We start from the raw sequence: 51660 nt of genomic DNA on the forward strand, positions 1-51660 counted from the left end.
AATTTAAACCCATAATACGCAGTAGTTGTGTTAGAGCAATTTAGTAATGTCCGGTTTGAGCCATTTTTAAATGTCCTCCTAAGCTTACCTATATTGGTCTGCTTAGGAGTTATCCGGATGCTTATTACTATGAGTGAAAAAGATATTCATCGATTCAAGGTGCTTACTGACGTACGTGAAAAACGACTACGCCAAGTTGACGCTGCTATCATTTTGAATCTGTCTGCCCGTCATATCCGACGTTTGGTAAACAAACTTGTCTCTCTTGGCGCTCAAAGTCTTACACACGCAGCGCGTGGACGCCCAAGTAATCGACGCTAATCAGAACATTTCAGAATTGAAATACTGAAACTTATCCGTGAGCATTACTCTGACTTCTCACCAACGTTCGCTCTGGAAAAACTGACTGAACGACACAATCTATCCGTCTCTAAAGAAACACTCCGTCAATGGATGATCGCCGACGGACTGTGGCTTCCACATTCACAACGCAAACCTCGAGTCTATCAGCCTCGTTACCGTCGTGATTGCTTGGGTGAACTTATCCAAATTGACGGCTCCCATCATGACTGGTTTGAAGGCCGCAGCGACAAATGCTGCCTATTAATGTTAATTGATGATGCGACTGGCCGTTTGATGAACCTAAGATTCAGCACGTGAAATCTTTGCGTATTCAACACCTTAGATCTTACGGATTTTGCGTACCACGCCGGATTAAATCCTTAATTAAGCTGCTTATTCGTCGCTACGCCACCGGTCAAAAGATTCAGTAACGCGCTAATCATGAGTACACCAAACGATTCAATTCAACGTGCGGACCATCTCTAAGGCTTTTCCAGTCACCGCCCCAAATGGTCGACACTTCAAGCTCCCTAGCCGCTTGTTTAAAGGCTTTGCTGATCGCTTCGTAATACTTAAAGTCCCACGTCACCTTGCTGTTTTCATCGTAAGCCACGAAATCAATCGCATGGCCGGATTGATGGCGACTTGGACGTTTGTGGCCGTCAAGTTGGCTCAAACCCTCCTGATAGAATTGGTATTGGTTTTTGGCGGTACGTAGCCCTTCCGTAACAGAGAACGACTTCGGCTTGCCTGAAAGGAAACATTTTTGAAATGGGCATTACATAGTCCATCAATCACAAAGAAAACTTGAGAAAGTCACATACAGAGTGACATCAAAACCACGGCCTCTCGACTTAATAAACCAATCAATATCACCAATTGGGCAGTTAAAATAACCATTTTAAATCAATGATATAAAAGTAGTTGCAAGTTTCATCTATACTCCGCCGCTGTATTAAATCGGAGCCCATACTTTGCAAACAAACAATGACCAAAAGCAAGCAATTATCTTATGCGCACTACTAACCATTGGATCTACTTTCTTTAATGTTGACGTAATGGTGACGAGCGTTGGTGAGCAAGTCATCTCATTCGTTTCTACGTTTATCACATGTGTTGTCAGTATTTGTTTGTTGTTAAGATTCACTAATGTGGACGTTATCAGTTCTCATTATCGAATCTTGATTGGTGTTAGTTTTATTGGCATGACGATCTTAGAGAATGTTTATCCGGTCATCCTGTACAGTGACCAAATATTTATTACTGAGTACTACGTTATCTTTTGCATCGAACTCGTTCTAAGTATCTACGTTACGAACGTCATAATTAATGTATCCAATATACTTAGTCATTTGGGAAGGCTCTCTCTACTCGATTCATTGCAGGCGAAGATAAAAGGAAGACGAGATTCAAAAGCTGAAGCAACTCGGGTATATAAAAAGCTCTATCCAGTATTGGAGCTCCTTCTTGATCAAGGCTATAGTTTTGATTCACTGGAAGTTAAAGGTATTGTTAAAGTGTTAGGCGACTTGCCAGCATTAGGAAAGAAGCGAGAGAACTTCGCTAAGTCTTATCTCAGAGATGAGTTCACACTACGTAAGTTGCCACGCGACCCTTCATGCTTTGAAGGACAAACGCTTTGGCACTGATATATCCAGATAAACATAGATATCTATACCATTTATCCGCCAGCGCGTTCAAATATCGCCTCAATAAGAGTGTTAACCCAAGCTGCTTATCTTATATAAGTGTTATACCGCTTTGAGTTCGGTTGTGACCCAAGGCTTTATCTCTTCAAGCTGAATTGTTCAACAATAAAAAGTTACGTTGTCTCTTACTCTTAGTAACATTTCCCCTACCAAATTAGGTTCACACAAAACAAACCTCTTAAACAGACTGCTATTTCGTGTTTAAATTTTGATCTATCAAACAATTATCTTAATAAATAAGGTGACTAAGCAATCAAATGCAATGCACTCATGCTGTATTTGTATAGTTAAATGTTAGTATCTGGCAATGTTGTAAAATAGGTGTTTGATATGTTGCCTAAACTTTATAAGTTCAGAACGCTGCATGATAGAAACATACAGTCTATCTCTGAGTGTTCGTTGTGGTTTGATTACGCTAAAACCTTTAACAACCCTTTTGAATCGAACCACATATTTGACCCAGCCCTTCAGAACGAGTTCAAGGTGATGTGCTTCTCCCAATCGAGTGACCACCCTATACTCTGGTCTCAGTACGGCGATAGCTTCAAAGGCATGTGTATTGAATACGACCTCAATCATTATGATGGAGAAGCAAATCTCAACTGTTTTAAAGTGCAATATGAAGATGACCCGACTCTATTTAGTTTGCCGTCTACCCTGGATTTACAAGGATCGGATTTGGGCGCTGAGCTATTCAGAATTAAGCATTCGAATTGGCGCTATGAAGAAGAATATCGGTGGGTTCTACATGATGAGGAGCTCATTGGGAATAAGCTTTACCTTAATAAAGAGTGCTTAAGCGCTGTCATCCTTTCAGAGCACGCTCCGCCAGATCGAAAGTTAAAAGTCCTTATGATATGTCAGAGCCTTGGAGTACCGGTCAAGCACGCAATAGCGAGGCAGAATTCCTGCACTTTTGAAGTAGTCAACTAAATCAGATAGATAGCGGCAATACATTCAACAAACTGAATCTTCACCGCGAGTTACATTGTAACTAAAAAGATGAGCCACATTAGATTGTGGCTCATCTTTTTACATGTTTGGGGTCAGTTTCCCAGGTATTCTAGCCTGCATTTGCTCCATGGTCGCTACGGACATCTGCACCGTTGAAAACCAATAAGGTCGATGTTTAATATTAAACAATTCACTATTCTCTAGGGCTTCAAAAATAGAGAACTTTCTGCCCTGCGAAAGCGCTGCACCGTACACGCTTCGTTCAAGGACTGGGATATCGTGAACTTCTTCGAGGAGCGCACGTTTAATAAACTGGTTATTTTGGCTCCAATCTATGTAATCGACTAGGTTTTTCAGTAACTTAGTATCTAAGATCTCTATCATAGATTCGAGAAACTGTGTGTTCGGGATAACCTCTGTACACGCATAGTATTCGTCGTGCTTGTCACTTGCATCCCGATAACCAAGCATGGTTTTAACGAGTGCATCTTCAAACGTCGCTGAAAAATGATTACAAATGACGAATAACGGCAGCGTTCTTAATACTCCAAGCAGAATACCAACGTCTGGCTCTTTTACTGACGTCTCTTGTAACCGCATTCGGGTAGAGTTTGCTGTAACAACTAGGTGTTGCCAAACCTTCGGAACAATTGGCTTGATGTTATCATCAGACCATTTAATGAGTTGCTGACTCATGAGTAGTGGAAAAAGTAATTTGCAATTCTCTATGCCAATTTGTCTCGCTGCTACTTTTGGATCCAGCACCACTTTCGATTTTTTACCGTATTTTTCTGTAAATTCCGGATTCGACACAAACTCAATAAGACTTGAACTTAGCGGCCTACTTTCAGCTGAAATTTGATGCAATTTGGAGAAGTTCAAAGATGATGAATAAGCGACACTAGCGAAATGGTTAAAATCCGGAAGTTCGGAAAAAAGAGAGCTCATCAGTGTTTGTTCAAGCTTCCCAATCATCAGCTCAGAAGCTGTATTACAAACATCATCTATGACGTAGCGTAATGTCTTTTGCTTTGCTACGACTTTCTCACGACGAGCACTGACTCTGTCTTGTTCACATCGCAACAGAATTCGCTGATTGTGAGATATTCGATCATTCTCATCGAAAATAACGCTATCACAATAGCGATTTTCCAAACTTAGCAGTGTGTCTACTGTCGTTTGTTTGAGTTTAAACTTTGGAGAGACTAACCACTTATTGAAGTGTTTTTCTACGTTAATTGAAACTTTTCTCGATATTTCAATAACTTCAGGAGTGTAATTTTTGTTTGCTAACAACAACCGTGACTTTCCTTGACCTAATCCTAGCTATTCATCGTATTATATCCCAGCTATATATAATCAAGTCAATATTAATAGATATTTAAGATACACGAAGAACCTAGCGTGACAAAACATCCATAAAAATTTAGTTATAGTGCATTGGGCGTGCACCTAGAAAGATCAAGATCGTTGACTAGCTTTCTATGTGTAAACGAATGTACTTTTCAGGGAAGCTGTATTTAAACTTTCGATTATCAGGCAAGTGCTTTCGCGCTTGTTTACACACTCGACTATCACCGGAAGTCCTAACCTTTTTAATTCGAGCATAGCCTTTTGAATGGCGCATTTCGATCATTAGGTCGCAGTACCCTTCAAGTTCGATCGAGCTTTTCTTCATTCCTTTGAGGATTGAAGATTTGATTTTCTTTGCAACAGGATTAATTAATGCATCATCAGCGAGTACGCTCGGAGACGTAAAGCACAACAAAAATACGAGATATTTCATACTGTTCTCAACTATGTGGTGTTGAAAACAGTATGCAAATTATTATGGGAAGTATGAGGTTAAATTAGTACTAGAGATTAGTAAGCAAACCATGATTTCAAAAGTTATGCCTTCTTAGAGCCTTTAGATTTGAAGCCATTGTGAGGAAACACATTTCGAATACGTTGTTGAACATTCTTAGGGATGTCTTTGGTGAACTTCAAGTTGTAACCAGAACGCTTTGCGTAAACCTTAAGCTCTCCTTGAAATGCATTGTTGTGACCGATTTCTTGAAGATTGTGCTTGAAACTAGGCGGTAAATGCCCTTTTACTTGTTCAATCGCACCTTCATTGAACTTGATCCTCAATACGGGTCTATCAATTGCGACGAGCCAAAAAACCAATACGGCTCCGATTAAAATTACATACATCATAATGCCACCACTAATGCCGCTTATTTGTCGTCAGAAAGGAGTTTACTCAAATCTTCTTTGAGACTGGTTACTGTTTTACTGGCCTGCTCGCTTCGAGATGCTTCACTAACCAAATACTCTATCGCGTCAGATAACGTACAGCCGAGTTCGTTTGCGCGTTGAGATAGCTTCTCCCAAACGCGATAATCTAGATCGATCGACTTCTTTTTAGTATGAACTTGTTCGGCGTTGAAGTGACGTTTACGTTTGGCTCTGATCGCTTGTTTAAGCTTGTTATCAAGCTCCGGAGACATGTTATTTGAGATCCACTCAAGAACCCCTGTAGGTTGGTGTTCTAGCTTTAACAAAGCTTGCACGGCAACATCAGCTTCACTTGAATCAATATGGCAGGTGATCGAATCACCTTCTTTCCATTTTTTTACCAAGTAATTCCATTTCCAACCACATTCTAAATTTTCAAGCTGCTGATATTTCATGTCTAATCTCGAGAGTTAACCTAGTGACAGCGTAACCCACATTGGGTCACTTAACAATTATTGTCTTGAAAGAATAGACCAAGATCATACTTATATTAGCTTAGTGTTTAGTAACTACAACATAGACCTATATGACTCCCCGCTTTTTCTATATACTCCCTACCTTATTATCATAATCAGACATTTAAATGACTCAAGTAGATTGGCGACATGTAACGCCTCAGTACGATGAATATAGCGCTCAACTAGAGCAATTCCCTGACATCTCTCCTTTCACATTCTCAGATATTCAACATAGATTTAGAGATGCGCTAACCCGTTTTGTACGCCTATCCAATCTTTCACGAGTTCTACTTGTTAATGCGCCTGACAATTCGATCTATCGTCAACTTATCGTTGAATCTTTAACGACGGAGTTAAACAACGACTCTCAGCCTGTTATAAAAACCGAATCTTTAAATGCAGCCGCTTTGTTTGACCAAGTTCAGTCTAAAGATGGTGAAATTGTAGCAACAAAGCCGGGACTACTTTCAAGAGCAAACAATGGTTACTTGGTTGTTTCAGCAAACCTGATCCTTGCAAATCCAGGAAGCTGGCTGCTATTGAAATCAGCGCTTCTCGGTGAAGCTGTTGAGCCAATTAGCAGTTTTCCTGAGCATCTAAATCAGGCACCTATAGAAGCACTGACATACAACATTAAGTTGATTGTTGTCGGAGACCGCGCTCAACTTGGTGACCTGGATTATCTAGATGGCGATATTCAAACAGGGTTTTGTCTATTCAGCGAAATAGAACAAGATATTAAGCTCTACAATGAGAGCCTAACGCAATACCTTGGCTATCTTAAGTGGTTACAACGACGCTATAACCTTCCAACGATAACTCAAGAAGCTTTGGTTGGAATCCTAACGGCAGGCGCAAGAGAAACAGAAGACCAGAGCTACATACCGTTATGTCCGATTTGGCACAACGCGCTGTTGAATGAAGCGCTCATCGAAGCAAATGGTGGTGACATTGATATTCACCATATTCAGCAAGCTCAACAACACAAATACAACCGCGAGTCTTACCTTCCTGAGCGTGCTCTCGATGATATTCGAGATGGCCAAGTCATTATCGAAACTGAGGGTGAGCAAGTCGGCCAGGTTAATGGTCTGACGGTTATCGACGTTCCTGGACACCCTATTTCTTATGGTGAACCGGCTCGTATTTCCTGTGTTATTCATTTTGGCGATGGCGACATTACCGATGTAGAAAGAAAAGCAGAGCTTGGTGGCAACCTTCACGCTAAAGGCATGATGATCATGCAAGCGTTTGTAAGCAGTGCGCTAAACCTTGAAGATCCGTTGCCATATGCTGCTTCTGTTGTGTTTGAGCAATCATACTGCGAAGTTGATGGCGATAGTGCTTCTCTTGCTGAGCTTTGCTCTCTGGTAAGTGCTTTGTCGGAATACCCTATCAAACAACAAATAGCGGTAACCGGTGCTGTCGACCAATTCGGTCGTGTACAAGCCGTTGGTGGGCTAAACGAGAAAATCGAAGGCTTCTACCATGTGTGTAAACACAACGGGCTAACTGGCGAACAAGGTGTGATCCTTCCAAGATCTAACTTAAGACACCTTGCTCTGAAGCCAGACCTAATTGAAAGCATCAAAAACAATGAATTCCATATTTGGTCCGTCTCTAATGTAGATGAAGCGATTCCTCTTATTATGAACGCACCATTTAGGGACGAAGAACAAGAAAGCGTTCTGAGTAAAATCGCAGAACGTATTGAAAACTTTGAAAGACATGAACACCCAATTGGAATTGTTGGACGCATTAAAAACTGGTTTGTCTAGTACTGATCGGACTTGTTTAGCGTACACCTGTTCACTAATATGCACCTATCAAAAATCGGAGTAATTGATAATGCAAAACAAACGTGATTCTTACACTCGCGAAGAGCTTCTAGCATCAAGCCAAGGCGAACTATGGCCAGAAGGCCCTCAACTACCAGCACCAAACATGTTAATGATGGATCGCATCACTAAGATGTCTGAAACTGAAGGTGATTTCGGTAAAGGTTTGATTCTTGCTGAGCTGGATATTACTCCTGACCTATGGTTCTTCGATTGTCACTTCCCTGGTGACCCAGTAATGCCTGGTTGTCTTGGCCTAGACGCAATGTGGCAGCTAGTTGGCTTCTATCTTGGTTGGGTTGGCGGCAAAGGTAAAGGCCGTGCTCTAGGTGTTGGTGAAGTTAAATTCACTGGCCAAATCCTACCTACGGCTAAAAAAGTAACTTACGAAATTCACATGAAGCGTGTTGTTAACCGTCGCCTAGTAATGGGCCTTGCAGACGGTCGTGTTCTTGTTGATGGTAAAGAAATTTATGTTGCTAAAGATTTGAAAGTTGGTCTTTTCCAAGATACATCAGCATTCTAGTTTAATAGTTAGATTTTTAATAAAGCAGCCAATGGTTGCTTTATTTTTATTTCAATGCATTTAGTTATAGTGCGTTAAGATATAGCTTAAGTAACTCTGATCAGTTATATGTCCACCAGCGAAACAATCTTAAATCACTTTATAAACGGCCCATTCTCGGTTTGTAAGGCATTGTATGACTCTCAGAAATTAACAAGGCTCCAGTTGCTTAATAGCAACATGGAGCCTTGACCTTTGAATATGTTCGCCCTATCTACTTATAGAGACCTGAATGCTTATCATCTTTGGCATCACGCCAACCACCTAACCAATACGATTTAGAATCCATTTGGCTATATGGGCAAGCTTCTTGTGACCTGCCATTTAAACCAGCTTTGTAACCTTGAGATTGTGCTCGTTCTAGGCGATCACGCTTTTGTCTCTTCATAGTGCAGTCCTCATACGGGTGTTCGTTTACTAACATACAATGATTACAACTGAGTGGAGTTTTGTTTACTCCAACTTTAAGAATCGACCACTTTTGAACTTTTCTCAAGGCGAAAAAAAGCCCGAGTTCAGAATTGTGAACTCGGGCTCAAGAGATAAAATTATTTAAATTTTCTACGGAACCCTAACAGGCCAAGTACAGTCAAAGCGAACCAACCTAGGCTGCCGCCTTGACGATCAACTTTCTCTGAGTCAGCACTACGCGTTTGGATATCGGCTTTACCTTTACCAGCGATAGGAATCAACTTAACAGCAACAACCTCTTCAACTGCATTAGATGCAGCACCGCCACAATACGAGTTATGTGACGTTGTATCGTATGGTTGTGTTGTTCCACCAACGGTACACTTGATAGCTGTAGCTGAGATCACACCTGCATCGTTGATGCCTGAAGCGTCAATGATTCGGAACTTGTTGTTTTCTCCAGAAGCGTTGCCATCATTCGTTAGATCATCTAACCACCAAGCCTGACCATTAAAGATGTCTACACGACGCTCATCTTTCGATGAAGCAACATTATAAGGATAAATAAAGCCTCGGTGTCTACGCTCGCTACCATCAACTTCACGAGTCGTTTCTGCATCGACTTGACCAACAAACTCGTTAAAGTTGTTCACCGCCTTCGCTTCACCACTAGCACCACCAAAGAAGATACCACCAGATAAGTATGTCGCAGTCGGGGTTGATGCCGAAGCATCAGTCACAACAAACATCTTGTTACCAGCACTACCATTCTCTGGCACATAACCATTACGTTTAGAATACCCAACAGCAAACAAGTTCTCGTTAATGTCGGTAGCCACAGAGTTACTGTATCTAGCATCATCGTTTGATGAACCAGATTTGACCTCAGCGCCGCTGATTATTTTCGTTGTCCAATTAGCTCCGGAAATATCCAGTGAATCACTAACAAAAACACTTGCATTCATGTCTTGCAGGTCACCATTACCATTCACCGTATCGAAACCGACGCCATATAATTTGCCGGAGTTTTCCGTAAGGCCACGCATACTTCCTTGAGCAAAGTAATCACCTTCTTGAGCATTACCACCACGGCTCCAGTCAAACTGATGAACTTCTCCGTCCTTCCAGATAGCAGCTTTCGAACTGAACGTTGTGTTTGAAGTATCGGTTACTGGTCCTTTAACTGAAATACTGCCAAAGTTATAAATGATGTCAGTACCAGCATTATCAACAGTTAAAGCACCAAAAGCACGTGATTCAGATGAAGCAGTTAGAGGCACCGTTGTAACTGCGTTATAACGAATATCACTGCCGTTTGACTCAATACCTACTGGCACACCTGAATCATCTAGTGCCGTGATAGCTACGTTATAAGAACTAATTGAGCTACCGTTTTCAACAAATGCTTTCGCGTTTACATAGCTAAGGTTGCTCTCTTTACTCCAAGTACTCCAACGGTTGTCCGCCCAGCTTTCACATGTAGAGTATCTAAGCTCACGATAACAATAGTTTTCAAAATCATCGCGTTCTTGAATATATTGGAACGGTGCATCCATAGCGAAAGGAACTTCTTCGCGGTAGCCGATGCCGTCTACTGCATTGCGAGTTTCACCAGCGAGCTTAAAAGTACTAGCAGCACAATTTGTTGCACTTGAATCAAAACACCCTTTTGCAAGCTCACTCGTTCCATCTGTAGCAACACCAGGTTGAATCGCGACACCAAATATTTCAGACGCACCTGTAATTGAAGGCGTAACTTCAACTACGTCATACAGCGCAGCGTTGGCATTAGTTGCAGCAAATACTAATGCTGCAACTGTTGTTAATTTAAATTTAGTACAAGTCATTATTACTTCTTAACTTTCCTGTTGTAGTGCCTCGAGCTCTTCCCAGCGCTCAAAAGCAACTTCAAGCTCCTGCTCTACTGCAGATAGCTTATCTAAAACTGGTTGTGTCTGCTCTACAGATTTTGAGAAGAAGTCTGGATCATTAACTTCTTGCTGCAGAGTTTCAATCTCGGTTTCCAATTCTTCCAAACGCAAAGGTAACGTTTCTAATTCTCGTTGTAGCTTATACGATAACTTCTTAGGTTTAGCTTTAACTGGCGCAGTTTTGGGAGTTTCCTCAACAACTTTCTCCGCCTTTGCTGGCTTTTCAGCCTGACGATACTCCAATGCTTGTGCTCTTTGTTTCTGAGCATCGTGGTAACCACCAACAAACTCTTCCACTACACCGTTACCTTCAAATATCCAACTCGTCATTACCGTGTTATCTACGAACTGACGATCGTGGCTCACGAGAAGCAACGTACCCTCATAGTTGGCAAGCAAATCTTCCAAAAGTTCCAATGTTTCGATATCTAAATCATTGGTAGGCTCATCGAGAATCAACAAGTTATTCGATTTAAGGAAAATACGAGCCAATAACAAGCGGTTTTTCTCACCACCAGATAGCGCTTTAACCGGTGTACGAGCACGCTTAGGAGAGAACAAGAAATCTTGTAAGTAGCTTAGTGCATGACGCTCACGTCCGCCTACGGTCACTTCTTGCTTACCATCAGCTAGGTTATCAATCACCGACTTCTCAGGGTCTAGAATTTCGCGGTATTGGTCGAAGTAAGCCACTTCAAGTTTAGTACCACAATGCAAACGACCTGAATCAGGCTTGAGTTGATCAAGAAGCAGTTTAAGAACCGTACTCTTACCACAACCATTTGGGCCGATAAGTGCGATACGGTCGCCGCGCATAATGTTGAAGCTAAAGTCTGTAACGATCTCTTTGCCTTCAAATGCAAAGTTAAGGTTCTCAGCTTCAAATACGATTTTACCTGAACGTGCAGACGTATCGATTTGGATATTTGCTTTACCTTGTACTTCACGACGATCTTGACGCTCTTCGCGAAGCTTTTTAAGGGCACGAACACGGCCTTCGTTACGCGTACGACGCGCTTTGATACCTTGACGGATCCAAACTTCTTCTTGCGCTAGCTTTTTGTCAAATTCAGCGTTTTGCATCTCTTCAACACGTAGCGCTTCTTCTTTCTCTAACAAGTAATTGTCGTAATCACCAGGGAAAGAACTTAGCTTGCCACGGTCAAGATCAACAATGCGTGTCGCCATTGATTTGATGAAAGCACGGTCATGCGAGATAAAGATGATTGAACCACGGAAATCTTTTAAGAAAGCTTCTAACCATTCGATCGTAGCTACGTCCAAGTGGTTGGTAGGCTCATCAAGCAGTAATACGTCAGGGTCACATACAAGCGCACGTGCGAGTGCAGCTTTACGTTGCCAACCACCAGACAGTTCCGTCAGTTTGGTATTTGCTGTTAGTTTAAGAGCAGCAAGAACATTACTTACGCGATCTTCAAAACGCCAAGCATTCGCATGATCCAATTTTTCTTGAACGCGAGTAAGACGGTTTAAATTCTTTTCGCTAGGATCTTCTGCAATAACATCAAGTAAGTTGTGGTACTCCTTAAGCAACTCACCTATCTCAGCTAAACCACCAGATACATATTCGTAAACTGAGCCTTGCTCATTACGCGGTGGATCTTGCTCTAGACGAGATACAACCACATCTTGCGTGATCTGCATCTTGCCGTCATCCATGATGATGTTGCCAGACAAAATCTTCATCAACGTTGATTTGCCTGCACCATTACGGCCAACCAAACACACACGTTCGTTTTCTTGCAGTGCGAAATCCGCACCATCTAATAATGGGTGATCGCCAAACGCTAATTGCCCATTATGAATTGTAAGTAATGCCATTCTTCTTTAACCAATCGTTAAGTTCTAACAAGCCAAATGGCCAGTTAAGCTCTGAGTGTTGAGACAAGTCAGAGCTTTCAAATTTGAGCACCGGAATAGTGACCCCGTAACGGGAAAAGAGCTCATCATCCAATGCGATATCCACCACATTGATCTGATGACTTATATTCAACTGTTCCGTGAGTTTGAATGCCATCTCACATAGATGGCATCCTTCTGTACTGTAGAGAGTCAGCACTATATGTCCTTATACAATCTCTTAGTTACTTATGAGTAATCAACCAGCAGTTATGAATGTGCTTGTTGCGAGAGAAATCCAGAGGCAACGTCTTAGACGAGATATTCTGAGCTTTAAGACCCAGCTCTTCCAGTCCTTCCATATCCATCTTGAAATGACGCTTGTTGTTAGAGAACACAATCGTGCCTTCTTCTCTTAGAAGACGCTTTAAATCTTCCATCAGCTGGATGTGGTCACGTTGAACGTCAAAAGATTGATCCATACGCTTAGAGTTTGAGAACGTTGGCGGATCAATAAAGATCAAGTCGTAAGACCCTTGTTCTTTTGCCAACCATTGTAAACAGTCTGCTTGAACAAATTGATGTTGACGACCAACACGGCCATTCAGTTCCATGTTCTCTTTTGCCCACTCAAGATACGTGTTCGACATATCAACAGTCGTTGTAGAGCGAGCGCCACCCACTGCAGCATGAACAGAAGCGCTGCCTGTGTAAGCAAACAGGTTCAAGAAGTCTTTACCACCAGCCATCTCACCAATACGACGACGAGTGATCTTATGATCTAAGAACAAGCCTGTATCTAGATAGTCATGAAGGTTAACAATCAACTTAACGCCGTATTCGTTTACTTCTAGGTTAGAAGAGTCTTGAGCCATCTTCTGGTATTGAGAACGACCCTTCTGCTTCTGACGAACCTTAAGCACGACGTTGTTTGCTTCAACGCCAGTCACTTGAATCGAAGCTCGGATGATATCGGTTAAACGACGCTTAGCTTTGTCTTCCGGCACATCTTTAGGCGCTGCGTATTCTTGAATCACAAGGTGACCTGGGTATACGTCAATCGCTACATTGTATTCAGGTAAGTCAGCATCGTAGATACGGTAGCAATCTAGTTGTTCTTTCTTAGCCCACTTACCGATCTTGCCGATGTTCTTTTTAAGACGGTTCGCGAAATCAGGAGCAATCAGCTGTTCTTGCTCGCCAGTAGGACGCTCAGACATAGGACGGTCTGAAATTGAGTAGTTCTTCTGGTGACACGGTAACGCACCGTTATTCAGTTTGAACTGTTTGTCTGCACGCATACGCAAGCAGCTAAGTAATTCATCAGAACTTGAGAAGATAGAAGCGTTACAACCGCCAAACTCAGCCTTCAGTTGAGCACCAAATGCCGTGTAGAGTGCAATCAGGCCCGGTTCTGTACCTAGACGCTCACCGTAAGGCGGGTTTGACACAATCACACCATCAGTAAACTCTGTAGGACGCTTAAGCTTTGCAGCGTCACCTACTTCGAATTCAATCAACTCTTCAACGCCAGCGCGACGTGCATTGTCACGCGCCGTTTTTATCATGCGTTCGTCGTTGTCATAACCGAAGAACTTACATTCTACTTTCTTAACGCCACGACGGCCTTGAACGTTAGCTTCTGCTTTAACTTCAGCCCAAAGCTCAGGTTCGAAGTCTTCTAGTGATTCAAAACACCATTTCTGACGTTTAACACCCGGTGCCATGTTTGCAGCCATCATCGCTGCTTCAATCACTAACGTACCTGAACCACACATTGGGTCTAGGAAAGGTTTGGTTGCATCCCAACCACTACGAAGAAGAATCGCTGCAGCAAGAGTTTCACGCAATGGTGCGCGACCGGATTCTGGACGGTAGCCACGTTGATGAAGACCACTGCCTACCATGTCCACACCAAGGATCGCCTTGTCACGATGCAGACGAACGTGAATGCGGATATTTGGATTTTCTTTGCTGATAGATGGACGCGGTAAAGACTTCTTCTCAAAGCAATCCACAACGGCATCTTTTACTTTCATCGCACCGTATTGGCTATTACGGATTTCGTTGTTCGTACCATTGAAATCAACAACGAAACGCTTAGTGCTATGGAATTGATTTACCCAGTTAACCGCAGTGGTCGATAGGTAAAGATCCATGTCATCCATACAAGTGAATTCTGAAAGGACACGTACAAATCGAGAAGCCAAACGGCTCCACAAACAACAACGATAAATTTGCTCATTGGTGGCTTTGAATTTAACACCTGCTTGAACAGGTTTTGCGTTTGTAATCCCTAGTTGGGTTAGTTCTTCAACTAATAAATTCTCAAGGCCATTTGAGGTAACCGCTAGATATTGATTCATAGTGTTCTTTTATTGATAAAAATGAGCTCGATTATACCTGAATTTGTTACCAGAGCATCACACTAAACTCGTCTTTTCATTGAATCTTTCGACTAACTGCTTAGCAAATGGTCAGTCATGAAGCGATCGCTTACCCGCACTCCCTTACAACACAACAACTCTCAATCTCACAGAAATAACACTCATCGATAAGCTCAAACCATTAAATGCATTTATATTCACCATTAAACTGGTATATACCAGACTGAAATTTAGGTTGAAATTTAGCAACAAAAGACCCAAAACAGGGAATAAACAGAGGAAATCCGCTATCGATAGTGGGAGAATCGGTCGAAATTGAGGTTAAAAAAGATACGTTTTTTACAAATTAAATCAGTGAACAACGTCATTCAAATGAATGAACTACGTCATATTTATTGAGATAGGCTTTTTTAGGCACAAAAAAATCGGCTATTAAGCCGATTATGGGGAAGGTATTACAGGTTTATTCGTAGCGATATTTGGTCGAAATAGTGCTCTATTAACGCTCTAGGTTAGAGGTTAACCCACCATCGCAATATGCGTTTGATGAAGGATAGCATTTGCGTCAGTCATTCTATCGTGCATGACTTTAATCGAGTCTCCAAATCGTAACCCTTTTGAAGGCGTTAGCAGGAACTCTTCTAGGTCTACAAATGCACATAAGCTCGCACACTCTCCTACTTCTAATACAATGAAGTAACCAAGGCTATGCTCGTTATTCATTTGTACAATATCCCCTTCTTGAGGATATTCATGGCCAACGCCTTGTGAGTCGAAGAACCAGCTTTTAGGCTGTACAGGCTTATGAAAACGCTTCGCGGCCACACAATAAAGTGCAAGCTCGGCTTGTCGTGGCTCAGACAGTTCTAAGCCAGAAATTTGTTCTTTGAAGGTTTGGTAAGAAGATGCATCATCAACAGTGAATTCATTATCTTTAAAAGCGCAGTCCACCAGCTTATTGCGGACCAGATTCGTTTTAAAAATCATATCCTCTCCGAGGTTTAGCATCAATGAACATTGCTGCTCATCGTAATACCAACTCCATGTATCGCTAGGTTTAAGCATCATTTCGTCTCACACTGTTGAACCATTCCATTAGGTAAAACGCAAAATTACCTTCAATTACAGTAATTTTACTGCTCAACAGGCAAAAAAAAAGAGGAAATGAATTCCTCTTTCTTATCGCTTTTCTCTACAACTCAGTGAGTTACAGTGTCTCTTTTATCAAGACAATACCGGATTATAGATTTTCAGTGACGACTATTAGCTTTCAACCTATAGATCTTGCGAACTACCGATTTTACTAACTATAGATTTTTAACGATGTCACGAACAAGGCCTGGACCTTTGTAGATGAAACCAGAGTAAACTTGTACAAGCTTAGCGCCTGCCATCATTTTCTCTTTTGCAGCAACGTAAGAGTCAACACCACCTACCCCAATGATCGGTAGTTGGTCGCCTAGCTCTTGGTGAAGTTTACGAACAACTTCAGTACTGCGAGATTGAACTGGACGTCCGCTTAGGCCACCCGCTTCGTCGCAATGCTTCATGCCTTCAACGATACTACGATCCAATGTCGTGTTAGTTGCGATCACACCATCGATCTTATTTTTGATCAATGATTCGCAAATTTGGCTGATTTCGTCATCACTTAGATCCGGAGCGATCTTAAGAGCAAGCGGGACATATTTGTCATGCTTCGCTTCTAATTCGGATTGCTTGGTTTTTAGTTCAGACAACAGATCATCAAGTGCTTCGCCATATTGTAACGAACGAAGTCCTGGAGTATTTGGTGAAGAGATATTTACCGCAATGTAACCCGCGTATTGGTAAACCTTCTCCATACAGATAATGTAATCTTCTGCGCCCTTTTCAATTGGCGTATCTTTGTTCTTACCAATATTGATACCTAAGATGCCGTCATAGTTCGACTTCTTAACATTCTCAATTAGGTTATCTACGCCTAGGTTGTTAAAACCCATGCGATTGATAATACCTTCGGCTTCAACAAGACGGAACAAACGTGGTTTGTCATTACCTGCTTGTGGACGAGGAGTAACAGTCCCTACTTCTACAAAACCAAAACCCATTGCGCCAAATGCATCAATACATTCGCCGTTTTTGTCTAGGCCTGCAGCAAGGCCAACTGGGTTTTTAAAAGTAAGACCCATGCACTCTACAGGTCGGTGAGGTAATTGTTGGCGATACAAAAGATCAATAGGTGTGCCAGTGAAGCGTTTGAAATTTTGAATTGCAAGATCATGAGCCTTTTCGGCATCAAGTTGGAAAAAGCCAGTTCTGGCTAGACGGTAAAGCATTGTGCCTCCGATAGAAAAAAGCGCCGTGTAAACGGGACGATATTATTTACTTATTTACCCAACTATTCAATCTATTACTGTCTGTAAGGGTAAGATAATCGAGTTTGCTAACGAATGAGGTTTATTATTAAGCAAACGTTACCGTATCCTCCAACGAATCACCCATTTGACTATCATTCGTGTAACGAGCATCCGTTAGCTCGACCAATTAGAAGCTAACTTGACTAAGCATAAGTGACTCAACGAAATAATTGGACACGTCATTCACTATTCGACCAAACGACGCTGTTCTGCCAAACGAAAAAGGCAGACCTAATGGCCTGCCCTTGTTTCTTTTCGTTTTTATCTAATCGCTAGTCTGTCGACATGCAGTTTAGATTCAATAACATCAATTCACGAAGTGCTACTGAGAACTTAGCAAACTCATGAACCGAACCTACTTTGAATTCGTTCAAGATGCTTTCCCAACGATGCAGAGAAACCGAGTTGCTTTCCATCCAGTCATCAAGCGCTTTAATCACATCAATATCTGAAGCACATCCGCAGTTAAGTACTTGGCCAGTTAGCTGACGTTGCTGCCAATCCAGATCTTCTCTGAATGCCGCTCGTGCCAGTGCTTGCCAGTTGTTGTCTACTGCTTGACCATTGATTTGCTTCAAGAACCAGTGCAAAGACAAACGGTCACCAAGGTTGAAGTAAAGCTTAGACGCTTGTTGTACTGTTTTACCTGTTTCACGAGCCACTGTAGATATATCCAGTGCTGAGTACAAGCTAGACAAACGCGCAACTGAATTAGCCAACTCAGCGCTTACGCCTTGGTCAATCCATAACTGTGCCATTGCGTTATGCTCTTCTACTTCAGAAGCTACTAGGTTTTCATCCAGTTTCTCTGTGATAGTAAGAACATCACCCTGGTAAAGTTCGATCAGAGCTTTCACTGACTGTTTGCCAGTACGGTTTCTTAGCAACCAACGAGCCAAACGACGAAGTGTACGGCGAACATGGTAGATCAATTCATATTGAGCTTCAGAACTTGAAACATTGTCCAGTTCACGGATGCTCTTCAGAACATGGCCAAGACCGTAGATTTCACGTGATGCTGCGTAAGCATTTGCAATATCAACGATGTTTGCGCCCGTCTCTTCTTGCAGACGAGTGACGAAGTTACAACCCATCTCGTTAACCATTTGGTTAGCCAATGCCGTCGCAATGATTTCAGAACGTAGTGGATGGTTATCCATGTGCTGAGAATAGTTACGACGTAACGCTGTTGGGAAGTATTGCATAAGCTGCTGAGCATGGAATTCATCATTAGCGATATCATCACTAACAAGATCTTCTTTAAGCACCATTTTTCCGTAAGCAACAAGTACAGAAAGCTCTGGTCTTGTTAGGCCTTGACCTTGTTTTTCACGCTCAAGCAATGTTTCGTCATCTGGGATATATTCCAAACCACGATCCAAGTACCCTGCTTTCTCCATTGTGTGAATAAAGCGGATTTGCTCTTTGACTAAGCCAACACCTTGATGCTCAGTAACCGAAATAGATTCAGCTTGGCAATATGCGTCGTCTAGTACGATTTCGCCAACTTCATCTTCCATTGATTCAAGTACTTGGTTACGTTGCTTAACGGTTAGATCACCATTAGATACCAAGCCATTCAGGAAGATCTTAATGTTTACTTCGTTATCCGAACAGTCAACACCACCAACGTTATCAACGAAGTCAGTATTAACGCGGCCACCCGTTAGCGCGTATTCAATACGACCCAATTGAGTCATACCCAAGTTACCGCCTTCACCAACAACCTTAGCTTTCAGGTCACAGCCATCGATACGAAGCACGTCATTTGCACGGTCACCAACATCAGTATGAGTCTCGTTTGAAGACTTAACATATGTACCGATACCGCCATTCCAAAGAAGATCAACCTGCATAGACAAGATCGCTTTGATCAAGTCATTCGGTGCCATTGATGCTTTCTTGGTACCCAGCATTTTCTGAATTTCAGGCGTCAAAGAGATAGACTTCGCTCGACGAGAGAAGATGCCACCACCTTGAGAGATCAGGTCTTTGTTGTAATCTTCCCAGCTTGAGCGAGGTAGATTAAACAAGCGCTCACGCTCTACCCAGCTTGATGCTGATTCTGGATTCGGGTCAATGAAGATATGCATGTGGTTAAACGCAGCTTGCATACGAATGTGCTTAGACAACAGCATGCCATTACCAAACACATCACCCGCCATATCACCTACACCGATAGCGGTGAAATCCGTTGTTTGACAGTTGATGCCCATTTCACGGAAGTGACGCTTAACAGATTCCCAACCACCTTTCGCGGTGATACCCATTGCTTTATGGTCGTAACCGTTAGAACCACCAGAGGCAAATGCATCGCCTAACCAGAAGTTGTACTCATCAGATACTGAGTTTGCGAGATCTGAGAACGTTGCTGTACCTTTATCAGCAGCAACAACCAAGTACGGATCATCTTCATCGTGACGAACAACACTCTTAGGTGGGATAACCTCGCCTTCAATAATGTTGTCTGATACGTCTAGTAGTGCACGGATGAAGCGCTTGTAACAACGTTGACCTTCAGCGAAGATCTCATCACGGCCAGACATCATGTGCTGACGCTTACAAACGAAACCACCTTTTGCACCAACCGGTACAATTACTGTGTTCTTAACTTGCTGTGCTTTAACTAGGCCTAGAATCTCAGTACGGAAATCCTCTTGACGGTCTGACCAACGTAAACCACCACGAGCGACTTTACCGCCACGTAGATGCACACCTTCAATGTCTGGTGCGTAAACGAAGATCTCAAACGCAGGAACCGGCGCTGGGATATCTGGAATCTCGCTTGGTCTCATTTTCAGAGCCAACCAAGGTTTAGACTGTTTGTTGTCGTCTAGCTGATAGTAGTTAGTACGAAGCGTTGCTGTGATCATTTCCATGTAGCGACGAATGATACGATCATCATCCAAGCTTTCTACATGATCCAACTGTTCAGTGATCTTCTTAATAAGATCTTGTTGGCCTTTCGCGCTGCCCTTCAATTTAGGTTCAAAACGCTTGCCGAATAAGCTCACTAACCCTTTCGCTAGATCTGGGTAATGAGACAATGTATCTTCAATGTATTGTTGACTGAATGGGAAACCAACTTGACGCATGTAACGCGCATATGCACGTAAGATTGAGATTTCACGGCCAGAAAGACCAGCACCCAATACCAAGCGGTTGAAACCATCGCTGTCTAACTCACCCGCCCAAATTGCCGCAAAGGCTTGTTGGAATAGATCGCGAGCTTCACGAAGATCAATCGTCTTGTCACTCTTATGCAGCATCGAGAAATCAAGGATCCAATAAGTCACCCCATTGGTCTTGCGCACTTCATAAGGTGATTCACCAATAACGCGCAGGCCAAAGTTTTCAAGCATTGGCATAACATCTGAAAGGTGAATTGGCTCATCGCTGTGGTAGAACAGTTTCAAACGAACGGCTTTAGAGTCTGCCGCCTCTTCTTGAGGACGGTAGAAAAGCATGCCAAGTTTGTTGTCTTCACTAAGAGCTTCTAGACGTTCGATATCTGCAACCGCAGAACCAGGCATCATGTCTTCTTTGTACGAACGTGGGAATGCACGCATGTACTCTTTCGATAACGGAAGACCTTTGCTCTCACCGAAGTTAGCAACGATTGATTCAGACAGGCGGTCATCCCACGTAGACGATACTTCCATTAAATTTTGCTCAATTGTTTTCACGTCCACATCCATGTTGTTGTTATCAACACGAACAATATAGTGCGTTCTTGCCAGTGGGCTTTCAGAGAAGTATGTCGTGAATTCGACCTCTTCTTCGCAACCGAAGTATTGCTTTAAAATGCGTTGGGTTTGACGACGAAGTTCGGTGTTGTAACGATCTTTTGTTACGTAAACCATACAACTGAAGAAACGGCCAAACGGGTCTTTACGAACAAACAAACGCAGAAGATCGCGATCTTGCATTTGTACTACGCCGGTACCTACTTCAAGTAGCTCTTCTTCTCGAGCTTGAAGCAGTTCATCACGTGGGTAGTTTTCAAGAATGTTGTGCAGAGCTTTGTAAGAATATGAACCCTTACGGTAACCACTTGCATCTAAGATACGCTCAACTTTCTCACGAACTAGAGGAATGGTTTCAACGGTCTGGTTATAAACGGCAGAAGTGTAAAGACCGGTAAAGCGGTGCTCACCAATGACCTTGCCGTTTTTATCAAACTTCTTGATACCGATGTAATCATTGTAAGCTGGGCGGTGAATGCGTGAAGCCGTGTTGCCCTTGGTTACGATCAATACATACGGTTTTTTCGCTTCTAAGCGTGCCGAGTCAGAAAACTCAGACAGCTTAACGTTACGTACACGATCTGAATTTGCGAACAAACCAAGGCCTTGCTCCTTAGTAGGTTGCAGTTCAGTGTCGCCATTCACAGAAACAAGGTCATATTCCTTGTAGCCCATAAACGTAAAGTTGTGCTCGCCTAACCAACGAAGGAACGCGAGAGTTTCATCAAAGCGCTGACCATCGACTGGAATCGTCTCTTTTTGCTCTTCAACTTGATTGGTGACTTCTTCAAGTCGTTCTACCATTTTCAGCCAATCATTAACCACGAGACCAGTATCGGTAAAGATATCCAGTAGCTCGGTTTTAAGTGCGGTCATTTCAGCTTTGCTGCTAAGACGGTCAACCTCAATATGGAAAAGCGATTGGAAGACACCTTCGTTGTTGCTAACACCAACAACACTTCCCTTATCAGAACGGGAGATTTGTGTTGGGTTGTGAAGCATAAGGTGAGAAGAGAGATCGAGGCGGGTCAATGCCATTTTTACAGAATCAACGAGGAATGGACTATCTGGTACCACTATCTCAACGATAGTGTGAGTCGATTGCCAGCCTTGACGACTTACTGTCGGGTTAAAAACACGGACAGAAATTTCGTCGGCTTTCTTTTCATTGATGTGATGCCATAAGCTAACTACAGCACCGTATAAATCGGATTCGTTTCTCTGAGTTAGGTCGTCGTGAGAAACGTTACTAAACAAGTGTTGAGCAAGTTGAGTTACGAGAGGTCGATGAGCAAGGTCAAGTTTGTCTTGAATCAGTTTGTACACTTTTTCAAGTAAAACTGGAACCACAGTTTCACGTGCGGTCATAGTCACACTCCACAATTAGAATTATATTTTATTATTAGGGGGCTTACTTAAGCTGGTGTTTGAATTGAGCCGTTGAGCTCTTTCCTACTAACGAGTTAAGCAAAGGTAATGCATTCATTTATTGTAAAAGCATTATTGAGAAATAGTTAATTGTTTTGGAGGTGGTAAGAGGTGAAATGTTTGATTATGTGATTAAGATTCCTTTTAACTCACTAGGCACGCCAAGGTTTACAGAGCTTCCAACTTAATAAACTTATTTTTTTGGTCAGTTGTCAGTCTAAACTGCCCTCTAACCCCTATTTGTGTAAGAAATGGTCTGAACCGAGTTGCAGGTAACTGTAGACGTAATCCAGTGGTCGTTATCACTTGAACTTTACTTGCGGCACCAGAATAGCTGGCCAAAAACTGTTGATATGAGATGTTAAGTTGGAAAATATAGCGATTCATACGATGCCTGTATAAATATACAGTGCCGGTATTTTTTGGCACAAAACGATGTTGAACAGTGGAAATGTTAAACGGCGAACATTGTTTAAAGGTGGAAACCTCTCAGTTTAAAAGCTTGTCTAGGAGGAACCTTACTTTGAGTCTGATTTCCCTTAAACAGCAGATCCTGTTTAATCAAAGGATTTAGCTTAAACAACGATTTTTGACTAAGCAACCAATCTAACTTGAAAAACTCGAATCCAGAAACAAAAAATCAGTGGCAGATGACCTCTACCACTGATGACTTTTCGTTATTAGCAAACAGTTACGTGAATGAGCGAGAGCTTAAGCCTCGAGTGCTTTCGTCACTTTCTCAAATAAGTCTTTCGCTAGGTTGTCCATACCCTTTAAGGTCTCAAGTTGCTTTTTAATCAAAGCTTGGCGTTGATCATCGTACTTACGGAACTTAAGCAAAGGATCGATCAAACGTGATGCTACTTGTGGGTTGCTGCTGTTAAGCTCACGTAAGATTTCGCCTGCAAACTCGTAGCCCTGACCTGACTTGTCGTGGAACTGAACCGGGTTCATGTTTAAGAATGAACCGACCAAGTTACGAGTACGGTTCGGGTTTTTCAAACTAAACGCTTGGTGTGACATAGACGCCTTGATCACTTCAAGTGCGTTTGAACTTGGGTTCGTACCTTGAAGAGCAAACCACTTGTCCATGACAAGACCATCGTGTTTCCACTTGTCGCTGTAATCCGCCATTAAAGTTTCACGGCATGGAAGTTGTGCACTGTTCGCCGCGCCCATTGCTGCCATTGTGTCTGTCATGTTGTTTGCTTGCTGGTACATAGCAACAACTAAGTCATTACCCTTTTCAGTATGCGCTAAGTAACTTAAACAAACTTTACGCAAAGTACGCTTACCAATTGAATCATGGTCAATTGTGTATTCTGCTAATGCATTGCTGTGGTAAACAGCTGCAAGTTCATCTTCAAGCTCTTTTGCTAACGTCACTTTCATTGAATGAAGTACTGACGCGACCGCATCGATGTCAACACGCTCGTACCAACCCGACACTTCGTTATGGCTTGGCAGTGAAAGCATCTCAGCAATAAATGCAGGCTCCAATGAATCGCTGAGCAATACACCACGGAATGCATCGACCACTTCTGAAGACAGTGCAAACTTTTGACCTTGTTGAACGTTATCTACATTGCTACGGATGTATTTCGCTAACAGCATTTGCCCTGCATCCCAACGAGAGAATTCGTTACGAGCATTCACCATCAGGAAGATCAGCTCTTCGTCTGAATAGTTGTATTCAAGTTTCACTGGCGCAGAAAACTCGCGCAGCAGAGATGGAACTGGTTGCTCGTTTACGTTCTCAAACACAAACGTTTGTTCCGCTTCTTTCACATCTAATACATTATGAACTGGCTGCCCGTTACATTGTAACTCAATCACATCACCCGACGCTGTGTACAGTTCGATATCTAGAGGGATATGTAGAGCCTGCTTTTCGGTTTGCTCATGAGTTGGCGCTGTTACTTGGCGAGTCGTTAACGTGTACTCTTTTTTCTCTACATCGTAATGGCTTTCAACAGAAAGCGTCGGCGTACCAGACTGGCTGTACCATAAACGGAACTGAGACAGGTCAACGCCCGATGCATCTTCCATTGCCGCGACGAAGTCTTCACATGTTGCTGCAGTGCCATCGTGACGTTCAAAGTACAGCTTCATGCCTTTTTGGAAACCGTCTTCACCCAACAATGTGTGGATCATTCTGATCACTTCACTGCCCTTTTCGTATACCGTTAATGTGTAGAAGTTATTCATTTCTATCACTTTTTCTGGGCGAATTGGGTGAGACATTGGGCTCGCATCTTCAGCGAATTGTGGACCACGGATAATACGAACATTGTTGATACGGTTTACTGCGCGAGAGCCAAGATCAGAAGAGAACTCTTGGTCACGGAATACCGTTAAACCTTCTTTCAAGCTTAACTGAAACCAATCGCGACAAGTAACTCGGTTACCTGTCCAGTTATGGAAATATTCGTGACCGATTACTGCTTCGATACCTAGGTAGTCGGTATCTGTTGCCGTTTGGTCATTCGCTAAAACGAACTTAGAGTTGAATACGTTCAGGCCTTTGTTTTCCATCGCGCCCATGTTGAAGAAATCAACGGCAACGATCATGTAGATGTCTAAGTCATACTCAAGATTGAAACGCTCTTCATCCCACTTCATTGAGTTAATCAAAGAAACCATCGCGTGATTTGCGCGGTCGAGGTTGCCTTTGTCGACAAATATTTCTAGGTCAACGTTACGACCAGATTGTGTGGTGTATGCGTCACGAAGTACATCGAAGTCACCCGCGACTAAAGCAAACAGATACGCTGGTTTTGGATGTGGGTCTTGCCATTTCACCCAGTGACGGCCGTTTTCAGCTTCGCCTTCGTCGACACGGTTACCATTACTTAATAAGAATGGGTTTTCAGCTTTGTCTGCGATGACCGTTGTCGTGAATTTCGCCAGCACATCTGGGCGATCCATGTAGTAAGTAATGCGGCGGAAACCTTCAGCTTCACATTGAGTACAGAACGCACCACCCGACTTGTACAAACCTTCAAGTGCGCTGTTCCCTTCAGGGTCAACTTCCGTAACGATCGTTAGTGTAAAATCTTTCGGTAGATCATTCAGAGTAAGCAAAGTTTCTGACTGTTCGTACTGCGTCCACTCCTTACCTTCAACCAGAACAGACACCAACTTCAAGCCTTCACCATCAAGTACTAATGTCGAGCTTTCTTTCTCCTGCTTAACACTAGAAACAGCGGTAATGATGGATGCTGAATCGTACAAATCGAAAGTAAGATCGATTTCAGAAATAGTGTGAGATGGTGATTGATAATCTTTACGATACTTGGCTTGAGGTGTATGTGCCATGACGGGTTCCTTTTGATCGTTATACGTAATTATTTTTTAACTGTATATATCTAAAGGTTGAGCGCCAATAAAACAAGGGGAATATTAAAAAAAGGAGGCATTGTAGGAAAATGCCTCCATGTTTTGCTATTTTATCAATCAAATCAGATAGGAACGCCTAATAAACAAGCAACAAACCATATTATCAGCGAGTTCAATTTTGGGGCTAAAACTCGTACTTATCGAATACGATTAAGCACCGCAAACATGTCTCCTTCTTCACCTTGAAGCGTCAACACATCACTGTTTAATGTGTAACGAGTGCCGTGTTCACCGTTCTCATAAAGCAACACCAACTGGTCACCTTCGGTGTAATACACGCCACGACGAATAACTTCACCACCTTCTTCATCGGACACTCGGAACATAAATATAAAGTCAGGTTGAAGGACTAAATCCATTTTTTGAATGTTACTCGCACGCAAGTCACTGCCGGACAGCTCGGCGCTTGACCATATCCCCGCCAATGCGTTTGGCAAAGCCTTAGTGAACATAACACCGTTAAGATTCAGCATATTATGGTTACTGCTGTAGGCGTAAACCTGAGGCTCTGTGGTATTCAAACCCAAAATAATCGTGTCTTCATTGGCGTTATACAAACCTTCCCAATGATCCACACTGTAGTCTTTCTTTTGGATATCGATAGTGAATGAGTAATTTGAATCGAGAGTGAGTTTGATTGCTCTAAAGTTTTCAGTACCTTGATCAGGATCTGGATTCATCAAATACCAATCGCCAAGCAACAGAGGAAGGTCAAAATGAGATAGATTACTATCACTTTTTGATTGTTGGCTGCTCGAAGCTACCTCGCTCCCAAAAGCAACAAAACTTAAACAAGATAAAATTAGTAGAATCCATTTCATACGCGCCCCCTCGTTTTCTTTAAGCTTAGGCACGTAATGAATAGAATGCGAAAAAATATGATCCAAGTCACTAAATTTTAAGTGCGAAGTAACCAATTTTTTAAATACGAAGTAACTGGGTGACACAATCACTCGCAAAAACAATCTTTAAATATGAGCTATTCAGAAGATATCGAAGCGTTAATGGGCAGAGAAACACCGCGATTCTTGTCAAATCTCAGATACAAAAAAAAGCGAGCCTAAGCTCGCTTTTCAAATAGTACGTCTTTAAACAATCACCTTTTGACAGGTGTTTTGTTTATTTCTTGATCATATCCAGCATGATAGCAACTGATTCATCAAGATAAGCATCTGGGGCTTCGTAGTCTTTAGGAATATCATCTAACGTTTTAAATGCCTCTAACTTAGCGGCTTTTTGACGTTGATTGATACGCTCTAGACGAAGCACATCCGCATCATCACTCTCTTGCTGACGTACCTTTTCATTCAAAGAAAGGTCGTTATCGTCTTTATCTGCCTTATATTTTTCAATATCTTGCGCGATAAAGCCAAATTCCATGTCAGTAGCAATGCGAGCTTGGTGTTGTGCAGTTAAAGCAACTATCTTGTCATCGTTACGCTGTAACACTGAGTAGTTTGCTTTATCAATACTGTCCCAAGGCAGAGCATTATCTTCAACACTTTCACCCGTATCTGCTGGATCAATTGGCGTTGGGTAAGCAATATCAGGTACTACACCTTTGTTTTGCGTACTGCCACCATTGATTCGGTAGAATTTCTGGATTGTGTATTGAACGTAGCCCAACTCTTTATCAAACAAATCATAGATATGATTCAAAGAGCGATGTTGTTGCACCGTTCCTTTACCGAAAGAGTTTTCGCCAAGGATAATCGCACGACCGTAATCTTGCATCGCTGCTGCAAAGATCTCAGAAGCTGACGCACTGTAGCGATTCACCAATACCGTTAATGGACCTTGGTAGCTGATTTCGCCGTCAGTATCACTGTTCACTTTGACACGACCGTAGCTATCACGAACCTGAACAACTGGTCCCTCTTTGATAAATAAACCAGAGAGTTCGGTTGCTTCAGTCAGCGCACCACCACCGTTGTTTCGAAGATCAACGATAATACCTTCAACACCTTGCTGTTTAAGCTCAGTGATCAGTTTATCGGTATCTTTAGAAAGGCCAACATAGAAACTTGGTACTTCAAGAACACCAATCTTCTTGCCATCTTTCTCGATAACTTCAGATTTAACAGCGCGGTCTTCTAAACGAATCTTATCGCGTACAATTGTGACAACGTGACTTTTCGCATCATTACCTTCCGGCAAGATCTGTAGCTTAACTTTGGTCCCTTTCGGGCCCTTAATCAGTTGTACTACGTCGTCTAAACGCCAGCCGATAACATCAACAACCTCTTCGCCATCTTGACCAACACCGACAATGCGGTCACCATCACTCAATTGTTTGCTGTTTGACGCAGGGCCACCAGCAACTAACGAGCGAATAACGGTATAGTCATCGGTCATCTGAAGCACAGCACCAATACCTTCCAAAGATAGATTCATCTCTGATTGGAATTGTTCTGCATTTCTTGGAGAAAGGTAACTGGTGTGAGGGTCAACTTCACGCGCAAATGCGTTCATGTAGATTTGGAAAGCATCTTCATTATGCGATTGCGTAATACGCTTCATCGCATTGTTGTAACGCTTTTCCAAAACCTCTTGAATCTCTGGCCACTCTTTACCAGTAAGTTTTAGATTCAACGCATCGTATTTAACACGTTTTCTCCAAAGCTCATTTACTTCGGCGATATCTTTCGGCCACTCTGCTTCACTACGATTGAGCTCAATACTTTCATCGGTATCAAACTTAATCTCAGTATCTAGCAAAGACAACGCATACTGAAAACGTTCAAAACGCTTCTGCATGGAAAGATTATAAACATCGAAAGCAATCTGGTTATTACCCGCTTTCAGCTGATCATCAATTTGCACAGATGAAGAGGAGAAAGAGTCAATATCAGCTTGAGTGAAGATATTACGATTATAATCCAGCATCTCTAAATAACGATTAAAGATAGCTTGAGAGAAATCATCGTTGAGATTGAAGTGTTTATAGTGAGAACGAGTAAATCGAGAAGTAACACGTTTACTAGCAGTTTCGTGTTGGACCTCAGGAGCGAGTAAAGGTAAATCGTCCTGATCTAATTTGGCTTCAAGAGCCTGAGCTGAAGCTGCTAGACAAAAGCTAGCAGCAATCAGTGTCAATTTTGAACGGCATTTCATGCGTAGGAGTATCTCCTTTAAGCGCGCAAGTGCTCCGCTTTAACAACCATTTGTAGGCCGTTTGCTAACTGAACACGTACATCTTCCTTATTGATTTCAATAATGGTCGCAGCCATGTTTCCTGTACCCATGTTCACATTTACTTCTTTGCCAGCGATGAATTCATCGGCGTTCAAAGCGCGTGTTTCTACAGGCTTTTCTACTTTTGGTGCTTTAGGCGCTTGACGACGAGGCTGTTGAGCTTTCTTCGCCTTAGTTTTCGCTTTGCCTTCTTCACGAGCTTTCTGTGCTTGTTCTTTACGACGAGCCTGAACTTTCGCTTTGCTTTCTGCAAGTGTAGCTTTAGCGTGTTCTACGTGCTCTTCTTCTAATGTGCCACACGCGTTGCCGTCTAGGTCAACACGATCTGCGCCAGCTTTTACGCCGTGCAGGTAACGCCATGATGATGTGTACTGTCTTAACGCTGCACGAAGCTGAGTCTTACTTACTTTTTCGTCTTCATTTAGACGTTCAGCAAGATCTTGAAAAATACCAATTTTAAGTGGTTTTGCTTCACCTTCTAGAGTAAAGCATTTAGGGAAACATTCAGCAACATATGCGATAACTTCTTTGCTGTTTTTTAACTTTTCAGTGTTTTCCATGTGGGTTCCTGGTTTTTGCGGTTTTCCGCGAGCATTAAGAAAATATTTTTACGTATTATAGAGAGATGCTTGGGAAAAACCACAGTAAGAGAATAATTTATGCCTTGTTCGCGTGCGAATTAAGCACCTTTTCCACTTCAGCCATAAAAAATGTCAATCCGTCTTCATCAATTTGAGAAAAACGACCAATATTTGGACTATCGATGTCAAGAACACCCACGACTTTACCATCGATAGAGAATGGAATAACGATTTCTGAGTTACTTGCAACGTCACAAGCGATGTGACCTTCGAACTCATGCACATCATGAATGCGCTGAACTGTATTCGTCGCAACTGCAGTTCCACAGACTCCACGCCCTACTGGAATTCGAACACACGCTGGCTGTCCTTGGAATGGACCAAGCACAAGCTCATCTTGTTGCATTTGCTTGTCTTGCTTCATTAAGTAGAAACCAGCCCAATTAAGTTCATCTAATTCCATGAACAATAGTGAGCTAATATTTGCAAGATTCGCAATTAGATCGGTTTCTGATTCAATTAATGCAACGGCTTGTTTGGTTAAGCGTTGGTAATGTTCTATTTTCATATTAACTTCCAATTAAATTGAGACTTCCATTATCAAGAGAACGCAGTAAAATGCGGCCATCAAACTAAATAGGACTTATTCTCATTACAATGAACAATTCAGAAGACACTATTAGCCGTTCTTGGTTGATAACTCAAGTAAAAAAACACAAGTCCAAATTACTGTTTGCTAACTTTGTTGCCATTCTTGCAACCTTAATTAGCGTCCCTATCCCTCTGCTTATGCCACTCATGGTCGATGAAGTTTTGCTTGATAAGCCAGCTTCAGGGTTAGAGATGATGAATCACCTACTTCCAGTCTCGCTGCAAACGCCAACTGGCTATATTGCTCTTACTCTCTTGTTGGTCATCTTGATGCGCTCTGCTAGCCAAGCGTTGAATATTCTACAAGGTCGTCAATTCACTTTGGTTTCCAAAACGATCACCTACCAAATGCGTAGCAAGATGATCGATAAACTTGGCCGCATTAGCATCCGACAATACGAGACCAAAGGCAGCGGCGGTATTAATGCTCACCTTATTACAGACATAGAGACTATTGATAAGTTCATTGGCTCTACCCTTTCTAAATTTATCATCAGCTTCTTAACGGTGCTCGGTACCGCTATCGTCCTACTATGGTTAGAGTGGCGCTTAGGGCTGTTCATTCTACTGGTCAATCCTGTTGTTATTTATTTTTCTCGTAAACTTGGTAGCCGTGTTAAACACCTTAAGAAATATGAAAACCAGTCTTTTGAGCGTTTTCAGAATCGCCTAGTTGAAACGTTAGATGGCATCTATCAACTTCGTGCTGCTAATAAAGAGCGTATCTTTCTTGATGAGCTGAAAGTTCAAGCAAACCAAGTAAGAATCGATGCCGATAAATACGCATGGCAATCTGAAGCCGCAGGTCGAGTGTCCTTTTTACTGTTTCTGTTAGGCTTTGAACTGTTCCGTGCTGTAGCAATGTTGATGGTGTTATTTAGTGATTTAACCATTGGCCAAATTTTCGCAGTCTTCGGCTACTTATGGTTCATGCTCGGCCCTGTTCAAGAGTTATTAGGCATTCAGTTTTCTTGGTATAGCGCGAAGGCCGCGCTTCAACGCATTAACGATCTACTCCTACTTGAAGAAGAACATCGTCCGGTGAGTAAAGTGAACCCGTTCAATGAACATCAAGAAGTGACCGTCGATATTGAAGATGTTACATTCTCTTACACATTAGAAAACACTGTTTTAAATAAGCTATCCTTACATATACCCGCGGGTAAAAAGGTCGCTCTTGTCGGTGCCAGTGGTGGAGGTAAATCGACATTAATACAGTTGCTGATTGGGGTTTATCAAGCCGACTCTGGGTGTATTCGCTATAACGGAGAAACAACGGACGACATCAGCTTTGATGTAATTCGCAATCAAATTGCCGTTGTTTTACAGCAACCTATACTTTTTAATGACACATTGAGGCATAATCTGACCCTCGGCGCCGAATACGATGAAATGTCGCTATGGCGTGCGCTTGAAGTGTCTCAGATGCAAGATGTAATTAAGCAACTAAGTAACGGTTTAGATACTCAAATTGGTAGGAATGGCGTTCGACTGTCTGGTGGCCAACGACAACGACTGGCCATCGCCCGTATGGTGTTGAGCAATCCGAAGTTTGTTATTCTAGATGAAGCAACATCTGCACTTGATACAGCGACAGAGTCAGCTCTGCACAAAGCACTAAGCGAATTTTTGAAAGATCGCACAACTTTGATTGTGGCTCATCGATTATCAGCAGTGAAACAAGCTGATCTGATCTATGTTTTAGAAGATGGACAAGTCACACAGACGGGAACACATGGTGAATTGGTTGAACAACAAGGACTTTATCAAACACTCTATGGCAGTGTGCAATCGCACGCCTGATGTTTGTCGTTCTAGTAAGTTAAGTCACTGCTATGTTTTGACCAACGCTTCAACTCGGGAGGTCTTGTGACCTCCCCCTCTCATACTGTCACCGCTGAACCATTACCGGGCGATCAGCCATCATCCGGACCTTCACAAGGTAAGCACTTGTGCGACAGCAGTTCTGTACGACTATGCCAAGGTTGTGAACTCCCAATAGATAAGATGGACATCCCACATGGGAAGTCAGCTTACTGCCCTAGATGCGGGACTCAATTATACCGCGGAGGCACACCTAGTCTCTCTGGAAACCTAGCCATCGCAATCACCTGCTTATTGCTATTTATTCCTTCGCACTTCTTTGAATTCATCAGTATCCGCCTAATCGGCGTCATGATACCAGCAACACTGCCATCGGGTGTGTTCACCTTAATGGGAGAAGGCTTCCCACTGCTTGGGTTACTCATTTTATTTTGTAGCTCTATCGCGCCGTTCCTTGTTTGTACTTCTGTACTGATCACACACGCATCATTACGTTTTAAAATTTTCACACCATTTCGTTACTCATTAGCGATTATCCAAACCTTAAAGCATTGGATGATGTTGGATGTGTTTTTGGTGAGTGTGGCCATCTCGTGTTTCAAACTACAAGACTATTCCGATATTTTTGTTGGCCCCGGTTTAATTGGATTGATTCTACTGCAGTTATTCAGCGTTCTACTGGTGAGCCGCATTAGTGTGCGACGTTACTGGGAAGCTTGGGCAAAAGAATCAGACTACTCTTTTACAGAAAGCAAAAATGTTCACTGTCACAACTGCCATCTATCTCAGCCTGAGGGTGACGCTTGTGTACGTTGCCACCATGACTTATATCACCGCAAGCCCTACTCTATACAAAAGACTTGGGCACTGTTATTTGCAGCGTCCGTTGCCATAATACCAGCGAACGTGATTCCAATTTCGATCGTAATCACCAACGGACAAAGGCTAGAAGACACGATCATTTCGGGTGTCGCCTCACTCATCAATACGGATATGTACGGCATCGCAGCGATTATCTTTATTGCGAGTATCGTGGTTCCAGTAGCTAAGATTCTCGGGCTTACGTACATATTACTTTGTATTCAAATGAAACGAGCACGCTATCACAGGCAAAGAATGACCATCTATTTCATCGTGAAATGGGTAGGTAAATGGTCGGTGATGGATCTCTTCGTTATTTCGATCATGATGACATTGGTCGACCGTGGACAAATTTTAAACTTTACACCAGGTTATGGTGCTGTGGCTTTCGGTGTCGTTGTTGTTATGACAATGCTGGCAGCGGAAAGCTTAGATCCTAGGCTAATTTGGGATAACCACACCTCTAAAGATGAGTCAGTGAATGAACAACAATAACCAATCACAAACGTCATATTCACCAGAAGTTAGAAAAAACAAAGGGATCTCTCCTTTGTGGATTCTGCCGATCCTAACCGTAGCACTTGCTGGTTGGCTGGTTATGAAGTCAGTACACGATGCAGGACAACGTGTGCAGATCTACTTCTCGGATGCCGCGGGGTTAGTCGCAGGGCGAACCACGATTCGCTATCAAGGCTTAGAAGTAGGTATGGTTCGCGACATCACGTTGTCCAAAGACTTATCGAGCATTTATGTTGATGCTGACATCTACCCTGAGGCTCAAAAGCTTCTTTCGAAGGGAACGCGTTTCTGGCTAGTAAAACCAACAGCAAGCCTCTCTGGCATTTCTGGTTTAGACGCTCTTGTTTCCGGTAACTATATTGCGATTCACCCTAGTGAAACCAAAGAAAAACCAGAAACGGTGTTTCACGCCTTGGAATCATCACCTTCTGACTTACTGGCGTCCGAAGGTCTCAATATATCGTTGACGACTAAAGATCTTGGCGGCGTATCTGTCGGTTCACAAATTGTTTACCGCAAGATCCCGATTGGTGAAGTTTATAACTATCAACTCAATGAAAATGCTAAGTCGGTAACCATTCAAGCGGCCATCAAAGACGAATACAGTCATATCATTACCGACCAAAGTCGTTTTTGGAACGTAAGCGGCTTAGGGGCAAGTATCGGCTTCTCTGGTGTTGACGTACGATTAGAGAGCTTAAGCGCCTTACTTGGCGGCTCGATTGCAGTCGACTCCCCGGGAGAAGGCCAACCCGTTGAAATGAACACCGAATTCAAACTCTATCCCGATCTAAAAACCGCCGGTCGTGGTATCTCAATTAAGATCGCAGTGCCAGACGACAACAAGATCAGTGCAACCGGTGCGCCAATCATGTACCGAGGCATCGAAATTGGTCAAATTACCGATTTATCGTTGAGCAAAGGTCGTGAAAACGTGGTGGCTTCTGCCGCTATCCAGCCTGCATTCAGTGACTTCTTGAACAGCGGAAGTAAATTCGTTCTGGAAGAAGCTGAACTGTCGCTAACAGGTATGAAGAACATTGCTAACTTGGTAACAGGTAACTTCCTGACATTAGTACCTGGTGAAGGTGAAAAGTCTCGTCGGTTTACCGCTATTCGCAAGAACGAGTTCAGTCAGGAGCAAGAAAAGTCTGTTGCGATTCGTCTAACCTCTAACAATTCATTTGGTTTGGATGTTGGAACCCAATTACTTTATAAAGGCATAGCCGTTGGTTCAATCATTGATGTTGGGCTAGTTGAAAGTGTTGGAACCGGTAGCGACAAGCATGAAGTATTCATGGACGCGCTGATCGACAACCAATATGCGCACCTTATCAAAAGTAACAACCGCTTCTTCGTGACAGGCAGTGCGACTGCAGAGCTTACAGAATCGGGGCTAAGCGTCACGGTACCGCCAGCGAAACAATTGCTGAGTGGTTCTATTAGCTTTGTGAGTGAAGGCAACAGCAAGTCTCGCTCTAACTATCAATTATTCCAAAGTAAGTCATTAGCAGAAATCGCCAAGTTCAATCAAACTGGCTCTAAAAAGATGTCGTTGTTTGCTAGCGAGCTGCCTTCTATTTCGAAAGGAAGCCCTCTGCTCTACCGCAACCTTCAAGTTGGTAGTATTTCTAACTTTCAGCTTGCGGATGGTGGCGTAAGAATCGAAGTAACCATCGAAAACCGTTACACACACTTAATCAACAAGCACACTGTGTTCTGGAATCGTTCAGGTGTTGAAGTCGATGCTTCTTTATCAGGGATCAGCATCAAAGCCGCGCCGGTTAAAACGCTGATTCAAGGTGGTATTGCCTTTGATTCACTACCAGGAATCGACAACAAGCTTGGTAACGTTTGGAAGCTATACGCAGATTCGAAATCAGCGAGAAAGTTTGGCCGCGCGATTACCATCACCTCTTCTGGCGACCAAGAAGTCAGCAAAGGCATGGCGATCAAGTATCAGGGCGTAACCGTTGGTGAAGTGACACTCGTGATTCCGAACTTTAGCAAAGGTGGTATCGAAATTACCGCTCGTGTTTTACCGGAATACGTTGAGAAAATTGCAGTCGCAAACAGCCACTTTTGGTTAGCAGAACCGGAGATCGGCCTAAACGGTATCAAAAACGTATCGGCACTCCTGTCTAAACACATCAATGTTGAACCAGGAAAAGGCAGTAAAACCACGGCATTTAAACTCAGCCAAGGCCCCGTTCAACCTGAAGGCAAAGTGTTTATGTTGCAGAGTGAAACAAGAGGTTCTGTATCTGAAGGCACACCTATTCTATTCAGAGAACTAGAGATTGGTTCTGTGATTGACGTAAAACTGGGTGAATTTGCAGACCGTATTATCTCAACCATTCAGATAAAACCTGAATACGCCTATCTGATTCGCTCAAACAGCGTTTTTTGGAATGTATCTGGGGTTGATGTCTCTATCGGTTTGTCTGGTGCAAGCATCAAGGCAGGTACTGTAGATAGCTTGTTAAGAGGCGGGATTACTTTCTCAACGCCACCAACGAATGAACTCCAACCGTTGGCAGAAGAAGACCAATCTTTCTATTTATATCCTCAAGCCGAAGATGAATGGAAATCTTGGAGAACGGCCATCCCTCGCCCTTAGTGAACTAAGCTTCGACACTGAAACGCACATGATTCAACTTAAAATGCAGCCAAACGGCTGCATTTTTATTGTTTAAAGCAAATTTGGTTTAGGACAATCTCATTTTGCTTTAAACTGCGCGCATTAACGCTATAAATCGAGATACCCTTTTGCACGCTAACGTATATATCCCAGAAGAATTCCTGACTCATATTGAAGGCATCATGCCAAGCCACCTAGATATGGCTTCGTTTGTCGCTTCTTGTCAAAAACCACTTCGTAAAAGTATTCGAGTGAACACATTGAAGATCAGTGTTGAAGATTTCCTCGTACGCGCGAAAGACAAAGGTTGGGAACTGGAACCAGTACCTTGGTGTGAAACGGGTTTTTGGATCACTGCAGATGAAAGTGAAGCGCCTTTAGGTAATACGGCAGAGCACATGTCTGGCCTATTCTACATTCAAGAAGCCAGCTCGATGATGCCACCGTCCGCTCTATTCCAAGGTGAAGAGAATTATCAAGCCGTGTTAGACACCGCTGCAGCTCCAGGCTCAAAAACGACTCAAATAGCGGCCTTGATGAATAACCGTGGCGTACTGGTTGCTAATGAATACGCAGCAAGCCGTGTGAAAGTCCTTCACGCCAACATAGAGCGCTGTGGCGTGCGTAATGCAGCACTAAGTAACTTTGATGGCAGAGTCTTCGGTGGTTGGCTACCAGAGCAATTCGATGCCGTGTTGTTAGACGCACCCTGCTCTGGCGAAGGTACGATTCGTAAAGACGCTGACGCGATGAAGAACTGGACTTATCAGTCTGTGGTCGATATTGCTGACACTCAAAAAGATCTGATTGAAAGTGCTTTTCACGCTCTCAAACCTAATGGTGTGTTGGTTTACTCAACCTGCACATTAAGTACCGAAGAGAACCAACAAGTATGTCATCACCTAAAAGAGACGTTTGGTGACGCAGTTGAGTTTGAGTCTTTAGAAAACTTATTCGACAATGCAAAAGCGACGACGACCGAGGAAGGCTTTCTTCACATCTTCCCGCAGGTTTATGACTCGGAAGGTTTCTTCGTTGCACGTATCCGTAAACTCGCTTCTGTGACACCACCAGAAGTGAAGAAACGTTTGGGTAAATTTCCATTTGAAAAAGCCAATAAAAAAGCACAGCAAGAAGTCGCTGATCAGCTTTTAGGCGCACTGGATATCGAATTACCAAGTGATACTCAGGTATGGATTCGTGACAAAGACGTTTGGCTATTCCCTGAAGCACTAGAGCCGATGATTGGCGAGTTCCGTTTCTCTCGTATGGGCATCAAGATCGCTGAGACTCATAAGAAAGGCTATCGTTGGCAGCATCAGGTAGCGACAACGCTGGCTACAGGTAACGAAGCCAACGTTGTAGAACTTAACATCGAAGACGCGCGTGAGTGGTTCATGGGACGAGATGTTCGCCCAGAAGGCTTGTCAGGTAAAGGCGAAGTGCTGGTTAAATACAACGGCGCGATCATCGGCCTTGGTAAGTGGGTTGGCAACCGAGTGAAGAACGGTTTACCGCGAGAGCTCGTACGCGATAAGAACCTGTTCTAATTGTGCTTATGCTTAACTGCTTAACTGCTTAACTGCTTAACTGCTTAACTGCTTAACTGCTTAAAGCATACGAATAAACAAAAAGCCCAAACAACGTAAATTGTTTGGGCTTTTTCTATTCACATCAGATAGCTCGGTGCGATTAAAAATAATGTCGAATCAACGCTTAATTACATAAATATCAATTCAAATCACTATTTGCGTTATGGAAAATCGCTTATTGAGGAATCTAAACTAGACTTCAGTCTATCAGACAAAGAATTACAACGATTAGCGTAGGCTCTTCGGAGCCCTTTCCCCTAAGCCCAAACAGGAAAGTTTGGGCTTTTTTTTAACCGAGAAACTCGCTTATTCAGCTAAGCGAATGCCTTCTTTATCAATAGAGATTTTACCTGACTTGTACAGACCACCGATGGTCTTTTTGAACGTACCTTTACTGGTTCTGAATGCCGTGAAAATCGCTTCAGGTGAAGACTTGTCGTTCAGTGGTAAAAAGCCGCCTTTCTTCTCAAGCAGATCGAGAATCTTAGTGCTCAAGTCATCCATCTTAGCAACACCGACTTTTTGAAGAGACAAGTCAATCTTACCGTCTTCTTCACGAATGTTTTTGATGTAGCCTTTTAGTGATTTACCAATGAATAGCTTACCAATAATGTCTGATGGGAAAATCATTCCCCAGTGTTCGCCATTAACGATCGCTTTGTAGCCCAATTGACTGCGCTCTGCGATGATAAGATCAACTTGTTCGTTTTGCTTATAAGTCGCTGGCGTGTTGTCTAACCACTTGTTGAACTTAGTTGTTCCAACAATACGGCTCGATGCTTTATCGATATACACATATACTAAGATTGACTGACCTTCGTTTAAACGGCCACGCTGCTCGCTGAAAGGAACCAGAAGATCTTTGCCTTTCACACCCCAGCTCATGAAAGCACCGGTGCTGTTTACACCTTCAACCGTCATCAAACCAAACTGCCCTACTTGAGCGATCGGTTTTTCAGTGGTTGCAGCGATCTGGTTGTCAGAATCAATGTATAAGAAAACATCTAGCTTTTGACCAATTTCAACACCTTCAGGAGTAAATCGTTTCGGCAGCAACACCGTTCCATAGTCGCTAGCGTCAAGGAATACACCGAAGTCTGCTTGTTTTACTACTTCTAGGTTGTTTATTTGACCAATATTAATCATCAAGATTGTCTCTACTTTAAATTTGGCGGTGATTATACGTGATCTCTGATATGCTTTCGCTAGTTTCATTCATATTTTTATATTCTAGGAGACATCGTTGATCACCGTTGATAAACAAGATGCGATAACACTTAAAATTAACCATGCGATGGCTAAGACAAAAAAGCTCGACATGGACGTTTATCTATTCATTCCCGGTGAACTCGGACTGACGCCTGAAGTCCTTTCTGAAAGCGCATTTTTCTACAGCTCAATTACTCAGAAACGCGCTTACTACAGTGATAAAACACTGCTACCTCTGGTACACAGCCGTTTAGCAAAACGTGGTCGACTCTCCATCACGCAATATCGTGTCAGTTTGAGTTTGTTCGCTTATCAATATGTTATCGCGTTAGACAAAGCCGTCAGCAGCTTGAACAAAAATGAGAGTGACAATGTCACGGCTGATGAAGTAGATGAAGTCATCGAACTGGCTCTCGATATATTAAAGAAACTGCGCCGAAGCATTCCTTATGAAGAAAACCTTAAACGTTACTATGCCAATATAGATAACTACCTATCTTGGTACACAGAGCAGAAGTTTTTATCACTGGTTTCCCACATGCCACGCGGCAGTGAGTATTCAACCATCAAAGAACGCCTATTAACGCTTTGTGATAAAGAAACCGCCCACCGCAAGCTTAATCGATATAACTCGGCCAAGGTTCGAGAAGACGTCACTCGTTTGAGCAACAAGATGCGATTGCTGCGTCGTTTGATTGAGCACCCTATCGTCCTCAAAGAAAAGACGACATCAATGGGTAAGAACGTGAAGCGAGCAGTTAAAGGCATCGCAACGGGCTTGGTCATGGTGGTGGTTACCACGACCGTCATATTGGCTCGTGACTTCCTAGGAGAGATTACCGCGTCTTTCATCGTGTCCATGTCATTCATCTACGCTTTGCGTGAAATCTTCAAGGATGATTTAAGGGATATACTTTGGCGTTGGCTCCGCAAAGGAAAACCGAAGTGGAAGCGCCGCTACTTTGACCCAACAACGAATAAGTCAGTCGGTCACAAACTTGAATGGTTGGATTACGCCAATTTCTCTAAGTTAGCGGACAAAATTCAGTTGATTCGTAAGAAGCGAGTAGTGCAGCGCGAAGAGCAAATTTTGCATTATCGTTCTCAAACCGAAATGTCGACATCGACGTTTATGAGTGGTTACGAAGAGACGCGTGAAACTCTATCCGTCAGCCTAAGAGCTCTCACTCGATTGATGGACAAAGGTTCAAATAACGTATACCGCCTAAATGAAGGTCAAGTAAGTCGTGAGTCGGTAGAAAAACGGCACCTGCTGAACTTGATCATCAAAGAGAACAATCATGATAGCGAACCGACCTATTACCGTTGGAAAATCGTAATGAACCGTTCAAAAATCGTTGATATCGAGCAGATCACTCAAGAGTCATAGTCTTTAGAGTATGTGTACGAAATAGGGTATGTGGGCACAAAATCCACATACCCTATTTCATTTATCAATCGTTTATTACTGCTTCCACAAAGCATTTAACTTACTTTCTCGAAGGCACTTTCTTAATAGAAAGCGTTAGCGTGAATTCCGCCATCGGTTCATCACCATGTAGAGACGGACAAGTCGCGATAATCGTCACGGGTTGGTTAACACGCTCTCCAGTCGACATAGTTTCAGCCAACATGGTATTGATTAGCTCTCCATCGTTACACGTAAAATGCACATCTCCCTCAGGGCGCTTCAAAAAATTGCCGGTCACCTCTTTAAATGCCAACGAGATCTTTTCACCTTGTTGCTGCGACTTACTCATAGCTAGAAAGCCACCTGCGACATCTGCGCCAACAGCCAACACACCAAAATACATGCTATTAAGGTGATTCTTCGTTCGCCTTTTAAGAGGGATTTTCACTTCAACATGTTGGTTGTCCAGTGCGAGCAGCTTTGGGCGACACAACCAGATCAAAGGCACTTTGAAAAAGCCAAACATGCTCAAATAGAAATTTGCTTTTTGTAGAGGGGTCAACATTCGGATTACCTAATCAAATCAGTCATCAGACCAGTTAATCCGTTAGCGATAGAGATGTCAAAAAAATGTTACAAAAAAGAGATATCACGTCTCCATGATATCTCTTCATTTTCAAACTCTTGCAATAAGGGAAGATTAAGCCGTAATAACGGTATCAACCCCTTCCAGATCTGCAATATAACCTTGAAGTCTCGGGTAATCGACCAAACCTTGAGTCACGATTAGCACAGGCTTTTTCGCGTGTTGCGTCGCTTTTACGATGCTAGAAATCAACGTAATCACCGCTTCATTTTGTGGATCAAACGCATGTTGCTGAGCTTCATTCTGCTTATCAACACCCAACGCAAATTGAGTCAGACTATCAACATTCACCGCTGTACCATCAAAGTAATGCAGAAGTCGTTCACTCAGTAAAACGGCAGAAGGGACATCGCACGAGAAGAGTACTTTTAGGCCATTCAAACCACGTGGTAACCCTTGCTCAGCTAACAGATCAATGATTTTCGCTGCATCACTCAGAGCTCGAACATAAGGAACAACGATTTCAACGTTGATGCCTTGTTCACGCAGGGTTTTGATCACCTGACACTCTAGCGCAAAAGCTTTGCTGTATTCAGGTGTCGCATAACGCGCTACGCCACGTACACCCAGTGCCGGGTTGACTTCTTCAACTTCGCAGTTGCCGCCAAGTAAAGAGCGGAACCCATAGCTGTCGGCTCTGCTCAACGCAACACGAACCGCATTATGGTTTGGTTGAACTGCGGCTTGAATAGCGACAACTAAGGTTGAAACAAAATGTTCATCAACACTTTTATCGCCAAGAACAGCGTCTAAAGAGGTTTTCTCAATATCAGACAAAGTATCTAAGTGACTTTCAATACTTGGATGATAGAACACACGATCCATGACCAATTCAGACAGGGAAACGTACAAGTGGTTGGAATTATTATTATCGTTATAAGAAGGCAGCACATCACCTAAAACAAGTTCTGGGTGCAAAGTGCTTTGATTTTCTTGAGTCATTGCTGCTCCAGCATTTTTATGTTGTGTTCAAACGAAAATACCGATAGCTGCCTGTTAATACAAGTGAAAATCCCTTATTTGACGCTGGCCTGCTGATAAAAATAAGAATATTAGCAATAACTGAGATAACTTTGACTTAAGAGAGTTTATTCCTCTGTTCAATTCCGTTATCTTAACCACTTCGCAATAGAATAAAAAAGCTATCACATGCCATTAAAAACTGATGAGTTGAGAACCCAAGCTCTGGGTCCTATGCCAACTCCTGCCGAATTAGGCAATGCACACCCTATTACTGACGACGTTGCTGAGCGTATTAAACAATCTCGCCGCCAAATCGAAGATATCTTAACGGGTCGTGATGACCGCCTATTAGTTATCGTTGGCCCTTGTTCTGTTCACGATACAGATGCGGCACTTGATTACGCTGAGCGCTTAAGTCAGATTCAAGATCAATACAAAGACGAATTGTTCGTTGTAATGAGAACCTACTTCGAGAAACCTCGTACAATTGTAGGTTGGAAGGGTTTGATTACCGATCCGAATCTAGATGGTTCATACGCACTTGAAACTGGCTTGAACAAAGCACGTAAACTGCTGCTTGATATCAACAAGCTTGGCCTAGCTACCGCGACTGAATTCCTTGATATGATCACAGGTCAGTACATTGCAGACCTGATCACTTGGGGTGCAATTGGCGCTCGTACCACAGAATCTCAGATTCACCGTGAAATGGCTTCAGCACTTTCTTGCCCAGTAGGCTTCAAGAATGCAACCAACGGCAACATCAAGATCGCAATCGATGCGATTCGTGCTGCGCATGCTTCACACTACTTCTATTCTCCAGACAAGAATGGTCGTATGACGGTTTACCGCACTTCAGGTAACCCATACGGTCACGTTATTCTACGTGGTGGTGATAAAGGTCCTAACTTTGACGCTGAATCTGTTGAAAACGCATGTAAGCAACTGGCAGAAGTTAACCTTCCAGAGCGCTTAGTTGTCGACTTCAGCCACGCAAACTGCCAAAAGCAGCATCGTAAGCAGTTAGAAGTAGCACAAGACATTTGCGAGCAGATCAAATCTAACAAGAACCAAATTGCAGGCATCATGGCAGAAAGCTTCATTAAAGAAGGTAACCAGCCAATGACTGACATCAATAACCTAGAATACGGTAAGTCAATCACTGACCCTTGCCTAAGCTGGGAAGATACTGCAACTATGCTAGACATGCTTGCAACTGCAATTAAAGATAGAAATTTAGCTTAAGGAACGAACACAATGCCATCATTTGACATTATCTCTGAAGTAGAAGCAGTAGAACTACGTAACGCTGTAGACAACGCAAACCGCGAACTATCGACTCGTTTCGATTTCCGTGGCGTTGAAGCTAGCTTCGATTACAAAGACGAATCAGTAAAACTGACAGCGCAAGATGACTTCCAACTAAAGCAGATGCGCGACATTCTTCGTAGCAACCTAACGAAGCGCAACGTTGATCCTAACGCGATGGAAGCGAAAGCAGCAGACCAAACAGGTCGCACTTGGCACCAAACGGTTATCTTCAAGCAAGGCATCGAAACTGATGTTGCGAAGAAAATCGTTAAGCTAATCAAAGATAACAAAGTGAAAGTTCAAGCTTCTATCCAAGGCGACAAAGTTCGCGTAACAGGTAAAAAGCGTGACGATCTACAAGCAGTTATGGCTCTAGTTCGTAGCGGTGAGCTTGGTCAACCTTTCCAGTTTGACAACTTCCGTGACTAATTCACTCTAAAACCACAAGCCGTCAATAATAGATGTGTTTGTAGGTTGATTGGGTTGAATTAAAACGGTGAATTTCAAATACTAAAAAGCCTCTGCTTCAATAAAGCAGAGGCTTTTTTATCTTTAGTGATAACTGCAAGTAGTCGATTAGCTTACAAGAGCCAACCTACTACATGCTGTAATTGGCTGACGCATGCCGCAATTTACTAACAGATGCTTTAGCTAGCTAATGACCTTTGCTGTAGACAGTTTCAAATCACGGCCGACAAGTAAATTGAACTCTACGCTTGCTGGTGGAATAAACACACACACGCGTAAGTTCTCTGCTCTTGCCTTCTCAAGCTTTGTCGATAACTCTCCACTATCACTGAAACTCTCTCTCTCAGCGTCTCTGCGGCACAAGTCAATGTAATCAAATGGGCATTCTTTTGGTGACAGCACCAATTCTGCTTCTTGCATCAGACGCAGCGCCTTCATTGAGAGAAGTTCTACATCGTCTTCAAATTCAATCCAAGTCACTTGCCCTTCATTATCGACAGGTTCCGCCAAAGATTGCTGATAATAAGTTTCCAGTTGCTCGCGTTCCGTTACTTGATTGATAAAGCTGGAAGACAAAAAACGCTCCCAGAATTTGCGGCGTTCATCAACCGTAGGAAAGGACTCTTTAATCGAATTGCGTTTTGATGCACCAAAGTCTGCGATCAAACCAATATTCTGAGGCAAGACGGTTTCGAGTTTTTCTCTAATATTTCTCACCAAAACAGGTGATGCACCCCCACTTGAGATCGCAATTTGGATTCTTCCGCGATTTATCATTGAAGGAGTGATGAAGTCACAATAGGGTAAGTCATCGACCACATTGACAAGAATACCCATTTTTTTTGCATCATTATGTACTTGATGATTTAGGTCTGGGTTGTCTGTGGTTGCCCACACTTGTAAGTAGTTTTTCGAGATAAGTTGTGAAGAGTAAAAGTTTTGAACCCAATGGACTTTATTATCATCAACAAGCTGCTTTAAGTAAGGCTCTACCTTAGGGGACACTAAAGTGACATCCGCCCCAGCTCTTAACAAGCTATCTACTTTTCGGCAAGCAACCTCGCCCCCGCCCACCACTAAGATCGGCTTATTTTCTACATCTAAAAACATTGGGAAATAACGCATGTTCTTCCTTGAGATGACTTCAATAACTATTCAGCCATGCTACCAAATTTGGAGCATATTAATAACTATCCAAGTGCAATAAAAATATTTATTCACCAAATTTCAATCTTTCTGAAGTTTAATGTTTCATCATTGTGATGTTGATTCAGAATATTTACCTAGTCAATTGTCAATATAAAAATCTAAATCTCGTTGCACCAACAGTGTGAAGCGCTGCACTATTTACATTAACTTAACATTTGGTCATTCTAATTGTGTTCGGATTTGTGATTTCATTCAAAATTCTTTTTAAATTATACATTTGTGAAAATACAGATCCTTTCCTAACCTTATAAACAGTTGTTTAAATCGCACACAGTTTCATTTGCAAAATGCAACCAGTTTGATTTGAGTAACAAGGTCATAGAAAACGCAACACATATAGAAAAACTCAAATGAGCACGAGTATCAGGTGTCACCTGGTTAACAAGGAAGGATACAAATGACAAATAAACTAACACTTCTTGCTTCAGTAGTAGCTGCATCAACTGCAATGATGGCAACATCAGCATCAGCGGCAGAAAGCACTCTGGACAAAGTCACATCTCAAGGTTTTTTAACTTGTGGTGTAAGTACAGGTCTTCCAGGGTTCTCTAACCCTAACTCAAAAGGTGAATGGGAAGGAATCGATGTTGAGTATTGTCAAGCTCTTGCAGCGGCTGTACTCGGTGACAAGACTAAAGTTAAGTATGTACCTTTAACAGCGAAAGAACGTTTCACTGCCCTTCAATCGGGTGAAATCGACGTACTATCTCGTAACACAACATGGACACTCCATCGTGACACTGCTCTAGGTCTGAACTTCGTAGGTGTTAACTACTACGATGGTCAAGGCTTCATGGTTAAGAAAGAACTTGGTCTTACAAGTGCTCAAGAACTTGATGGCGCTTCAGTATGTGTACAATCAGGTACAACGACTGAACTTAACCTAGCTGATTACTTCCGTAATAGTGGTATGTCATACAAGCCAGTAGTATTTGATACTGCAGCACAAACGTCTAAAGGTTTTGATGCGGGTCGTTGTGATGTTCTTACAACAGACCAATCTGGCCTATATGCACTTCGCTTGAACCTAGCTGATCCTAAATCTGCACAAGTACTTCCTGAAATCATCTCTAAAGAACCACTAGGTCCTGTTGTTCGTCAAGATGATGACAAATGGTTCAACGTAGCTAAATGGACACTTTCAGCGATGATTAACGCGGAAGAGTACGGTATCTCTTCTAAGAATGCTGATGAAATGCTTAAGTCAAAAGATCCAAACATCAAGCGTATTCTTGGCGTTGACGGTCCTAAAGGTAAAGGCCTAGGTATTCGTGATGACTGGGGTTACCAAGTAATTAAACAAGTTGGTAACTACGGTGAGAGCTTCGAACGTACTGTTGGTACAGGTTCACCACTACAGATCTCTCGTGGCGTAAATGCACTATGGAATGCGGGCGGCTTTATGTACGCTCCACCAATCCGTTAATAAATTTCCAAGCATCAATTAGGGCGGACTTTTCCGCCCTATTTATTAAATGGATTTGAGGTTATAGCAGTATGAAACCTAATGAAACTATTTCTCCAGCTCAGGCAAAGCCACAGCCCAAAAGTGCCAACCTTTTTTACAACCCCACTTTTCGCTCAGTTATTTTCCAAATTCTCGCTGTCGGAGCACTCTGTGCTTTCTTTTACACGATCGTAAATAATGCACTCACTAACTTAGACTCCCGTGGTATCGCCACTGGTTTTGACTTTCTTTCCCAAGAAGCTGGTTTTGGTATCGGCTTAACTCTCATTGAATACGACGAAACGTTCTCATACGGTCGTACTTTCTTTATCGGTCTTCTCAATACCGCTTTAGTTTCTGTGCTAGGCATCATGTTGGCCACAGTACTCGGCTTTAGTATGGGTATTGCTAGACTCTCTTCAAACTGGCTAGTGAGCCGATTTGCGGCGGTCTACATAGAAATATTCCGAAATATCCCTCTTCTTCTACAAATATTTTTTTGGTATTTCGCCGTTCTACAAGCATTGCCATCCGCTCGTCAAAGTATGAGCCTTGGTGAAGCCATTTTCTTGAACGTACGTGGTCTGTACTTCCCAGCCCCTGTCATGGAGCAAGGCAGTAGCATTGTTATCGCATCACTAATTGCCGGTATCATCGCTACGTTTGTTATCAACATCTGGGCGAACAATAAGCAGAAATTAACGGGTCAGCAAACACCGATGGTACGTATCGCTGCAGCATTAATTGTCGGTTTACCACTGGTCACTTACTTTGTAATGGGCATGCCTATCTCTGCGGAATACCCTGTTTTAAAAGGGTTTAACTTCAAAGGTGGTATTAGCATCATCCCTGAGCTTGCTGCATTGATGCTTGCTTTAAGTATCTATACAGCTGCATTCATCGCTGAAATTGTGCGTTCAGGTATTAATGCGGTAAATCATGGACAAACCGAGGCTGCGATGTCTCTGGGTATCCCAAGAGCAAGAACACTTAAGCTCGTGATTATTCCACAAGCATTAAGAATCATTATCCCACCATTAACCAGTCAGTATCTAAACCTGACTAAAAACTCATCACTTGCGATGGCCATTGGTTATCCCGATCTTGTCTCTGTATTTGCAGGAACAACATTGAACCAAACTGGACAAGCTATCGAAGTAATCGCGATGACAATGGGCGTCTACCTGACTCTAAGCCTATTAACATCCGCACTAATGAACATATACAACCGCAAAGTAGCGTTGGTGGAGAGATAAGATGAGTACACATCAATTTCAACCTGATCTTCCGCCTCCAGCGAATACCGTTGGGCCAGTCGGTTGGTTAAGAAAAAATCTATTTAATGGACCTGTTAACAGTGTCGTCACTGTGGTGCTTGCTTATTTTGCTTTCACTTTATTGTGGGCAATAGCAGATTGGGCATTCATTAATGCTGATTGGATAGGAACAACACGAGATGCTTGTACAAGTGATGGTGCTTGTTGGGTGTTTATTAGCGTGCGTTGGGATCAGTTCATGTATGGCTTCTACCCTGAAGCTGAACTTTGGCGCCCACGCTTATTCTATATCACGCTAGCGATATTTGTTGCTTTACTGGCATACGAAAGAACACCAAAGCGTACTTGGATTTGGTTGTTTTTTGTAAACATCTACCCTTTCTTGATCGCTGGTCTTCTATACGGCGGTATCTTCGGACTTGAAGTCGTCGATACACATAAATGGGGTGGATTGCTAGTTACACTGATCATCGCGCTTGTGGGTATTGTGGTATCACTGCCTATTGGTGTCGCACTCGCACTGGGTCGACGTTCAGAGATGCCAATCATCCGCAGTATGTGTACCGTTTACATCGAGATTTGGCGTGGTGTACCACTGATTACGGTTCTGTTCATGGCCTCGGTAATGCTTCCCCTCTTTCTATCTGAAGGGACAGAAACCGATAAGCTGATCAGAGCGCTTGTTGGGGTTGTACTATTCAGTGCGGCTTATATGGCAGAGGTAATCCGTGGTGGTTTACAAGCAATACCAAAAGGTCAATACGAAGCGGCTGACGCTCTAGGGTTAAGCTACTGGAAAAAAACTGGGCTTATTATTCTGCCTCAAGCTCTAAAAATCACAATCCCTTCAATTGTGAACACCTTTATTGGTTTGTTCAAAGATACCAGTCTAGTTTTGATTATCGGTATGTTTGATGTACTAGGGATTGGCCAAGCCGCGAATACCGACCCTGAATGGCTTGGTTTCTCCACAGAAAGTTATGTATTTGTCGCGTTAGTGTTCTGGGTGTTTTGTTTTGGCATGTCGAGATACTCGATTTGGCTAGAAAACAAACTTCACACCGGTCACAAACGATAATTAACAAGATCAAGGACGTATTATGACGCAGCAAACAGAAAACAACTCTCAAGGTCTTATGATCGAGTTAAAAGACATGAACAAGTGGTACGGTGAGTTCCACGTTCTTAAAAACATCAACTTGGAAGTAAAAAAAGGCGAGAAGATCGTTATTTGTGGCCCTTCAGGTTCAGGAAAATCAACGATGATTCGTTGTATCAACCGCCTAGAAGAGCACCAAAAAGGCCATATCTTTGTATCCGGTAATGAACTAACGGAAGACCTGAAAAACATTGAAGCCGTTCGCCGCGATGTCGGTATGTGTTTCCAGCATTTCAACTTGTTCCCTCACCTAACGGTATTGGAAAACTGTACCCTAGCACCAATCTGGGTGAAGAAGATGCCGAAAGAGGAAGCCGAAGCCATCGCGATGAAATTCCTCGAACGTGTAAAAATACCAGAGCAAGCCGATAAATTCCCAGGTCAACTGTCTGGTGGTCAACAACAACGTGTGGCAATTGCTCGTTCTTTATGTATGAACCCGCAAGTTATGCTGTTTGATGAACCTACATCAGCACTCGACCCAGAGATGGTACGTGAGGTACTCGATGTAATGGTCGAACTCGCAGAAGAAGGCATGACGATGTTGTGTGTAACGCACGAGATGGGTTTTGCTAAAGAAGTTGCTGACCGCGTTATCTTTATGGATGCAGGTGAGATTATTGAAGAAAACAACCCAGTCGATTTCTTCGAGAACCCACAATCGGATCGAACTCAGAACTTCTTGAGTCAAATCTTGCACCATTAATGTGATACTATACTGATATAGACAGAGGCGGCTTCGGTCGCCTCTTCGTTATTAAAGCTTCTTAAAATTGTAAACATGAAACACTAGCAACAATTTGTTACATCTTGAGAAACACTTAAACGACTATTTTGATTATTATTTTAAGTATACAGAAGGAATGAAAGACTTGATTTTTCGAACTTTCGGCCCCATATATGTACTAATAACTATTGAAGTCACCTTACGAGGAAGATTATGAACAGCCCTATGTTTTCACGCACAGCAACTCAAGAGAATGCTCTGCAAACCAATAAAGTGTTGCGTAACACATACGCACTACTGTCTATGACACTACTTTGGTCTGCTGTTGTAGCAGGCGTATCTATGGCGATGAACCTTCCTCGTCCTGGTCTTATTATCATGCTGGTTGGTTTTTACGGCCTGCTATTCCTAACAGAAAAGAACCGTGACAACGGCATGGGTCTTGTATTTACGTTCCTGTTTACAGGTTTCCTAGGCTACACGATCGGTCCAATCTTAAACATGTACGTTGGCGCAGGTATGGGTGATGTCATCCTAACTGCACTTGGCGGTACTGCGCTTGCCTTTATGGCAGCGTCAGCTTACGCACTAACAACTAAACGCGACCTTTCATTCCTTAACGGCATGTTAATGGCTGGTTTCGTTGTGCTGCTAGTGGGTATGGTTGCAAACATCTTCCTACAGATGCCTCTATTATCATTGGCAATGAGCGGTATGTTCATCCTGTTCTCGACTGGTGTTATCTTGCTAACAACGCAAAGCATCATCCGTGGCGGTGAAACGAACTACATCTCAGCAACTATCAGCTTGTATGTTTCGATCTACAACATCTTCATCAGCCTACTAAGCATCTTAGGCATTATGAACAGCAACGACTAATCATAGTTCGTTCAAAATCGAGCCCAAGAGCCTGTCTCTTGGGCTTTTTTGTATCTGTAGATGCAATATTCCTAAAGATAACGACAATACTTCTTGAGAAAGGTAAACGTGGTCATGTACCCTATTTACTGAGTTAAACTGATTCTGGACTAAACATGTTTGAATATAACGGCAAACAAATTGAAACCGACGCTCAAGGCTACCTATTGGACTACACACAATGGGAAGAAGGTATGATTCAAATCCTGGCTGAAGACGAAGCGATTGAACTGACTGATGCACACTTGGAAGTCGTACATTTTGTAAGAAGCTTTTACGAAGAATTCAAGACATCTCCAGCCGTTCGCATGCTCGTTAAAGCAATGGAAAAAGCCCACGGCCCTGAAAAAGGTAACAGTAAATACCTGTTTAAATTATTCAAGAAAGGCCCAGCTAAACAAGCAACAAAGTTAGCGGGCTTACCTAAGCCAGCGAAATGTTTATAAGCTCTATCCGCTAACAAGAGCTACCTGTAAATACTGTAGCTACAGCGCTACAGTATTTTAAACTCTCCAACAGAAACAGTCCGCTTATCCGCCTCACTGATTTGATGCTTGACAACCTGGTCTACTGTGGCGCTAGACGGCCCTAATTGTAACCAAGCGTATAACTTCTCTATCTGCTCCCAATTCCCAACCGCTAATACTTCGACACGACCATCATTTAAATTTTTTGCATAGCCCGTAATCGACAAGGCTTGTGCTTGCCTGCTTGTGTGATAGCGAAAGCCAACACATTGAACTCGGCCTGATACGACAAATATACATTGTGAATTTTTCATAACGTTGCCTCATAAATTATATGAATGATATAGTTGAGATTCTATTCATTCACCGTTTGGCGGTGGCATTACTTCGAGTATAACGATTATGAAAGAAATCCCATTTCGTTGGATTGACAAATATCTCATTCACCTAAAAATCCAAGAAAAGTTCTATCTACTCTTCTTATTACCTCTTCTCGCCCTGGTTATTTTAACGCTTGATTTAGATAGTGCTGCGGACTCTTTACTGGCTCACCTTTACCAAGAAGAAATGCTCTTGATGAAAGGGCTAATCGAGGCCGGTCAACTCACCAAAGACCAAGTAGCTCAGCTTGTCAGTAACTCTGACACCATCTCCCTAGGTTATGGTGCTGGCTCAGTTTCGGTCATGAACGGTGCATTCAGCTTAATCGCCAACCACGATCAAAACCTTTGGTCAGCGCTCTCAGCGACTCAAGTTTCAATCATTGCCGTTACTCTATCTCTGATCGCGCTAGGCGTTTATTACATCATGACGTTCATTGGCGGTGCGATGTTCTCTATGAACAAAGCATTAAGCACGCGGCTCTTCTCCGCTTAGA

The 51660-nt window shown here is 42.8% G+C and carries 41 protein-coding genes and 2 pseudogenes; 19 read left to right on the top strand and 24 right to left on the bottom strand.

Translation table 11 applies throughout. The annotated features are described in order from the left end of the window. Nucleotides 1–129 precede the first annotated feature (129 nt). Nucleotides 130–654 (top strand): annotated as a pseudogene (locus BCT49_RS19205) (ISNCY family transposase); the annotation flags it as partial. A gap of 127 nt (nt 655–781) precedes the next feature. On the opposite strand, the gene BCT49_RS19210 reads toward BCT49_RS19205, so the two are convergent. Continuing rightward, complete coding sequence (locus BCT49_RS19210) at nt 782–1018, bottom strand: M15 family metallopeptidase (RefSeq protein ID WP_102437513.1); 237 nt, start codon at nt 1016–1018, stop codon at nt 782–784. Nucleotides 1019–1316: 298 nt separating this feature from the next. Here BCT49_RS19210 and BCT49_RS19215 point away from each other — a divergent pair, with 298 nt between their 5' ends. Together BCT49_RS19215 and BCT49_RS19220 are read left to right on the top strand one after the other, a co-directional pair. Beyond that, entirely contained in the window at nt 1317–1991 is a 675-nt protein-coding gene (locus BCT49_RS19215; protein ID WP_102437515.1) for a hypothetical protein, read from the top strand. 390 nt (nt 1992–2381) lie between these two features. After that, nucleotides 2382–2984: a DUF2971 domain-containing protein gene (locus BCT49_RS19220; protein WP_102437517.1), complete on the top strand. Its 603-nt coding sequence runs from the start codon at nt 2382–2384 to the stop codon at nt 2982–2984. 99 nt (nt 2985–3083) lie between these two features. Here the strand turns inward: BCT49_RS19220 and BCT49_RS19225 are convergent, their stop codons facing one another. From BCT49_RS19225 to matP, 4 genes are all read right to left on the bottom strand, one after another. Continuing rightward, nucleotides 3084–4304 carry a hypothetical protein gene (locus BCT49_RS19225; RefSeq protein ID WP_102437519.1) on the bottom strand — a complete coding sequence of 407 codons (1221 nt, stop codon included), beginning with the start codon at nt 4302–4304 and terminating at the stop codon, nt 3084–3086. Nucleotides 4305–4479: 175 nt separating this feature from the next. After that, nucleotides 4480–4791 (bottom strand): hypothetical protein, encoded by a 312-nt coding sequence (locus BCT49_RS19230; protein WP_102437521.1) that lies wholly within the window; start codon nt 4789–4791, stop codon nt 4480–4482. A gap of 104 nt (nt 4792–4895) precedes the next feature. After that, nucleotides 4896–5204, bottom strand: coding sequence for a DUF3634 family protein (locus BCT49_RS19235; protein ID WP_102437523.1), 309 nt, complete (start codon nt 5202–5204; stop codon nt 4896–4898). A gap of 20 nt (nt 5205–5224) precedes the next feature. Next, complete coding sequence (gene matP / locus BCT49_RS19240) at nt 5225–5680, bottom strand: macrodomain Ter protein MatP (RefSeq protein WP_017106977.1); 456 nt, start codon at nt 5678–5680, stop codon at nt 5225–5227. A 188-nt stretch (nt 5681–5868) separates the two neighbouring features. Between matP and BCT49_RS19245 the strand changes: the two genes are divergently transcribed. Both BCT49_RS19245 and fabA read left to right on the top strand, forming a co-directional pair. Beyond that, entirely contained in the window at nt 5869–7521 is a 1653-nt protein-coding gene (locus tag BCT49_RS19245) for an AAA family ATPase (protein ID WP_102437525.1), read from the top strand. Nucleotides 7522–7591: 70 nt separating this feature from the next. Next, nucleotides 7592–8107, top strand: coding sequence for a bifunctional 3-hydroxydecanoyl-ACP dehydratase/trans-2-decenoyl-ACP isomerase (gene fabA, locus BCT49_RS19250; protein ID WP_029223508.1), 516 nt, complete (start codon nt 7592–7594; stop codon nt 8105–8107). A 253-nt stretch (nt 8108–8360) separates the two neighbouring features. Here fabA and rmf read toward each other — a convergent pair whose 3' ends face one another. The 14 genes from rmf to BCT49_RS19325 all read right to left on the bottom strand — a co-directional run bounded on the left by rmf (nt 8361) and on the right by BCT49_RS19325 (nt 30051). Beyond that, nucleotides 8361–8534, bottom strand: coding sequence for a ribosome modulation factor (gene rmf / locus BCT49_RS19255; protein WP_017074275.1), 174 nt, complete (start codon nt 8532–8534; stop codon nt 8361–8363). A 160-nt stretch (nt 8535–8694) separates the two neighbouring features. Next, nucleotides 8695–10404: a DUF3466 family protein gene (locus BCT49_RS19260; RefSeq protein WP_102437527.1), complete on the bottom strand. Its 1710-nt coding sequence runs from the start codon at nt 10402–10404 to the stop codon at nt 8695–8697. 9 nt (nt 10405–10413) lie between these two features. Continuing rightward, nucleotides 10414–12330 carry an ABC transporter ATP-binding protein gene (locus BCT49_RS19265; RefSeq protein ID WP_065104257.1) on the bottom strand — a complete coding sequence of 639 codons (1917 nt, stop codon included), beginning with the start codon at nt 12328–12330 and terminating at the stop codon, nt 10414–10416. Continuing rightward, complete coding sequence (locus tag BCT49_RS19270) at nt 12308–12568, bottom strand: glutaredoxin family protein (RefSeq protein ID WP_017106982.1); 261 nt, start codon at nt 12566–12568, stop codon at nt 12308–12310. Before BCT49_RS19270 ends, BCT49_RS19265 begins: the two co-directional genes overlap by 23 nt. Before the next feature lie 25 nt (nt 12569–12593). After that, nucleotides 12594–14714 (bottom strand): bifunctional 23S rRNA (guanine(2069)-N(7))-methyltransferase RlmK/23S rRNA (guanine(2445)-N(2))-methyltransferase RlmL, encoded by a 2121-nt coding sequence (gene rlmKL / locus BCT49_RS19275; RefSeq protein WP_102437529.1) that lies wholly within the window; start codon nt 14712–14714, stop codon nt 12594–12596. Between the two features lie 540 nt (nt 14715–15254). Continuing rightward, on the bottom strand, nt 15255–15803 hold the full coding sequence (locus BCT49_RS19280; protein ID WP_017106984.1) for a cell division protein ZapC: 549 nt from the start codon (nt 15801–15803) through the stop codon (nt 15255–15257). Nucleotides 15804–16042: 239 nt separating this feature from the next. Beyond that, nucleotides 16043–17053 (bottom strand): quinone-dependent dihydroorotate dehydrogenase, encoded by a 1011-nt coding sequence (gene pyrD, locus BCT49_RS19285; protein WP_102437531.1) that lies wholly within the window; start codon nt 17051–17053, stop codon nt 16043–16045. A 353-nt stretch (nt 17054–17406) separates the two neighbouring features. Continuing rightward, nucleotides 17407–22248, bottom strand: coding sequence for an NAD-glutamate dehydrogenase (locus BCT49_RS19290; RefSeq protein ID WP_102437533.1), 4842 nt, complete (start codon nt 22246–22248; stop codon nt 17407–17409). A 228-nt stretch (nt 22249–22476) separates the two neighbouring features. Beyond that, a complete protein-coding gene (locus tag BCT49_RS19295; protein WP_004733645.1) occupies nt 22477–22695 on the bottom strand; it encodes a DUF2835 domain-containing protein in 219 nt (72 codons plus the stop codon). A 324-nt stretch (nt 22696–23019) separates the two neighbouring features. Beyond that, nucleotides 23020–25626 carry an aminopeptidase N gene (gene pepN / locus BCT49_RS19305; RefSeq protein WP_102437537.1) on the bottom strand — a complete coding sequence of 869 codons (2607 nt, stop codon included), beginning with the start codon at nt 25624–25626 and terminating at the stop codon, nt 23020–23022. A gap of 218 nt (nt 25627–25844) precedes the next feature. Continuing rightward, the gene (locus BCT49_RS19310) at nt 25845–26528 is read right to left on the bottom strand and encodes a hypothetical protein (RefSeq protein ID WP_102437539.1); all 684 of its coding nucleotides are present in this window, start codon (nt 26526–26528) and stop codon (nt 25845–25847) included. Nucleotides 26529–26826: 298 nt separating this feature from the next. Next, on the bottom strand, nt 26827–28821 hold the full coding sequence (gene prc, locus BCT49_RS19315; protein WP_102437541.1) for a carboxy terminal-processing peptidase: 1995 nt from the start codon (nt 28819–28821) through the stop codon (nt 26827–26829). 17 nt (nt 28822–28838) lie between these two features. Continuing rightward, complete coding sequence (proQ, locus tag BCT49_RS19320) at nt 28839–29462, bottom strand: RNA chaperone ProQ (RefSeq protein ID WP_102437543.1); 624 nt, start codon at nt 29460–29462, stop codon at nt 28839–28841. A gap of 97 nt (nt 29463–29559) precedes the next feature. Beyond that, the gene (locus tag BCT49_RS19325) at nt 29560–30051 is read right to left on the bottom strand and encodes a GAF domain-containing protein (RefSeq protein ID WP_102437545.1); all 492 of its coding nucleotides are present in this window, start codon (nt 30049–30051) and stop codon (nt 29560–29562) included. Nucleotides 30052–30140: 89 nt separating this feature from the next. Between BCT49_RS19325 and BCT49_RS19330 the strand changes: the two genes are divergently transcribed. From BCT49_RS19330 to rsmF, 4 genes are all read left to right on the top strand, one after another. Next, on the top strand, nt 30141–31937 hold the full coding sequence (locus tag BCT49_RS19330; RefSeq protein WP_102437547.1) for an ABC transporter ATP-binding protein: 1797 nt from the start codon (nt 30141–30143) through the stop codon (nt 31935–31937). A gap of 66 nt (nt 31938–32003) precedes the next feature. Then, nucleotides 32004–33314 carry a paraquat-inducible protein A gene (locus BCT49_RS19335; RefSeq protein WP_102437549.1) on the top strand — a complete coding sequence of 437 codons (1311 nt, stop codon included), beginning with the start codon at nt 32004–32006 and terminating at the stop codon, nt 33312–33314. After that, the gene (locus BCT49_RS19340) at nt 33301–35958 is read left to right on the top strand and encodes an MlaD family protein (RefSeq protein WP_102437551.1); all 2658 of its coding nucleotides are present in this window, start codon (nt 33301–33303) and stop codon (nt 35956–35958) included. The genes BCT49_RS19335 and BCT49_RS19340 overlap by 14 nt, the downstream gene beginning before the upstream one ends. Before the next feature lie 149 nt (nt 35959–36107). Next, entirely contained in the window at nt 36108–37529 is a 1422-nt protein-coding gene (gene rsmF, locus BCT49_RS19350; protein ID WP_102437554.1) for a 16S rRNA (cytosine(1407)-C(5))-methyltransferase RsmF, read from the top strand. 348 nt (nt 37530–37877) lie between these two features. On the opposite strand, the gene BCT49_RS19355 is transcribed toward rsmF, so the two are convergent. Further along, complete coding sequence (locus BCT49_RS19355) at nt 37878–38786, bottom strand: CvfB family protein (RefSeq protein ID WP_017106996.1); 909 nt, start codon at nt 38784–38786, stop codon at nt 37878–37880. Nucleotides 38787–38814: 28 nt separating this feature from the next. Here BCT49_RS19355 and BCT49_RS19360 point away from each other — a divergent pair, with 28 nt between their 5' ends. Beyond that, the gene (locus BCT49_RS19360; protein ID WP_017106997.1) at nt 38815–40170 is read left to right on the top strand and encodes a hypothetical protein; all 1356 of its coding nucleotides are present in this window, start codon (nt 38815–38817) and stop codon (nt 40168–40170) included. Between the two features lie 100 nt (nt 40171–40270). On the opposite strand, the gene BCT49_RS19365 is transcribed toward BCT49_RS19360, so the two are convergent. Both BCT49_RS19365 and BCT49_RS19370 read right to left on the bottom strand, forming a co-directional pair. Next, nucleotides 40271–40756, bottom strand: coding sequence for a PaaI family thioesterase (locus tag BCT49_RS19365; RefSeq protein ID WP_017082222.1), 486 nt, complete (start codon nt 40754–40756; stop codon nt 40271–40273). A gap of 135 nt (nt 40757–40891) precedes the next feature. Continuing rightward, nucleotides 40892–41779, bottom strand: a complete 888-nt coding sequence (locus BCT49_RS19370; protein WP_102437556.1) for a putative PEP-binding protein — start codon at nt 41777–41779, stop codon at nt 40892–40894. Between the two features lie 207 nt (nt 41780–41986). Here BCT49_RS19370 and BCT49_RS19375 point away from each other — a divergent pair, with 207 nt between their 5' ends. Both BCT49_RS19375 and BCT49_RS19380 read left to right on the top strand, forming a co-directional pair. Then, nucleotides 41987–43045, top strand: coding sequence for a 3-deoxy-7-phosphoheptulonate synthase (locus BCT49_RS19375; protein ID WP_102437558.1), 1059 nt, complete (start codon nt 41987–41989; stop codon nt 43043–43045). Between the two features lie 12 nt (nt 43046–43057). Next, nucleotides 43058–43540 (top strand): YajQ family cyclic di-GMP-binding protein, encoded by a 483-nt coding sequence (locus BCT49_RS19380; RefSeq protein WP_004733632.1) that lies wholly within the window; start codon nt 43058–43060, stop codon nt 43538–43540. Nucleotides 43541–43762: 222 nt separating this feature from the next. Here BCT49_RS19380 and BCT49_RS19385 read toward each other — a convergent pair whose 3' ends face one another. Further along, nucleotides 43763–44704 carry a precorrin-2 dehydrogenase/sirohydrochlorin ferrochelatase family protein gene (locus tag BCT49_RS19385; RefSeq protein WP_102437560.1) on the bottom strand — a complete coding sequence of 314 codons (942 nt, stop codon included), beginning with the start codon at nt 44702–44704 and terminating at the stop codon, nt 43763–43765. 481 nt (nt 44705–45185) lie between these two features. Here BCT49_RS19385 and BCT49_RS19390 point away from each other — a divergent pair, with 481 nt between their 5' ends. The 6 genes from BCT49_RS19390 (at nt 45186) to BCT49_RS19415 (ending at nt 50762) form a co-directional block, all read left to right on the top strand. Next, complete coding sequence (locus BCT49_RS19390; protein ID WP_004733634.1) at nt 45186–46214, top strand: amino acid ABC transporter substrate-binding protein; 1029 nt, start codon at nt 45186–45188, stop codon at nt 46212–46214. Nucleotides 46215–46285: 71 nt separating this feature from the next. Beyond that, on the top strand, nt 46286–47491 hold the full coding sequence (locus BCT49_RS19395) for an amino acid ABC transporter permease (protein ID WP_102437562.1): 1206 nt from the start codon (nt 46286–46288) through the stop codon (nt 47489–47491). Between the two features lies 1 nt (nt 47492). Continuing rightward, nucleotides 47493–48590, top strand: coding sequence for an amino acid ABC transporter permease (locus BCT49_RS19400; RefSeq protein ID WP_065104242.1), 1098 nt, complete (start codon nt 47493–47495; stop codon nt 48588–48590). A gap of 22 nt (nt 48591–48612) precedes the next feature. After that, nucleotides 48613–49377, top strand: coding sequence for an amino acid ABC transporter ATP-binding protein (locus BCT49_RS19405; protein ID WP_009846639.1), 765 nt, complete (start codon nt 48613–48615; stop codon nt 49375–49377). Nucleotides 49378–49611: 234 nt separating this feature from the next. Beyond that, nucleotides 49612–50277: a Bax inhibitor-1/YccA family protein gene (locus BCT49_RS19410; protein ID WP_017110713.1), complete on the top strand. Its 666-nt coding sequence runs from the start codon at nt 49612–49614 to the stop codon at nt 50275–50277. Nucleotides 50278–50432: 155 nt separating this feature from the next. Beyond that, nucleotides 50433–50762, top strand: coding sequence for a TusE/DsrC/DsvC family sulfur relay protein (locus BCT49_RS19415; protein WP_102437564.1), 330 nt, complete (start codon nt 50433–50435; stop codon nt 50760–50762). Nucleotides 50763–50809: 47 nt separating this feature from the next. Here BCT49_RS19415 and yccX read toward each other — a convergent pair whose 3' ends face one another. Further along, nucleotides 50810–51097, bottom strand: coding sequence for an acylphosphatase (yccX, locus tag BCT49_RS19420; RefSeq protein WP_102437566.1), 288 nt, complete (start codon nt 51095–51097; stop codon nt 50810–50812). Nucleotides 51098–51185: 88 nt separating this feature from the next. Between yccX and BCT49_RS19425 the strand changes: the two are divergent. After that, a pseudogene (locus BCT49_RS19425) lies at nt 51186–51641 on the top strand (methyl-accepting chemotaxis protein); the annotation flags it as partial. Between the last annotated feature and the right edge of the window lie 19 nt (nt 51642–51660).

The organism is Vibrio lentus (genome assembly GCF_002875945.1).
Lineage (GTDB): Bacteria > Pseudomonadota > Gammaproteobacteria > Enterobacterales > Vibrionaceae > Vibrio > Vibrio apostichopi.

Bases quoted from the DNA above. Each gene is read 5' to 3' on its own strand.
- BCT49_RS19410 (WP_017110713.1), top strand. From the start codon at position 49,612: ATGAACAGCCCTATGTTTTCACGCACAGCAACTCAAGAGAATGCTCTG.
- BCT49_RS19370 (WP_102437556.1), bottom strand. From the start codon at position 41,779: ATGACTCAAGAAAATCAAAGCACTTTGCACCCAGAACTTGTTTTAGGT.
- yccX (WP_102437566.1), bottom strand. From the start codon at position 51,097: ATGAAAAATTCACAATGTATATTTGTCGTATCAGGCCGAGTTCAATGT.
- BCT49_RS19235 (WP_102437523.1), bottom strand. From the start codon at position 5,204: ATGATGTATGTAATTTTAATCGGAGCCGTATTGGTTTTTTGGCTCGTC.
- BCT49_RS19405 (WP_009846639.1), top strand. From the start codon at position 48,613: ATGACGCAGCAAACAGAAAACAACTCTCAAGGTCTTATGATCGAGTTA.
- prc (WP_102437541.1), bottom strand. From the start codon at position 28,821: ATGAAATGCCGTTCAAAATTGACACTGATTGCTGCTAGCTTTTGTCTA.
- rlmKL (WP_102437529.1), bottom strand. From the start codon at position 14,714: ATGAATCAATATCTAGCGGTTACCTCAAATGGCCTTGAGAATTTATTA.
- BCT49_RS19260 (WP_102437527.1), bottom strand. From the start codon at position 10,404: ATGACTTGTACTAAATTTAAATTAACAACAGTTGCAGCATTAGTATTT.
- BCT49_RS19265 (WP_065104257.1), bottom strand. From the start codon at position 12,330: ATGGCATTACTTACAATTCATAATGGGCAATTAGCGTTTGGCGATCAC.
- BCT49_RS19280 (WP_017106984.1), bottom strand. From the start codon at position 15,803: ATGATGCTTAAACCTAGCGATACATGGAGTTGGTATTACGATGAGCAG.
- BCT49_RS19290 (WP_102437533.1), bottom strand. From the start codon at position 22,248: ATGACCGCACGTGAAACTGTGGTTCCAGTTTTACTTGAAAAAGTGTAC.
- BCT49_RS19395 (WP_102437562.1), top strand. From the start codon at position 46,286: ATGAAACCTAATGAAACTATTTCTCCAGCTCAGGCAAAGCCACAGCCC.
- BCT49_RS19380 (WP_004733632.1), top strand. From the start codon at position 43,058: ATGCCATCATTTGACATTATCTCTGAAGTAGAAGCAGTAGAACTACGT.
- BCT49_RS19230 (WP_102437521.1), bottom strand. From the start codon at position 4,791: ATGAAATATCTCGTATTTTTGTTGTGCTTTACGTCTCCGAGCGTACTC.
- BCT49_RS19220 (WP_102437517.1), top strand. From the start codon at position 2,382: ATGTTGCCTAAACTTTATAAGTTCAGAACGCTGCATGATAGAAACATA.
- BCT49_RS19375 (WP_102437558.1), top strand. From the start codon at position 41,987: ATGCCATTAAAAACTGATGAGTTGAGAACCCAAGCTCTGGGTCCTATG.
- BCT49_RS19385 (WP_102437560.1), bottom strand. From the start codon at position 44,704: ATGCGTTATTTCCCAATGTTTTTAGATGTAGAAAATAAGCCGATCTTA.
- rmf (WP_017074275.1), bottom strand. From the start codon at position 8,534: ATGAAGAGACAAAAGCGTGATCGCCTAGAACGAGCACAATCTCAAGGT.
- BCT49_RS19400 (WP_065104242.1), top strand. From the start codon at position 47,493: ATGAGTACACATCAATTTCAACCTGATCTTCCGCCTCCAGCGAATACC.
- BCT49_RS19330 (WP_102437547.1), top strand. From the start codon at position 30,141: ATGAACAATTCAGAAGACACTATTAGCCGTTCTTGGTTGATAACTCAA.
- BCT49_RS19340 (WP_102437551.1), top strand. From the start codon at position 33,301: ATGAACAACAATAACCAATCACAAACGTCATATTCACCAGAAGTTAGA.
- BCT49_RS19310 (WP_102437539.1), bottom strand. From the start codon at position 26,528: ATGAAATGGATTCTACTAATTTTATCTTGTTTAAGTTTTGTTGCTTTT.
- BCT49_RS19245 (WP_102437525.1), top strand. From the start codon at position 5,869: ATGACTCAAGTAGATTGGCGACATGTAACGCCTCAGTACGATGAATAT.
- matP (WP_017106977.1), bottom strand. From the start codon at position 5,680: ATGAAATATCAGCAGCTTGAAAATTTAGAATGTGGTTGGAAATGGAAT.
- BCT49_RS19325 (WP_102437545.1), bottom strand. From the start codon at position 30,051: ATGAAAATAGAACATTACCAACGCTTAACCAAACAAGCCGTTGCATTA.
- fabA (WP_029223508.1), top strand. From the start codon at position 7,592: ATGCAAAACAAACGTGATTCTTACACTCGCGAAGAGCTTCTAGCATCA.
- proQ (WP_102437543.1), bottom strand. From the start codon at position 29,462: ATGGAAAACACTGAAAAGTTAAAAAACAGCAAAGAAGTTATCGCATAT.
- BCT49_RS19415 (WP_102437564.1), top strand. From the start codon at position 50,433: ATGTTTGAATATAACGGCAAACAAATTGAAACCGACGCTCAAGGCTAC.
- pyrD (WP_102437531.1), bottom strand. From the start codon at position 17,053: ATGCTTTACCGTCTAGCCAGAACTGGCTTTTTCCAACTTGATGCCGAA.
- pepN (WP_102437537.1), bottom strand. From the start codon at position 25,626: ATGGCACATACACCTCAAGCCAAGTATCGTAAAGATTATCAATCACCA.
- BCT49_RS19365 (WP_017082222.1), bottom strand. From the start codon at position 40,756: ATGTTGACCCCTCTACAAAAAGCAAATTTCTATTTGAGCATGTTTGGC.
- BCT49_RS19355 (WP_017106996.1), bottom strand. From the start codon at position 38,786: ATGAAACTAGCGAAAGCATATCAGAGATCACGTATAATCACCGCCAAA.
- BCT49_RS19295 (WP_004733645.1), bottom strand. From the start codon at position 22,695: ATGAATCGCTATATTTTCCAACTTAACATCTCATATCAACAGTTTTTG.
- BCT49_RS19390 (WP_004733634.1), top strand. From the start codon at position 45,186: ATGACAAATAAACTAACACTTCTTGCTTCAGTAGTAGCTGCATCAACT.